We start from the raw sequence: 57,671 nt of genomic DNA on the forward strand, positions 1-57,671 counted from the left end.
ACTCGCGGTACCAACTACCCCAAATCGACAAAAGGTTAACTAAGCTCGTGCAAATACGCCTAACAAATAGCCGGAGGTACGAATTGTGAGCCTGCAAAAGCTCTTGTGGATTTGCGCGGGCATCGGGACTCTTCTTGCGGGGTATTTAAGCGGGGCCGCTGCTCTTCTGCTTATCGCTCTTCTTTTCGTCGCCTCCATCCCGACAGTACTGCTCGTTGCGTCATCTGCAGAGCCCAAAGGTGGACTTAAGTCCGTCAGCTTGCTTGCGGTCTGTATTGCTGTAGGTGCCTTCGTTCCGCTCGTTCTTATCTTCGCTTATGTCGTTTATGTCTCTGTAACCTGGTATTCGATTACCTCCGCTGAATCGCTCTAGCACCCTTGGTTCGCCTCATCCGGGGCGAGGCCGGACAACTATTGGCGGCCGCGATCTCCTGTGTTGCCGTCAACGTGTCGTTGCTTGCTTCTGTCTCGGGCTGGTGCTGAATTCCCGGATTTCGAGGTTTAGGAAAATTCTTTTCCTCAGCGGGTTGTGCCACTTATTGCTGAAAACGAAAGTGAAAGGGTTCCGGTAAAAGTTTTCCGAAATCCCCTCCCTGGGGTTTCGGAAAACTCTCTGACCACTATTAACGCGGCCCGGTTCCAGAGCTAGTTCCACCGCTGTCGTTGTTTAGTTCCAAATTCAGGATAGCCAGAACGCGAAATTGCCTCTTCGCCACGGAGACCTGGGCGGCAATCATTGCAAGACCCGATTCGTCCAATGTAGGCAACTATTCGGTTTCGATCTGCCCATGCCCCTCGGCGAGATCCACGTTCCAGCGAGCGCGCTCCACGAGCTCATCGAAGGTGAGAACTTCGGGAGACTTTAGGTTCGACCGGAAACTTTCGAAGCTACGAAATTTCGAGTCGATCCGGTGCCCTTCGGAACTGCACAAGCTCTCGGACGAACCGATGATCAAAAAGGAGCGGGGCTCGATAAGGTACGCCCCGCGTCCCGTAGTGCCTCCCTCTGAGTCCCGCTCGTCCAGCCATTCGCTCAAGCTGTCCACCGCAGCTCGTACTGTCTCTTGAACCTGTGCGACTGCTCCAGAAAACGATGAGGACACACCCCAGACACCTTTTCGGTATTCGCAGTTTTGAAGAAGTGGCGTATTCGGGTGTTTGATCTCAGCTAAGGCCACAGAACGCAACAACCCGTTCGACACCAAAAATGCATCAGCGCGCTTTCCGTTCGCCTCAAGATTCGCTCCACGGACAGTCTGCTCGAGTTTGCCGCCGTCCCAAGTGGTATACAGCTTGCCGCCGAGGCCTACACCGAGTACCCAGGGATTTTCCTCCAGAAGTACCTGCCAGGCGGTCTCCTCGCCGCCGGCCTCTTTGGCCGCCTTAGCGAATGCGTCGGCGTCGTCGAGCCAATTCTGCATAGTGTCTACCACTTCGCGACGGCGCTTAAGCTCCTTTATCTCGACGGATGTGGTGTTTGCCTCTACTAGAGCCTGGATCGTCTCGGGGTCCTGCTCGTAGATTCGCCGGAGGGCGCTCTCGTCGTTAATGATTTGTTGCAGCGTCGCATCATCGATTCGTGAGGTGGATTGTCCATCAATCGGTACGTAATCGAGGCTACGAACGAGCTCGATAAGTCTCGCCGAGCGTTCGCGGTTAAGGACAAGAACGTTTTTGAGGTTGTCCTTGGATGAGTCTGGGTTGAGTTCCTGGACGGAGATCTGGCGAACTAATCCGCGCTCCTTGACCAAGTGGAGCCTGACCTGCTTGCGATTTCGTTCGGGGTCATCTGGTAGCACGAATATCTCCTCATCCTCGTATCCAGTAAGACCCGACTCGGCCTCGTCGTAGAAAATTTTGTGCACGAACCGGGAGGGATCGCCCTTGTTTCGTCCCCACCTCGCAGGAAACGTTCTCGTCGCATAAGTGCGATTTTCAAGCCGCTCGAGGAAGGAGCTTCTCTCGGTGACCTTCACATTCCCAGCCACAAGGTCCTCAAAGCTTATTGGGTGAGACAAGTGATGCTGATTCCTTCCCGTCGCGACACTCGGATCGAGGCTACCGTATCGGACGACGGGGCGAGCCGGTTCTTGGGAAGCGACTCCCGGTTCTACGAGCGGTTAGATGTCAGGTTTACCGGCCGGAAATTCGGGTTTTTCTTCCTCTGGTAGGCGGCTGTGTCCACCGTTTCGAGGATGGCCCCGTCTGCCGATACGACGCACAATTCGGTGACCATTTCGCGAAGCTGAGTCGACTCGTTGTCTGTCCACCCAAACGGCGTGGCATAGAACTCGCCGAGGGTGCCGCCGGCCTCATCTTTGAGCCATTGCCAGGTGTCTCGGTCGTAGCAACTCGGGTCAATGGTGACGGTAACTATTCCGGCCTCGTCGTAGGTCACGTCGGTGACGACCTTGGCGCGGGCAACACCGGCCTTGGCGCGCTCGGCGTTCCAGTCGCGAACGGCGGCGGGTGAGATGAGTTCGGTCATCGCGCGCTCCTTGTAAGTAGTGCTGTAGCTGCTAGGTAGAGCGTAGGTGCCTAGACCGAAGGAAGCGACGCGTATCGACCTGGTGTGCGATTCGGGTTTAGTTGGGAACAATGGGACCCAACACCGCGCGGCCACAATGAGCTTGACCGCAAGAGGAGCGACCGTGCGTTGGCCGGCAAGTTCCCGGACGCCCCGCCAGTTGCCGCGTAAAGCGAGTACGCCACATGCCACCAGTAGACCACCCGGGAGGCGGTGGCCTAGAGATCGTGTTCGAATAGCAAAACCGCCCGGAAATCGGCTTTAACTTGTTGCGCGGTCGTATCTAGTAACACCGTGGTGAGTATCGAGTAACACATTGGTGAGCATCCAGTAACGCTCCGGGGGAGGATTCTGGTGACCGCGTGACTTCAGGGCACGCGGCGTTACCAGAGGAGTCTGATTGTGACTGACTACCGGGCGGTAATGGATCAAGTGCTCAAAGGCTGGTCTGTCCGCCAAATCTGTTCGAGTCTGCGGTGCTCGCACACCGCGGTGCAAAAAGCACGCGATGCGCTTGTGGAACACAACATCACAACGCGTGAGCAACTTCGTGGGGTTGCAGATCATGAGCTAGCGGACTGGTTCGTCGACGGGCGCAGCCATGCTCAGGGGGATTTCGTCCCGATCGATTTCGACGCTGTCGCCAAGGCGCGCACCGGGCGCAACAAGGTGACTCTGCAGGTGCTGTGGGGCCGCTACACCGCACAGCCTGCGGGGCTGGGCCAGCGGTATTACAGCTACGAGCGGTTTCGCCAGCTTGTAGCCCAACACGTTGATACAACTGGGCTGACCGCCAGGATCACCCATGCCCCAGGCCATACGATGCAGGTGGACTGGGCAGGCACGAAGATGCGACTGTTTGACCCCACCGGCGGGCAAGGCTCGAAGGTCAGTATCTTCGTCGCCTCGCTGCCGTACTCGGGCATGGTATTCGCCTGCGCGTGCGCTAATGAGCGCCAAGACGCGTGGCTTGCAGCCCATATCCGCGCGTTCGAGTACTTCGGCGGGGTCGCCGAGGTCATCGTGCCAGATAACGCCTCGACAGCCTCGAACGCGATCAGTGCTACGGATAAAAATCGCCGGGTCAACTCCACCTACGAGGAGTTTTTGGAGCACTACAACACCGCCGCGTTGCCGGCCCGTGCAAAACGGCCCAAAGACAAAGCCAGCGTCGAAGCCGCAGTCAAGATCATCACCCAAAACGTCATCCACGCCCTCGACGGCCACCAATGCGTCGGGATAGACGAGCTCAACACAAAAATCACCACCCTGGTCGATAGGATCAACGCTGCCGAACCGTTTCGCGGCAATGCGACGAGCAGGCGCGCATTATTTGATCAGTTCGAACGCGACGTGCTCACCGCGCTGCCTGAAACACCGTGGCAGCGTACCGAATGGAAACGCGCCAAAGTCGCACCGAATTTCCACATCAGAGTGCACAACGCGCATTACTCGGTACCCCACCTACTGGTGGGCCACACCGTGGACGTGCGTATCACCGGTGATAGCCTCGCCGTCTTCGACGCCGGGCAGCGTGTGGCCACCCACCAACTCGCACGTGCCCGCGGAGTGTACGTCACCGACACCGACCACATCCCGGCGAACATAAGTGACACCCGTGGTTTATGGACAAGCGAGTACTTCCTGCGCGAAGCCGCCAAAATCGGGCCAGCCACCCGCCAAGTGATCTCCGAGCTCATCGAAGCCAAGGCGATCCCTGCCCAGGCGTACCAAGCGTGCCGCAACGTACTCAACATGGGCAAACACGCCAACAAGCCAATCCTCGAAGAAGCCTGCCGGCGTTTGGTATCCACCGACGGCGCCAGGCGTGCTGTGTCGTATACCGCGGTGAAAAACATGATGGCCGCCGTACGCAAAGACACCTCCACACACCCCACAGGCACCGATGTACCAACCGACCAATCAACCGGCAGACCCATTGACGGTGTGCCTGCCCCCGCAACCCGTGACACACGCGGCGCCTACCTCGGTGGTGCTGCCCAGTTCAGCCTCGAAAACCTCACCAAGAAAGGATCTGCATAACCCATGCCCCACCCACAGCCAGCATCAGCATCCGCCCGCTTCCTCGACGAATCAGTCCTGCCGATCTTTACCGATCTACGCATGACCGCCTTCGGACAAAGCGTCATCGACATCGCCGCCGATCCCGCATTCGACGACTGGAGTTTCTTAAGACAAAGTGCTCTACGCACTCGATAAAGAGGTAGCGGCCAAGCGTGAGAGACGAGTCAACAAACTACTCAAAGCATCCCGATCGCCAAATCCCGATGCTTGCATCGAAGACATCACCTACACGCCCGACCGCACCATCAACAAAGAGCAAATCACCCGACTCGCTCACTGCCAATGGTGCCAAAGCGCACAAAACATTGTCATCCTGGGCAAATCCTCCGTCGGCAAAACCTACCTCGCCCAAGCACTACTCACCGCGGCGTGCCGAAACGACTACTCCGCACGCTTCTTCCGCACCGACACACTCGCCAACCACCTCGCCGTGCTCAAACACGACGACCCAGCCCGCATCACATTCCTCGAAGACCTCCACCACACCGACGTGTTAGTCCTCGATGATTTCCTCACCACCCCAATCGATGCCGCCACCGCACACCAACTGCTCAACATCCTTGCAGAACGCGAACCCCGCGGATCGACCATCGTGACATCCCAGTTCACACCCGACGAGTGGTACAAATCCATCCCCGACGCCGTCATCGCCGAATCAATACTCAACCGACTCGTCGCCGGCGCCGAAATCATCACACTCGAAGGCACCAACATGCGACTGACCCAATAACCCCACCGAAACCCCAAAACGCCCGGGCGTTACTCGATACTCACCCGGGCGTTACTCGATACTCACCACACCGTTACTAAACACGTGGTCTAAACATTAACTAGCCAAATTCCGGGCTATTGACGTTTGAGAAACCGCTTTTCCAGTAGATTGCGCTACTTCTTGCTGAAAATGAGTTTGGTGGGGGTCTCGGTAGAAGTTTTCCGAACTCTTTCGGAAAACTCCTTGACCACCACTGACGCGGCCTAGTTCCAGACTCAGTTCCACGACTTGATCTGTTTAGTTCCAAATTGATTTTAGCCTGCGCTCGAAAGTAGCCACTATGCAGCGAAAAACTGAAACGCATCCCGCCTCGTCACCCACTACGCCTTCCGCCTCGGAACCCCGTGTCGAAACACCACCCGTAGCGCGAGGCGCAACGGAAGGCGGACCGAGTAAGATCGGCCTAACTTAAACGCTCTAGTTGCCCTCGTCAGCAAGTGCCTGCTCATGGACTTCGAGTTCGTGTTCCAAGGCATCACCCGCTTCGGTGAACGTTTCGGCGAGCGCTGCGACGAGACCTAACGAGACGACCTCAGAATGGAAGAGTGCGTCAAAGGCATCCTTCTCGCCGTTTTCCCATTTGTCGGCCAGCGCTTTGAGCTTCTTCTTGCCCATGAGCTTCCGCTGTATGACCACGGTGTCTGGGAACAGTGTTAGTTCGAGCGCTCGGCGCGATTTCTCCTCCTTGCTGGCTACCTCCTTGCCGACTTTCTTCCATTTAGCGTGGACATAGGTGTTGCGTGCGACGAAAGGCTCTGCAAGTTCTTCGGCTATGCCCGCGCAGGTGTCGCATTTGTCGTTATTCGCAATGCTTTGAAGCAGGTCGTCACCGAAGGAGTGTGCCGCGGCTGACAGGCCGGCGAGTTCTTCGTCGGGCAACAGCACGTCGGCGAGGTCCGCGAGAAGGTTCTCGACTCGGGACGCGGACAGGACAACCGAGGCGTAGAGGACTAGAAAGTCGTTGTCGAAGCGCTTGAGGAACGGCAGAGGGTCTAGGCGCGCAAAGGGCAGGGTCTTCGCATACGGCTCGGAAAGATTCTTGACCGAGTCGAGGAAGTGTGGCGGGAACGCGAGTTCTTTTAGTTGCTCGTTAAGCGAGGCGAAGAGCGCGTCGAATTGTCGCTGCGCGGTGTCGTTGAGGTCGGGTAATTCGGGAAGCGGTACGAATGGCCCGTAGTCGGCAAAGTTTCCCGCATTGAGCCACATCGCCAAAGCAGGGGAGAGGTTGAGTCTCGCCTTCTCGGAGGCCGCGTGGGTGACGGACGTGTCGAAGGAAGCGAACTGGCGTGCAACGGTCTCGCTCAGGGCCGGTGAGAAGAACTCGGGATTCGCTTTCGTCCAAGTTTCCCAGACGCTCGGCGGCAGGCTGAACTGCTTCCCGGCAATTCTAGTGACGAAGTCCGGGTCGAGTTTGCGTAGGGTCTCCGCCCAAGCCTTTTCGACGATGGGTTGGACGGCTTGCTGCAGTGCTGCGTAGCCTTCCGGGTCGTTGTCGCGCCAGATGTCGTCGAGGTTCTCGCTTTCGAAGTCGGCGAGTGGACGGTTGCGGATGTCAGCTGCGGACGCTCTGGTGTACTTGGTGCCGGAGTCGCCGGAGGGGAAGTCGGGGCCGTTCTCCGGCTCGTTGGGGATTTCGTCGTGTTCGTGAGGTGTGGTCATGCGACTAGTGTGCATGACGGGTCGACACGAGGGCGGGGGACGAAGGTTGACTTTCTAAACCGCGTAAGCGGTGCCGCCACGAAAGCCGGCCTGGTCGGGCCGTGATGAATCGAGGCGGAAACTTACTGAGACAAGCATTCGAAGTGACCCATTTACCAGCGAATGTTCTTCGTGTCTCTCGGAAGGAGGTTCAAGCTCCACCCCGTACGAAATCCTCCCACCGAATCGGTGACCATGACAGCGATTGGTAGGGCCAATAGGGCTTGAACGGCTCGAACGGTCTAAAAGGTTTGAAGGCGAGAAATGGTTCGAATGGCGCTGTGGCGGGAGCTGGTTTCATTGGCCCGTCGTGCGCACCTTCAATCCAACCCACTGCCCGTCCTTGCATGTCCCAGAAGTATCCTCGCTGAAAACGTCCGAGGGTTCGTCCGTTGACTGAAAAGACGTGTTCTTGGTTGAAAAATGCAATGACGTTCCCCCTCAAGTCGCGGAGGGTATCTTCCGAAATCCAAGCACAAACTTCACCGCTGGATCGACGCACTGGCTGCATTTGTATATCCTTTCCGTGTTTTTGATCCTGTAACTAGGTTTCTTATCTCGCTGGGTTCGACTTCCGCTTCAGGTCTTCCCACGACTCAGACGCTCGAATGTCCGATTCGTAGGCAATGACGTAGCCCCACTTCTGGCCGACGAAGTCCTCTTCGCCGAGCAGTTCCCGTACGAGAACCCGGGCCGCGGCTCGTTTCGCTTGGACCGTTTCGTCGTCTCGCCCCTTGTCAGATTTGCCCTCGATAATCCACATCGTGCCGTCGGAGTCCTGGGCGACGAAGTCGGGGTAGTAGGTGTCGCGGGTGGTGTACATGATCGACGCGCCGTCGCTTGAGTAGAGGCGCTTCCACCACACGATGTCCGAGGTGTAGTTCAACAACAGCGCGAGAAGGTACTCGCCGCCCCACGAGTCGAAACTCGCTGCGGGGAATAGTCCACGGTTCCAACCGTCGTAGAACTCGCGCGGCTTGAACTTCGCCTGTTGGTCCTTGGGCAGTTGTTGGAGCACCTTTTTGCCAAACGGCAGGGGCACGACCTGGTCAATTGGCAGTTCGACCGGAACGATGGTCGTTTCGGTTTGCAGGCTGCTGGCGTGCTGCCGCGACTTTTCGTTTACAAGTGCAACGAGCTCGTCGACAGCGGACTGCTTCGCCTTCTCGGTCCAGTGGTCGATACCGGCGTTTGCCATGAAGGTCGGAAGGACGTATTGCGCCAGTGTGATCGTGTTCTTCTTGTCCTGGGTGACAACCCCAAGGCCGAATACGCGGCGGGTCAGTTCACCGATGACAGTGTTTTCCGCCACGGGGGCCGATTCGACTTCCGCGTCGGTGGTGCGTTTCGTGTCGAGCTTAGACTTGCGCACGACGATTTCTTCGCGGGTGAGTGCTTCCTTGGAGTCGGCGACGCGCCGCGCTGCCCGGATAATTTCCTCGTCGTCGATGTGGCTGAGCAGGAACGGCGTGGTTGATTTCGCCATAACTGTGGATGGAAACAAGAAGGTCTTCCCTGCGAACTGTTCGTTGACCCTGATTTCCGTTGCCGGGATGTAGTCGGCGCGCTGCATCGTTTCGTTGTCGCCGACTCGTCGGAATGAGACACCTCCGGCGTGGCCACCAGTGACCTGGGTAGTTTCGCCGGCTGAGGTGCCAATGTCGCTCGGGCCGTCCGCTGCTTCGCCTGAAGAGGTTGTCGGCCACGCAGTCGAGCCGGCAGCCGACCCGCTTTGGGTTTCGGTCGATGGGTCATCCGTGTTTGACTGCACCTGTTCTTCACCCTTGCGGAAGCTTTCTTCCACGTCCATGCCGGAGATAGCGCCCTGGGCGGCATCTCCGAGGCCGAAGGATCGCAGAACGTCCTCGTCCTTGAGGAGGGACTTGAACGACTTGTGACTCAAAATGTCCAACTGGTCCAGCTCAGCCACACCGGTGCGGGCACCAAAAGGCAGTCGCAGGCCGCGGCCCATGGTTTGCTGGGTGAGAATGTCCGACGACATAGCGCGCAGCGCACACATCACCGCGACGCGTTTGGTGTCCCAGCCCTCTTTGAGACGGTCAACAGAGACAATAGCACGAACCGTCGAGGCTGGGCTGTCGAGCTCGTCTAAGCGACGCAGGGTGACGGCATCATTGTGTTTGTTGTCGAACTGGAGCACTGCCTCGGGATCGCCGAAATAGCCCGGACCTTGGAGGATCTTGGTGACGTCCCCGGCATGCGCAACGCTTTCGCACACGACAAACAGAAGCGGCTTCGTCCTTTTCGCTTCACCTGATTCTCCGGGGAAGTTCGCTTTGCCGTACGCCTCGTAGGCAGCCTCTTTGTTTCGCAACAGCGACACCGCGTCAAGGAGCTGCCTCTCCTCGGCTGTATCCTTGGGGTAGCCGTTCTCGCGGTAGACGAGCATCGGCGACTTCACATAGCCGTCTTCGATGGCGCTAAAGAGCGGGTAGTGGAAGATGACGTGGTCGGTATCGGATGCCGAAGCGGTCAACCCAATCGTCGCAGCGGGACGGAGGTCCTTCAGCGCCTGGTTGAATGCCTTAGCGGAGGTTCCGAACAAATGGGACTCATCTGCGATAACCACGAGGTCATCGAGGTTGACTAGGTAGTCGTAGAGCGAGCCGGACTCTTCCTGATGGTCGCGAATCTTTCGGCGCATGCCCTCCTCGGTGCCAGCGCGAGCGTTGACTTTCTTCGGCTCAATAAGTTGCGACACGTTGAAGACGTAGACCATCGGACCGTCTGCGGCATTGCGGAAAAGCTCCGACTGGCCGGCACGCCACGCGCCGTAATTGCCAGGCGAAACCACCTGGGGAGCAGAAGAAAATCCGTCAACGTAGCGGCGCGAGCCCTGGGTGAAGTTCTGGACCGTCTTGTTCTCCAGCACTGTGGAAGGCGGGACGACCACCATGACGTTTTTCACTCCGAAGCGCGACAGATACTCGATGAGCGCCGCCATGAGGTAGGTCTTGCCCGCGCCGGTGGCCATGTGCATGACCATGGGCTCTACCGGGTCAAAGTCTCCAGTGAGGTGGTAGATAAGCTCGCGCAACGCACGCTTGTTGGGATCTCGTAGTTGGAATTCCGTCGCGATACTGTCGATGAGTCCTTGGTCAAGTGCGATTGGAAGTGCCATGTCTACTTGCTCTCCTGCGTTTCCGAGTAAGTGAAGATGTCGTTGGGAATGTGGACAATCTGACACGGCTTGCCCGTTGTCCTTACGAACTGCCTGATTCCCGGTTCGAGCTCCGTTGCGGCAAGCGTGACGCCTTCGCCGTCGTCGAGGTGTGCGAGGAGCTCTTCGGCCTTGTCTTTGTCGAGCCGGCCTTCGACCACTTTGAGGTGCATAGAGCCGCGCTTGCCGTCGAAATGGCGGTTATCCGGGGTGAGCGAGAAGTTGAGGTTCGCTGCGACAGAGTTGACGAGCGTCGCGCCGGTTGCCGCCTCGGTGAGCGTCACGAGACCCAATTCGGGGACGTAGTCGAAGCATTGTGGAGCAAGGTGGGCGACTGCAAAACCACCGCCTCCGCGCCAGTTGACGACGCCTTTCTGGTTCTTGGTCTTCGTCGCGGTCTTGAGTGCTTTGATTACCGCTTCGGTCTTCAATTCGGGGTTCGCTGCGAGCACCTTGTTCAGCGCGCTGTTGAACTTCTGGGCGTCCTCCGGGGAGAGACCTTCCGGCAGACCATCCTCGGTCGCGTCAACGCGCTCTGGCTTCTGGATGCTGATTCCGCCCTGGTCCTCGCCATGCACGACCTTCTCCAGGCGTGGGCGGGTGAAGCGGTTGAAGGTGTCTTCCACGAGTTCGCAGGTGACCCAGCGACGTCCCATCTTCTGGGCTACCGCGGCGGTCGTTCCCGAACCGGCGAACACGTCGAGCACGACATCTCCGGGGTTCGTGGCGATGTGGATGACGCGCTCGAGTAACCGTTCCGGTTTTGGCGTAGCGAATGCTGAAGTTCCCGGGAATATTGCGCGAATCTCTTTGGCCGCGGTGTCTGTATGCCCGACTTCACTGTTGGGTAGGAAGTTCGTAGCAAGCCGTCCCGAATCTACGTCGGCCAAATAAGTCTTCCGGCCGAACCCACCAGTACCACCCCTGGTTGGGTAAAACTGGGGCCAGTTCCCCTCCTCATAACGTTGCTGGGCATGGACTTTGTTTCTGCTCCAGTCTTGCATAACCAGTGGTGGGACGTCGGTTCTCGCTTCCACGCTAGAACCCGCGACGCGTTGCTGATTTTCGAGTTCTTCGTCAGTGATTTCTCCGCGTTCATAGGGACCCCAACCGGAGAAGATTTCAAGCATTTTCTCCTGCGAATACCGCCAGCAGTTACCGATAGACGGATAAATCATTTCACCTGTGAGCGGATGCTGGATACCGTAAATCATTCCCAGGTGAGTTGCCGCTCCAGGGGCATTCGGATTGTCGTTTCTCCATAGCCCCTTTGGGTCCTGATCCGGATTTTTATAAACAGCGTTCATGGCGGCATTCCGCGGCAAACGATTTGGAACAAACCCACCCGACTTGGCGTAGACCAGGATGGTGTCAGTGACTGCGGGGATGCCCTTCGAATCGTTTCTGGGCGAATAAGTCTTTTCCCAAACCACCTCCGCCACAAAGTTTCCCCTCCCAAACACCTCGTCCATGAGCACGCGCATGCGGTGGTTTTCCACGTCGTCCAGGTGAACCCAGATCGACCCGTCGTCGCTAAGAAGCTTGCGTAAGTGAACGAGGCGGTCACGCATCATGGTGAGCCATACGGAGTGTTCGAGGTTGTCCTCGTAGTTGGTGAATGTTTGTGCGGTGTTAAACGGCGGGTCAATATAGATGCACTTCACCTTGCCGAGGTACTTGTCGCGTAACTCAGGCACGCGAGTAAGACCTTCAAGCACGTCGCCGGACTCACCAAGGATTAGCAAATTGTCCTTGGTCGGGTCCAAGTCAGCCCGTTCCGAGTATTGCGTGTCTTCGTCCTTCGGCGACTGCTTGCCGGTGACCACCTCGTCATAAACGAGTGCCCGAGTCTCGCAGTACCGAGGGTCTTTTGGGTCGACCCATTCGTATGCATAGCGTCCCTCTTCGCTGGGAATGAGCGCCTTGTCCTTGTTGAACCAGGTCAATTCAAGTAGTTGCTTCGCGCCAGCCACCGTTTCGCTGCCTCGTTTCGTTTGTCGGGGCGTCCAAATAATTCGCACTTTATGGTAGCCGGGGCAGCGACAGACACCGAAGAAAATTCGGCTCGAGGGGAACATGTTTTTGGATCGCTAGTCAGGCGGGAGCGCCATTCCTCGTAACCGAGTACCAGATTATTGTTGATTGCTTCCGACTCGGCCTGGTGGTGAATTTCCGGGTTTTGAGGTTTAGGAAAGCGATGTTTACCAGCAGGCCGTGTCACTTCTTGCTGATAACGAAAAGGGACGGGGTTTCGGAAAATTTTTCCGAAACCCCCTCCCGAGGTGGTGCCCCAGGTGAGACTCGAACTCACACTGGACGGGACCGGGCGCCAGCGCCCGGGACGCCCGCCTCGCCCGCCATTCCCGTGATTGTCGAGCGTGTAGGGCTGCATGTCCAACGGCTAGCCCGTCTGTAGCGGGAAACCCGGGGGAAACGCGTGAGTATTTGGAGGGTTTTTGGAGAGCGTTACGATTCGGGGATAGCGCGGTTTACCACGTCGCCGATTGCAACTCCCCTCCGATTGCGCTCGTAGTAGACACGTTCGGTCAGTCGGCTGTCTGCGTGGCCGAGGACGTCAGCGGCCTTGTGTGGTCCCAACTCGTCCGCGATGAGACTTGCGAGTGTCTTCCGCAAGGTGTGGATCGTCACCCAGGCGAACCTGTCGCCCCGGGCCTTCCTTAGGCGCGCATTGAAGGTGCCCTGCCAGATGTAGGTCTCTTGCTCGCTCGGGAAAACCATTTCGAGCACTCCCAATTCGTCCCGGCGTCGTTCAAGCATCGTGCGGGCCACGGGCGGGAGTTGGATCGTTCGGACGCCTGTGGCCGTTTTCGGCATCTCTTGGCGACGGTTGCCCTTGCCCTTCGCGTAGACAACTGTTCCGGTGACTGTCAGCGTCGCGGGTTCGCTGTCAAGGTTCACGTCTTGCCAGCGGACTGCGAGTGCCTCTCCGGCGCGTAAGCCGGTCGCCAGGCATAGATCGGTTACGTCGATGAGGGTCTGGTCCCCGCTCTGTGCGATCTGGTCTCTGAATGGCTGAATTTCGCTCCGGTCCAGGGCGCGGACTTCCTTGCTGGTCTGCTCGATCGGGCGGACTGCGTCCATCGGGTTAGTGGCGGTTAGCCCGTATCGGGTAGACATCGTGAAGGCGCCTCGCAAAACAGTTGTCAGATTGTGCGCTATCCCGGGGGTCTTCGCCTGGAGATAGCGGTCCAAGAAGGCCGGCGTGACTTCATTGACTCGCATGTTTCCGAAGTCGGGCGTTAGGTGGTTGTCAATCGCACTGCGGTACCGGTCCCTAGTCTGCGGGCGGATCTTATTTTTAGTCTCGAGCCACGCTTCGAAGAGGGCGCTCACCGGGCTACTGGTCCGAAGGGTCTCCGTATCCTCACTGCCTAAGCGCTCGGCGCATCTCTGCTTGAGCGTGTTGGTTGCGGCGGTCTTCGAGTTGCCGCGGGCTTGGAGGCGGGCGGTGTCGCCGTTCCAAAGGCGAAGCCGTGTCTCTGCGATCCAGCGCCCGGTAGCGAGTTGTCGAGTGCTTATCGACCCCCACGTCCCGAGTGGGGTAGCAGGCCTACCTCCCGGCATCTTCCTCGGCTTCCTTTATCTGCTTTGGGTGTCCGTGATCTCTAACCACTCCTCCCAACTCCTCGACTTCCGCGCGGATCTCTCGAATCAATTGTTCGAATGCCTCGACCCGGGTCATAGCGTCCCGTAGTGCTTCCTTGTCGCCGTCTTGGATGGCCGGGGAGAGCCTCTCACGCTCTTGGCGTGCCCATAGCGCGACTTCGGCAATGGTTCGCGTCTTGCGGAGTATTTGAACCTCAACAGGTGCGCTTGCTTCGATCGGCTCCGGTCGCTGCATGTACTCCGCTACCAGGATCGAATGTGTTACGTCGGGGCCCTCTAATCCAAACAGCGGTTCCTCGCCGTTTGGTGCGTTGATTCGTTCGCCGGAGATCCATTCCACGGCGTCAAACGCCACGACGGGGCCTCGGTCGGGGAGGAGGCTCACCGGCTTATCGGGTAGCCCTGGGAACAGGAGCGATATCGGCGGGACTTCTAACGCTGCCGCTATTACAAGCCAGTCTGTGACCGGCATGTACTTGCGTTTGCCCCGTCGGTACTCCGATATCGCCGGGCGGGAAATGGGGTGCCCGAGCTCTGCTGTGCGGTCTGCGATCCACTGGTCGGAACGGCCGCGCCTGCTTCTCTCGATTCCGACGCCGATCTGCGCCGTGAAGTCCTCTGCCCACTCTTTTGTATCCACGTCCGACATTCTAACGATTCTTCCGGTCGCTCTTGCTTGCGTACCGGACAAGAGGTATAGTTGCTTTAGTGCCAAGCAATATCGTCCATTACGGACTGCTAGCACCGCTCCATTCAATCAAAGGGGAAACATGATGTCTGCCCGCTACCTCCTCCGCGACTCTGCCTTGACCGCCGCCATGCAATTCAGCGAGGCCACCAACGAAACCGAGCTGGCCTCGTACCTCCGGTGCTCTCCTAAAACGCTCCGGGCGTGGCGCACCGGACAGGCTTGCCCAAACGTCGCCGGGTTACTCCGCCTTCGAAAACTGACCGGCTGGGACCTCGAGGACCTCGTCTACGAGGTCTGCGAGCCCGCTGAAACCTCCTCCCGAAAGGAAATCCGATGAAACACACCGTCACCGTGGCTGAAGCCGCCTCTCTCCTCAACATTGGAACTAGCACGGCTTATGACGCGATCAAGAGCGGGAATTTCCCGTGCCCTGTAATCCGCGTTGGAAATCGCTACCTCGTGCCGGTCCGACCGCTTTGCTCACTGCTCGAAATCTCACCGGACGAGATCACTTCCTCCGAGGCTGAGGAGGTGTCTGCGTAATGCGTTCTGGATCAGTTTTCGAGATTCTCGTCTCCATGCTCCGGGAGCTCCGCGTCACCAACGCGCTGTTGGAGAGGGGCGTCGATGTGTTGCAAGACCTCAATCGCCGCTCCGACGCTGCACTCATCGGTGTCATGGCAAACAACGAACAGCTAGCAAGTGACATACTCGCGGCTCAAGAAGTACGCGCGGCGCAAATCTCCGCTGCGAACGCTGACGATGACTTCCGCCGCCTGCTTGACGAGGAGGGCGACCCTGATGAATAGATCCTCTGCGTTCCGCGCGATTCTTCCGCACCTGGGCGTGCTCACCGTCGACGCAGACGGTGCGACAACCCTCGGCGGAGTACCGCTGTCGCGCTCCGAAGTGTTCGACGTCGCCCAGGCCTTCGCGCGCGCCAGTGCCCTAAACCGCACCAGGCGCCGGCCAGCAGTGCGGGCTAATCAATAGCTTCTCTTCTCCATCTACCTCCCGAGGCAACCATGAAAAACCAACCAGCCGAGAGCACTCTTCCCAATCCGAAAAAGAAACCCGTCACCTACCACCGCGTGCTGAACAGCGCCGAGTGCGCCCGTGGTGAGGCCACCACGCTCCGCGCCCTTTGCGGTCACGTCTTTCCGTACCGTCGCAAGAACATCTGGGGCAACACCACGTCAGAGAACCGGGCTCGCTGGGTCTATTGCGAGGCCTGCCGCGAGTTAGAAATTCTCGACCTGGAGATGAACTAGGAGCCCTTAATCGCGTGTTCGCAGCCCGGTTAGGTGCCGGACCAGAAATGAAAGAAACCGATGCTATTCAAACCGCTTGCGCCTTTGGCGCCCGATCCTTCGAAACGGGGTGTCTCGTGAGTTTTACCGCAATGCGCTGGGCGGCCTTCGAGGCGCCAGTCGAGATGAATGGGATCCCGCTAACTGGCTACACCTTTCAGGTGCTGAACTGTCTTGCCTCCTACGCAAATCCGAAGGGACGGGACGCTTTTCCGTCCCGCAAAACTATTGCTCAAAAGTGTTGGGGGCGTGGTGCCCCTTCAGAAACTGCCAGCAACTCAAAGTATATGCAGGCGTGCGAATCGCGCGTGAAGCGTGCGCTTCGTGAACTGCGTCGTGGTGGTTGGATCGTCGAGGATCCTCTGTGTGTTCACCCCGTGTTTTTGGCTATCCCCGCCGGTTCCCGCCCGACCGCCTGGCGACTCCGACTGGATTTGAAACAAGAAGGGGGGGACATTTCTGACCCCGGGTGCAAATCTGACCCCGGGGCACAGGCGCCCCAGAGGGGGAGTGCCCATGACCCCGCCGGGGGGACACTGGCGACCGAAAGGGGGGACGCTGCCGACCCCCAAGAGGTAACAAGGGGTTCAGAAAGTGGGGAGGGAAGTGAACCCGCTTCATCTGTACAAGTCTCCACTGTCGAAAGTGCTTTGGCCGACGCCTTCGGCTCGGCCTCCGAAGACTCTCGTGCTGCGCTCCCTCAACCCCGTGCTGGAGCACAATTGGTTGAAGGACGGCCTCGGTGTGACAAACACAGCAACCTTCGCAAGTGGGAGTGGGAGTCGTGCCCTGACTGTAAAAACGCCAAGGACTACCTCAACGCGCTCCAAGAGCACGAGGCCAAGGTCAAAGAAGAAGCACGTGCTGAAGCCCGTGCCCGTGCTGAAGCCTGTGATCGTTGCGACGGCATTTGGGTGAAGGGCACGAACCCTGCAATCCGTTGCAACCATGAACCCGAGGAGTTGCTTGATGGCGTTGTGGATTATTCGAGCGAGGCCTCGCTAGAGCCACTCGCTGTCGCGTTCACTGTCGACCGTGCGGCAACTGTAGATGCGCCGTTTTAAGGTCACGTTATGGTAATATTCCTATAGTTCCGCACCGCCGCTAAGTCGGTTCGCCAGCCCCACGAGCGGGGCGGCCCGCCACTCTGCCGCGTAGTTGCCCGAACTGACGAAGTGAACCGCGCACGCCGCGTAGTGCTCGCCGTTATCGGCTGAAGCCCGCCGCCTGCCGCCCTCTGGCTCTCTCGTATCCATGAAACTGCGCCCCCACTTTCTTCCATGGGCGCCTCCGAATACAGGAGTGAACTCTTGAACCTGACTTACAAAGTCTCAAACCTATCTATCAAGTCCACCGATGACGGCTCCCGTGAGATCACTGGGTACGCCTCTACCTTTGGCGGCATTGACTCGTGGGGCGACACAATCGCCCTCGGCGCATTTGCTGAAACCATCCAAGCGCACCAGGTCTCCAATACGCCGGTCCCCATTCTTTTCGAGCACAACCGAGGCCTTGACTCTCACGTTGGTGAAGTAGTGGAAATGCGCGAAGATGAACACGGACTGTTCATCCGTGCAGTGCTTGACTCGACTCCCGCCGGTGAGAAGGCGTACAACCTCGTCAAGGGACGCCGCATCAACGGACTGTCGATCGGGTTCTATCCCGTCGAAGTCTCCGCGACCGAAATTGACGGCCAAGCCGTGAACGAAATCGCCAAGGCAGACCTCGCTGAGATCTCTCTCGTGCTTACTCCCGCCGACGCCGGTGCCCGCATCACCTCTGTGAAAGCCGCACAGCCTAACGCTTCCCACGACCCCGAGGTGGTCATTCCAGCCGCGCGCCTGGAGGAACTCGCTAAGTCGCTCGAATCGGACGGCGATCTAGGCCCGCTGCACGCCACTGTGGAGCGCCAGCGAAAACTCCTCGACGCCCGAGCCGCAGCGGACCGCCTACCGCGATGCCCTCCTCAACAACGGCGACGTCTACGCCTCCGGCGCGCGCGAACTGCCGGCCGATGAGCGCTCTCGCATTGAACTCCAAGCGATCCGCACCATCGTCGGCTCCTCCAAGGCCAAAGGCACCGGCCTTTCCCGCGCCGACGCCGACCGCATTGACCGAATCAAGGGCATGCCTGCTGAGTGGGAACGTGCCTCTAGGCCCACCCTTCTCGAAATGTTCCGTGACCCATCTCTGAGTCCACAGCCTGATCTCAGTGATAACTATCCCGAACCAGGAACCACTTCCACCTACTCCGAAAGGAACAACGTGTTCCCCGTTACCAAGTCTCACTCCGCAAAACTCGCAAGCCGCGCAGTCGACACGATAAAGAAGAAGTCTCTCGTCGGCGCTTCATCTGGCGACCTCTACATCGCCACCGAGATCTCGCAGTCGGTAATCACCGACGGACGTCCGGTCCACAACCTTCTCGACCTCATCGCGGGACAGATCGTCGACGGGCCCACCGTCACCTACTATCGCCAGACCGAGCGCGACCTGCGGGCTGAAATCGTTCCAGTTGGTGCAGTCAAGCCGGAGTCGCGAATCGGCATTGAACGCGTCGATGCCAACCTTCAAGTAGTTGCTCACCTCGTCCGGGGCATCGACAAATACGTTCTACAAGACCTCCGATCGTTGCGAAACGTGATCGGTCAGGAGATGATCTGCGGTGTAGCAGACCGCCTTGAAACCTGGACTGTTCAAGAACTCCTCGGATCCTCCGGGCACCGTGTCGAAAAGTTCACCACCGACCCGTTTACCACCACCCGTCTTGGAATCTCTCGCCTCCAGACCATTGGCCTCGAGGCCTCTGCGGTGATTCTGCATCCGACCACCTGGGCCCTCATGGAGACCACGCGGGTCGCCGGTGACGGTCAGTTCGTGTTTAACGGTGCGCCGGTCAACCAAGAACAACGCCTCCTGTGGGGAGTCCCGGTGGTGACGTCCACTGCCGTCCCGGAGAACACTGGAATCGTGGTTGATCTGGGCTCTGTCGAGGTCTTTACCGATGGCAGGATGGAACTCGCCTGGAACGTTTCGGGTGACGAATTCTCCCGAAACCAACTCTCTATTCGAGCGGAGGTCCGCGCTCTCCCGGCTGTACTCCGGACTACTGGTGTGGTCGAGCTCCTTTTAGACGAGGACGCGAAGCCGTCAACTTTGGAGCCATTCGTTCCTGAACGCTCTGACGAGGAGTCAGCGGGTGGGATGATCGTCTAGCCCTGTGCGCGTCCTCCGGGGCCCGTACAGCGCGCGTTGTGGGCCGTTTAGGGGGTTAGGGGGTCATAATCACGGCTAGATCGGTCGCCGGAAAACGCGGGGGGTGGGTTGGCCTCTCTCCCCGCGCGGTTGATACCCCCATCGCGCGCACGCGCGCGCGTATAGCCCAGTCCGCTGACGCCGGTCTAGATGGGCGTCCCTGACGGCTGGCGCAGCCACCGTGCTGCCTTTACCTGCTACACGGTGAAGGTCGGTCTCTCTCGAGGTTCCGAGCCTGTTTAGTTTTCGGAGGGTTTTTGGAGACTTCCGTCTCCCTGCACCTGTCCAGCGCGGCGTTCCTGCTGCATTTTGTGCCCCAGGTGAGACTCGAACTCACACTGGACGGGTTTTGAATCCGTTGCCTCTGCCAATTGGGCTACTGGGGCGACGCGCGAAAGTGTATCGCAGTTCACCCCGAAGTGTGAAATCGCTGGTTAATTAGTCGCGAAAGGTCGTGTCGTGCCGCCCGCTAGACTGGCTCACCGTGACTACGACATCGGAAAAATCCAAGCGTTTGCTGTTGATCGACGGCCACTCGATGGCCTTCCGCGCGTTCTATGCGTTGCCTGCGGAGAACTTCTCCACGTCGGGTGGGCAGCACACGAATGCGGTGTACGGATTCTTGTCCATGTTTGCCAATATTCTTTCCGACGAAAAACCGACGCACGCTGCCGTCGCGTTCGATGTGGGCCGAAAGACGTTCCGTACGGAGCGCTTTCCGGAGTACAAGGCGCAGCGCGACGCGACCCCGCCCGAGTTCAAGGGCCAGGTTCCGCTGATTGAGGACGTGCTGGGGGATCTCGGCATTGTGACGTTGAGCAAGGAGAACTTTGAGGCGGACGATATCGTCGCCACGCTTGTGACCCAGGCTCGTGCAGATGGTGACTACGAGATTGTTCTGGTCAGTGGTGATCGCGACTACATCCAGCTTGTCGACGACACTACGACCCTCCTGTACCCAATGCGTGGCGTGTCTACGATGACGCGTTTTAACCCAACCGAGGTGGAGAAGAAATATGGCCTGACGCCTGAGCAGTACCCGGACTTCGCGGCCCTGCGTGGCGACCCGTCAGACAACCTGCCGAATGTGCCGAAAGTGGGGGAGAAGACCGCCACCAAGTGGATTACGCAGTACGGCACGCTCGAGGGGCTTATCGAGCATGCGGATGAGTTGAAGGGGCAAGCAGCCAACAACTTCCGCGAACGCATTGACCAGGTGCGATTGAACCGCGAACTCACCGCAATGGTCACCGATGTGGAACTGCCCGTGGCGCCGGGTGATCTCGAACTCAAGCCAGCCGATGTCGCCCAGGTTGCGGCGCGTTTCGACGACCTCGAGTTCGGCGTGAATCTGCGCGAACGCGTGCTCGCCGCTGTACCGACCGATGGCAGCGCACCCGAACCTGAGACGGTGGAGCTGGCTGACGTGACGGTTGATAACGAGTCGCTGGACACCTGGCTGAGGTCCCATGAAGGTCAAGGCCTTGCCCTGTACCTTTCCGGTACGGCGACGCCGGGATCGGGTGACCTGACGGCGCTGGCTATCGTCGATAAGCAGCGCCACGGCATTGCGAAACTTGCCGCCGATCTGTCGGCTGATGAAGACAAGGCGCTGAAGACCTGGCTCGAGTCGGATGACCCGAAGTTCCTGCACGAAGCCAAGGCTGCCTATCACATGCTGCGTGGCCGTGGCATCGAGTTGCGCGGTATCGCACACGACACTGCGATCGCGGCGTATCTGCTGCGTCCCGGCCAGCGCACGTATGCGCTCGAGGATGTGTACCAGCGTCACCTGCAGCGCCAGCTCAGCACCAGCTCTGATCAGCTGAGCTTGCTGGATGATTCGGGCGACGTGGATGCGGCTGCGGCGATTCTGGAGCTTGCCGCAGAGTTGTCCAAGGACCTGCGCGAGATCAACTCCTACGAGTTGTACGCGAACCTCGAACTGCCACTGGTCACGGTGCTCGCGGAAATGGAGCACGTTGGCATCGCCGTTGATCTGGACGTTCTGGAGGGGCTGCGCAAGGACCTGACGCACAAGGTTGAGCAGGTCGAAGAGCAGGCGCGTCAGCTGGTCGACGAGCCGGACCTGAACCTATCTAGCCCGAAGCAGCTCTCTGTCGTGCTCTTTGACAAGCTTGCGCTGCCGAAGACGAAGAAGACGAAAACGGGCTACTCGACTGCTGCGGCTGAGATCGAAGCACTCGCAGAGAAGAATCCGCACCCGTTCCTCGATTATCTGCTCGCGCACCGTGAGCACCAGAAGATGAAGTCCACGGTGGAAGGCTTGATTAAGACGGTGCAGCCGGATGGCCGGATCCACACCACGTTTAATCAGACTGTGGCCTCGACGGGGCGTCTCAGCTCGGCGGAGCCGAACCTGCAGAACATTCCGGTGCGTACTGAGGCCGGGCGCAAGATCCGCTCTGCATTTGTAGTTGGCGAGGGCTACGAATGCCTGCTTACCGCCGACTACTCGCAGATTGAGATGCGTGTGATGGCGCACCTCAGCCAAGACGAGGGCCTGATCGAGGCGTACCGGGCGGGGGAGGACCTGCACAACTTCGTTGGCTCCCGCGTGTTTGATGTTCGGATCGATCAGGTCACGCCAGAGCTACGTCGCCGGGTCAAGGCAATGTCCTACGGCCTCGTCTACGGCTTGTCTGCCTACGGCCTGTCGCAACAGTTGTCGATCTCTGCCGGTGAGGCGAAGGGCATTATGGAGAACTACTTCGAACGATTCGGCGGGGTAAAGCGCTACCTTGATGAGGTCGTCGAGCAGGCGCGTCGCGACGGCTACACCTCGACGGTGTTCGGTCGCCGCCGCTACTTGCCGGAACTCACAAGTGACAACCGAATCGCGCGGGAGAACGCCGAGCGTGCGGCGCTGAACGCCCCGATCCAGGGCACTGCTGCGGACATCATCAAGGTTGCGATGCTTCGTGTCGACGACGCCTTGCGGGACAACGCATCACGTGTCCTCCTGCAGGTGCACGATGAGTTGGTGCTCGAGGTTGCCCCGGGCGAGCTAGACGCTGTCCAAGCGATCGTGGAGCGCGAAATGGACAAGGCAATCGAACTCCTCGTACCGCTAGAGGTGTCTGCAGGTACTGGCGCAAACTGGGAAGAGGCGGCGCACTAACCGCGAGTACGTTTCGGGAAAGCACGAGGCGGGCATCACGTGAAGCACGCAAACTTCATCTGATGCCCGCCTCGAGTACGGCGTCCCCAGTTACCGTATCCCCCGACGTGGCCCAACCCCCCAGGCCATTTCCTCTTTCTATTTTGTTACCACCTAGCGGCGGGGTTCTCGATTAGGTACCGAGCCTCAGGCAGTGCTTAGATTTCACTCTGTTCTGGGGCTATTCCTCAAGAACCAGGTAAAACCTTAATTGCTACTGAGCGGGCGCACAAGCAATACACAGTAACTGTTAAGCATGTGACGGAATGTCTAATAAGTCGCAGCTTATGTGGACAGGTGAACGGCTTTTTGGATCCTTTAGTTACGTGGGGGTAAGTGCCAAAATTCTACCCCCGACACCTACCCCCGCTGGGGTGTTAGCGAGGCCTGATTGGCCTACACGTCACTGACGGTTTTCTCGTCGGAGGCATCCTCGACGGCGTCTTCAACTGCTTCTTTAAACTCATCCTCCTCGAGATTGGAGTCTTCAGCGAGATCTTCAATCTCGTCCGAGGTGTCGTCGTCAAGCGCGGCCTCAACAGCTTGAGCGCGGCGCTCGCCTTCTTCTTTCAGGCGGGTGCGGTGGCGGAAGTAGACGACGGTCATCACTGTCATCACGAACAGGCCGAGGTAGCCCAGGATCGGGTACAGGTTGGAAACGAGCGGCTGGAAGCCGGCGAAGGAAAGGCCAAAACCGACAATGCAGGCGATGGCATAGACCGGGTAGAAGCGCTCTGGGTTCTTTCTGGTGAGTCGCTTTGCCAGCGCGTAGAACATGCCCAAACAGGTGTTGAACACCATGAGGAAGATCACCCAGGTCATGATGAAGCCCAGGACTGGGTGGACGTTATCCAGCACGGTCAAAAGTGGCATGTCGTGGCCGTTTACTGCCTCGACCTGCATGAGCAGCGCGGCTACAAGAAGGGCAAGAAGTGCCACGTAAATGAGTCCACCAAGGACTCCGCCAATCCGCGTGCTCTTAGTGTCAAACTCATCACCGGCCATCACGATCGCCATCGAGACACCGCATAGGGCGTTTAGTCCCGTGTGGTTGAGTGCACCCAAGAACCAGTACGGGGTGCCGTCAGCGCGGTTTACTTCGTTGCGCGCAAAGTTATCCACCTCAGACCAGTCGACGCTGATCTGGGTGAACGAATAGATCGCGCCGATGAGCACAAAGATCACCAGCAGGGGAGTTGCCCAAGCGATGACAGAGGCGACGCGGTCAACGTCGAATCGGCCGACGATAAGCATCAGTGAAAGCATGAGTACCGCGCCCACCCAAATCTGCCAGTCGAATGCTTGGTTCAGGTTCGAGCCTGCGCCAGCAAACATGACGAAGCCAACGGAGAACATGCAGATAACCGCAGACCAGTCCATGAGGAACGCGGCAGGCTTCGATGCCACCTTGTAGAAGACTTCATTGTGTTCGTCGGCGAGGAAATACGACCCGAATGTGACAAACGCGGTGGCGGCTAGCAGCATGGTCACGCCAGCAACGATTACACCCCAAAAGCCCTGGGTGCCGTAGGCGACGAAGTATTGGAGTGCTTCCATGCCGGAGGCAAAACCCGCTCCGACGACGATGCCGACGAACGATGCTGCGACGGCAAGGCTGCGTTTCCACATAGGGTGAACACACTTTCTGAGTTGTAGAGTTATGGACTTACGTCATGGTAGTCCCTTGCTTATAAACTGCGTTGCAGTGCCCGGGGTCCAGATCATTTGCTCTAGCTGCGGAAAGTGTCTACACTCGTGCGGGCGTGTCTACGCGCGAGCTTGGCGTCCATCGTAATAGGAGGGTGTGGCGACCAGCCCGCTGCGAGATCAGCAACCGCGAGCGTTTCGGCGCTTACGCTGCTGAGAGAGACGCTTCTGTCCAATCACGATCTCCTATTTTTTCGGAGCACATACTACTTATGCGCACTACCAACGCACCCCAGGTTGCCATCAACGACATCGGTGGCCCTGAGGAATTCCTCGCCGCAGTCGACGAGACCATCAAGTACTTCAACGACGGTGACATCGTCACCGGCACCGTGGTCAAGGTTGACCACGACGAGGTCCTGCTCGACATCGGCTACAAGACCGAGGGCATCATCCTCACCCGCGAGCTCTCCATCAAGCACGACGTTGACCCGGAGGACGTGGTCGAGGTCGGCGATGAGATCGACGCGCTTGTCCTGACCAAGGAGGACAAGGAAGGCCGCCTGATGCTGTCCAAGAAGCGTGCTCAGTACGAGCGTGCTTGGGGCACCATCGAGGAGCTGCAGGCCAACGACCAGCCGGTTACCGGTACCGTCATCGAGGTCGTCAAGGGCGGCCTCATCCTCGATATCGGCCTGCGCGGCTTCCTGCCGGCATCGCTGGTCGAAATGCGTCGTGTTCGCGACCTGGATCCGTACATCGGCCAGGAGCTCGAGGCAAAGATCATCGAGCTGGACAAGCACCGCAACAACGTGGTCCTGTCCCGTCGCGCTTACCTGGAGGAGACCCAGTCTGCGGTCCGCTCCGACTTCCTGCACCAGCTGCAGAAGGGCCAGGTCCGCAAGGGCGTTGTGTCCTCCATCGTCAACTTCGGTGCATTCGTTGACCTCGGCGGCGTTGACGGCCTCGTCCACGTCTCCGAGCTGTCCTGGAAGCACATCGACCACCCGTCTGAGGTTGTCGCTGTTGGCGACGAGGTCACTGTCGAGGTGCTCGACGTCGATCTCGACCGCGAGCGCGTCTCCCTGTCACTGAAGGCGACCCAGGAAGATCCGTGGCGCGTCTTCGCCCGCACCCACGCTGTGGGCCAGATCGTCCCGGGCAAGGTCACCAAGCTGGTTCCGTTCGGTGCGTTTGTCCGCGTCGAAGAGGGCATCGAGGGCCTCGTCCACATCTCCGAGCTGGCTCAGCGCCACGTCGAGGTTCCGGACCAGGTTGTCAACGTCAACGAAGAGGTCATGGTCAAGGTCATCGACATCGACCTGGACCGTCGTCGTATCTCCCTGTCGCTCAAGCAGGCTGACGAGGACTTCGTCGAAGAGTTCGATCCGTCCCGCTACGGCATGGCCGACTCCTACGACGAGCAGGGCAACTACATCTTCCCGGAGGGCTTCGACCCGGAGACCAACGAGTGGATGGAAGGCTACGACGAGGCTCGCCAGCAGTGGGAGGCTCGTTACGCCGAGGCAGAGCGTCGCCACCAGGCACACGCTGCCCAGATCGAGCGTCACCGCGCCGCTGCAGCCGAGGCTGCAGAGCAGGCTGGCGATCAGGCCAATTACTCCTCTGAGTCTGCAGCTGCAGCTCCGGCAGCTGACCAGGCTGAGGAGAACATCGGCTCGCTGGCTTCCGACGAGCAGCTCGCTGCTCTGCGCGACAAGCTTGCTGGCAACTAAGCCACGACGAGTTCGTGCTTAGGGATTGCCTTTAAGCAATCAGCGTCAGCGCCCCGCATCACCGTCATGGTGGGCGGGGCGCTTTGCTATCTTCACATGCATGAAGAAAGTTGGACTCACGGGCGGAATCGGCAGCGGCAAATCCACAGTCGCACGAATGCTGGCAGACGAAGGCTTCCCAGTAGTGGACGCCGACCAGATCGCACGAGAGATCATGGAACCAGGCTCACCGGTGCTCGCACAGGTCGCGGAGGTTTTTGGCGAGGACCTTATCGACGACACCGGCGCCTTAAACCGCGCAGAGCTGGCGAAACGCGCTTTCTCTTCGACGGAGCAAACGGAGAAATTGAACGCTTTAACGCACCCGGCCATCCGCGCTGAATCCAACCGGCGATTCGATGAGGCAGAGAAGGCAGGCGCTCGCGCGGTGATTTACGACATGCCGTTGCTTGTGGATCTCGGCCTACACCACGACATGGACATGACGGTCGTCATCGATGTTGATGTGGACGAGCGGGTACGCAGGCTCGTCGACAAGCGGGGGCTCACTGAAGCGGACGCGCGGGCGCGCATCGCGCAGCAGGTTGACGACGACACCCGACGGGCGGCAGCCGACATCGTTGTGGATAACAACGGGCCGCTCGAGGCACTTGCAGCACAGGTAGAAAAGGTCGTACGGATGATTGACGCGTGAGTTTCTCACTGGAAATACCGCGGAAATTCACTCTATGGCAATCATTGATTTACCTACGCCTTTTAGCGTGACGCGGTATGGGAACTTGGGATACAGGGCCGTTTGATAACGACCCCGCAATCGAAGCGGTTGACGCAGTGGTCAACGGCACATTCGACATTGCCCAATTCCGTTTCGATTGTGGGCTTGGGTCGCTGGGAACTGATGAGGCTGCATCCGTCATCGCGCTTGCTGCCATGCTTAACGGACATCTCCCCGAGCGACATAGTGGTGCCGGCGTCGATTCGCCGTTCACATTCGACGATCGGCAGTGGATCAGACGGCGCGCCCGTTCGATTCTTCGACCAGGTGGCTCGGAGCTCTACTCCATGTGGGAGGACGCAGGCGAACTTGACCAGTGGCTTGCCGAAGTGCGAAAGTACGCCGTCTGACTGTCCCTACTCAGCGTTTGTGCTCAACGTAGCGCAGAACTGCCAGAGCAACTCGCCGGCCTTTGTCAGGTTGGCCAGGAACTCTTCCGGCTGTTCGGCAGTCGCTGCGTTCCAGGAGACGCAATACTCCGTATCGTCGTGCAGCGGGGTATACGCGATGCCGAACCCTTCTGGCAACGCCGGTGCGAAGCAGTAGCGAACGATCTGAGCAGCGCCGCCGATCGAGGTCGTGGATAAGAAATCGCGACGAGCAGCGGTTACACGCGTGTCGTTGAAGAATGCGTGAGTGTCGTCGATAGTCGCCATCATCTGGATATGTCGGTCGAAGCCGTTGCCAGACTTGCACCGCTTCACCCATGCCCGATGCGCGTTGATGGCGTCCTCGAGGCCAGCCTGTTCAGCCGTACCCTCCACAAGCGCTCGCGCAAAAGCAGCAGCCTCGGGTGTGGCGGCGCGCAAGCACTCCGTGCGTCCGGCACGGAACTCACGCATGTCAACGGCCTCATATGCCGCGCGTACTCGGCCGTAGGTCAGTTGCTGCGCGATAGTCATCATTAACTGCGCTGAAGCATCGCGGCTGAACTTCAACGGCAGGTCCGCAGGCTGGTCAAACGGCACGTGCACGATGCGGGTACGCAATTTCTCCGCCGCGCCCGCAACCTCGGCAACGCTCTTCTCGATGCGCGTGGTGAGCGCGTTATCGAGATCCCAGCGCAGTTCCTGCGGCTTTGCGACGAAATCTGCGCCGACACCGATCTCCGCTTCTTGCATGCGCGTGATCGCGGTAACGAGGGTTCCGCCGTCCTGGCACGAGTGCTCAACGTGCACTGCACTCCAGGGATCTGTCAGGCTGAACTGGTAGCTCAGCGGCTTGTACGTCCATGCACCACGGGGGAGGAAGGTCAGTTCGTTGATCCGCTCCTCGTCGGAAGCGTGTGTGGTTACTCCGTAGTCGATCAGGTCGACGGTGAAGAGGAACTCCTGCAGACGTTTGTACACATCGCCGTTGTCGCCCTGTGCCAACATGTCCGGCAGTACTTCTGCAAGCGTTTCGGAGCCGAGCAGCGATGCCGCGTTGAAGTCCACGCTCTGCTTGCGCGGGGCGTCCAGAACCGTCTCAAGCGCGTTTCGCAGGTTCGGAGCTGCAATCGGCTCGCCAGCCTCGTCGGTCACGGGTACTGCGTAAAGGTGCCCATCGACAAACACGCCGATCTCGCGGTTGGCAGTGCCTGCGGTGGCGACGATGATCTCATCCTCACCGGCACTCGGGTGGCGCAGCCCTCCGCCAAAGACAAACCACTGGTCTTGGGTAATGCGGTTGCCGCGCGCGTCCACGTAGTCCGGCAAGTCATCTCCCGCAGCTTGGAGGTGAACAACCAACGCTCGCCGGATGCCGTCAACCACACGGTCCAAGCCAGTCTCCTCAGATGGCAGCGCCAGCTGGAAACCCACGTTCGTCGTCAGTGTCAGTGGCCCACGGGTTGCCAGGTAGCTCGAATACCACTCGTCGGAAAGCCAGTTCGTGCCTTCGGCCTCACGGGTTGCTGCGCGCTGCCGCAGTGCCTCGTCGAGACGCGGGGCTTGCGACTGCGCGAAGTCAGCGACGATCGCCTTCGCTTCTGCAAGCTCGGTCTCGTCGAGAACCGCCTCAAGCGCATGAATGTAAGCCTCGAGCGTGGACGAAAGATCCGGAACTGGCAAAGCTTTCAGATCGCGCGTCAACGGGTGCGGAGTAATGGGCACTTAAAAGCCTTTCTTCAAAGAGAGTTAAAGTTCCGGGATATTTGCTAACAAGGACTTGGTGTACTCGTGCGTTGGCCGCTCAAGAACATCATCGACTGGCCCTTCGTCCACGATAACGCCCTTGTTCAGCACCGCAATACGCGTGGCGGTGTGACGTGCCAGCGCAATGTTGTGGGTGACAAACAGCATCGATAGACCGCGCTCTGCGCGAAGGTCTGCAAGAAGCTCGAGGATCGATGCCTGGACCGACACATCGAGAGCCGACGTGATCTCGTCGCACACCAACACGTCAGGAGCATTCACGAGCGCACGCCCAATCGCAGCGCGTTGGCGCTCACCACCGGACAGATCACCCGGGCGACGGTCGTAGAAACTCCGGTCGAGCTGGACAGCTTCCAAGACGTCCTCGACGACCCTGCGGTGCTCCTTCCGCGACAACTTGCCCGACATGACAAGTGGCACGCTCAGCGACTCACCGATCGTGCGCCGCGGGTTCAACGAGGAAAACGGCGACTGGAAGATGTACTGAACGTACTGACGCTGATCCACGGTGCGCTCGCGGCTGCCGTGCTCAAGCAGTTCGCCCCGCAGGCGCACCTCTCCGGTGTAGCCAGGGTTGAGACCTGCGATTGATCGAGCCAACGTTGTCTTGCCGGAGCCAGACTCGCCGAGCAGAAGAATCGACTCACCCTCCTCGAGCGTGAGATCAATGCCGTGGAGGACCTTGTTGTCGCCGTAGGCCATCTCCAGATTGTTCACCTGCAGCAGCGGGGCAGCGCTATCGCGCTCCTCAACCTGGACGGCAGAGGCGATGCCGTGGCCGGTGATGTTCTTTCGACCCGGCAAATCTGGAATCGCGGCGAGAAGCTTTTGAGTATACGGGTGCTGTGGGTTGTACAGCACCGCCTGCGCAGGGCCTTCTTCGACGATGTCACCGCGCAGCATAACCACGACACGGTCCGCCAACTCAGCCACCACTGCAAGATCGTGCGTGATGTACAACGAAGCGATGTCGTTCTTGTGCGTCATCTCGCGCACGGTGTCCAGCACGTGGGCTTGGGTGGATACGTCGAGGCCGGTCGTAGGCTCGTCGAGAATCAGCACGTCCGGGTACATGGCGAACGCCATTGCGATACCGACGCGCTGCTGTTGGCCACCAGAGAGCTGGTGCGGCCAACGGGCCAAGTATTCGTCGGTGTCCGGCAAATCCACGTCGCGCATGACTTCGCGGACACGAGCACCAGCATCGCCATCGAAGGAGTGCACGTCGAGCACTTCACGGATCTGTTCACCGATACGCATCGTCGGGTTCAAACTCAGTGCCGGATCCTGCGGCACATACGCGATGCGGCTGCCGCGAAGTTCCCGCAGATCAGCTTCGCTGAGGTTGAGGACGTCATAGTCGGTTCCGTTTGCGGAATGGAGGGTCACGGTGCCGTCGAAAAGCATCAGTCCCGGGCGAAGATGACCCATAGCAGCCAAACCGGCAGTAGTTTTGCCCGAGCCGGACTCGCCGACTAGACAGACAATCTCGCCCCGTTTCAGCGTGTAGTCCACACCGTGGAGGATCTCAGCGCCTTCCAACGTGCCCAGGCGAAGGTCGCTCACGCTGAGCACAAAATCATCTGACGACTTGGTGTTGCCGTCTTGGTTCGCGGATATCGCGGTAGTCATTCGTCATTCCCCTTTGCTGCTATCCGTTGTGGCGGATGGGCTCGTGCTTCGGCACCCGTTCCGGGTCGATGGTCTGGTTGCGGCCGCGCTTTGGCGGTGTAGCAGTGGTTGCGGTGGCGCGCGCTGTGGCGTCGGCCAACATGTTGGTGCCGATAGTCAGCACAGCAACCGCAGCCACCGGCAGAAGCACGCCCCACGGCTGCAGCGATAGTGCGATGCGGTTCTCGTTGATCATCAAACCCCAGTCCGCAGCCGGCGGCTGGATGCCAAGGCCAAGGAAGGACAGCGAGGCAATCGAACCAATGGAGTAGGTCAGACGCAGACCCGCCTCCACAGCCAGCGGGCCGGTGATGTTGGGCGCGATCTCCTGGATGAGAATTCTCCAGTGCGGCACCGAATACATCTGGGCGGCGCGGATGTAGTCCTCGTTTGTCACGGACATCGTCGCAGCACGTGCCACACGGGCAATGCGAGGCGCGTGCGTCAAACCAATGACCAGGACGAGCACGGTTGCTGAGGGGCCAAAAATAACGATGGCCAACATGGCAAAAATTAGCTGTGGGAACGCCAAAATCACGTCGTTGAGCCGCATCAGCACCGAATCGACTTTGCCACCTGCGTATCCCGCAATCATGCCGATGATGGTGCCGACAACCATGCCGAGGACCGTGGCCAAAAACGCGGTCACCAACAGGATGAGGCCACCGGCAACGAAGCGAGACAGCACCGAACGGCCAAGGTTATCGGTGCCAAACACTCCGATGTCCGTAAATGGCAGGCCGATGAACTCCGTTGTGCTGCGACCGGTGATCTGCTCGGCGAAGAAATACCCGACGACCGCCAACGCGATGACAAGCCCCGTCAAGACGAGTCCGACCTTGCCTTCGGACTGTGCCCAAATTCGGGACAGCAATGGTTCCGGCTTGGACACCGACGTTTTCAGTTCAGAATCGTCGACCACGGGTTTCGGGGTTTTCCCTGGTTCTTGGGGGTGTACTGGTGCAGACATCAGTTACTCCTCAACTTCGGGTTAGCCGCAATGCTGACAAGATCCGCCAGTAGGTTGACCACGACATATACCGCGGCGATCAGCAGTGAGACAGCCTGAACAACTTGTACGTCGCGGTAGTTCACCGCATCGATGAGCGCGACGCCGAGGCCGGGGTAGCGGAACAGATACTCGACGACCACAATGCCGCCAGCCAGCCACGCGAGCTGGATTGCGACGACCTGTGCAATGGGCCCGACCGCGTGGGGCAGCGCATGACGGAACACCACGCGACGCTCGGGCACGCCTTTCAGTCGCGCCATCTCGACGTAGCCCGATTCCAGTGCCTCGATCATCGTTGCGCGAGTCATACGCGCCACATAAGGCGTGACGACGAACGCGAGAGTCAAGGTTGGCAACACCAGCTGCATTGGGAACTCCCACACACGACTGCCCGGAGGTGACATGGTCACTGCCGGCAAAATTTGGAACACCGAGGTAGCGAACAACGTGACCAGTGCGATACCGATGACGAACTCCGGCAGCGCAGCGAGAATCAACGTCACCCAGGTGATCGCCGAATCGCGCTTGTAACCGCGCCACCACGCCGCATACACACCCAGGAGCACGCCGACAGGGATCGAAATTGCCGCGGCGAGCAGCATGAGTACCAGCGAATTCACCAGTGGCTCGCCAAGCAGTTCAGAAACTGGGCCACCGGTGGACGTCGATGTGCCCAAGTCACCGGTGAAAATGCCTCCCAGCCACAGCAAGTAGCGGGTGAGCGGAGGCTGGTCGAGATTCATTTCTGCCTCGAGCGCCGCGATACGTTCCGGCGTTGCCTGCTGGCCCAAAATTGCCGTAGCCGGCGAGCCAGGCAGAAGCAACGTCGCGCAGAAAATGATGACGGATACAGCGAACAGGATGAAGACACTCACCCCGAGCCTGCGAAGAATGAACTTGCCCATGTGTGCTTATGCCTCCGCAATCCAAACTCGCTCGAACATGGCCTGGCCCAGCGGCATACCGCCGGGGTGGGTTTGAAGCCCCACCACGTATTTGTGGTACGCGTCAATCTGGTTGGCAAAGCCCCAGATGATGTAGCCGCCGTCGTCGTAGAGACGCTGCTGCAGCTCGTGGATCATTTCGCTGCGTTTTTCGTCGTCGACAATCGTTCGGGCCTCGTTGGCCAACGCAGTGAACTCCGGGTCCACCCAGTGGGTCTCGTTAAACGGTGAATCCGCCGTTGCACACTGGTTGACCTGCTGGAGGAAGTTTCGCGTGTAGTAGAACGACAACGCGAACGGGTACTCCAGGTAGTTGCCGTCGGCGAAGAATGTCGAGGAATCAACCTGGTTAATAGTTACGTTGATGCCAGCAGGACGGACCTGCTCTGCGTATACCTGGGCGCTACGTAACGCGCCGGTCTGGATTTCAGCGGCGTTGAGGGTGACATCGATACCGTCCGGGTAGCCCGCCTCCGCGAGAAGACGCTTGGCCTCCTCGATATTCTGCCCACGCTGGGGAATGTCCTCCGGGTAGGCGGGGTCGTACGGGCTGAACATGTCGTTGCCCACTTGACCTTCGCCGGAGTAGACCTGGTCCACCAATTGCGGGCGGTCCGCGGCAAGGCGCATGGCGCGGCGCACGCGGACATCATCAAACGGTGCAACGTCCACGCGCATCGTCAGCGGCAACCACATGCCGGTCTGCGAAATGAGGGTGTCCAAGCGCGGGTCTGCATCGATCACACGTGCAAGCGAGTGGTTCAGGCTGCCGATTGCGTCAACCTGGGAAGACAGCAATGCGTTGAGCATGGCGTCCTCCTCCTGGAAGTCGATGATGACAACGCTGTCTAGGTAGGGAGTCTCTCCCCAGAAGTTCTCGTTGCGCACCATCTTCGTCGACTGGCCGGGGGAGAAGTGCTCAAGCTTGAAAGGGCCGCTGCCGATCGGGTTCTTGGGATCGTAGTCCTCCGGCACGATGCCCATTTGATACTCGGCAAGACTGTCAATGAGCGTCGCGTCCGGGGCATTGAGGTAGATGCGCAACTCATTCGGTCCGGTGACCTCCATCGATTCGATGTGGTTGATCGATGCAGCACCGGACTTCGGGTTGTCGGGATCGCGAATACGGTCGTAGGAGAATATGACGTCCTCAGGGCGCACCGGTCGACCGTCTGAGAACTGCACACCATCGCGCAGCGTGATGGTCCACACCGTCGCGTCGTCGTTTGGCTCAATAGCCGTGGCGAGGCGGTACTGCAGGTCGTAGTTGGTGTCGTAGCGTACGAGCGAGTCGTACATGTTGATCAAACGCGTGCCGTCAGAAGCACTCGTTGGAATGTGCGCATCTACGGTGTCGGTGGAAGAACCTCCGACGAGCCCCACCCGGAGCCTGCCGCCGCGACGAGGTGGACCAGAGGTGTTTATCTCCTCGACGGGGGCGGTGGTACACGACGCCAAGGCAAGGGTCGCTCCACCCAGCACGGTCGCCCGCAGCATCTGTCTTCGAGTCATCTGCATAGAACGCTTCACCTGTACTTTCCGACGTGCGCTGGTAGTGCGCTGTTAAATCTATAAGTACAAAGGTATTGTCTTTAGTGATTGCCTGCAAGCAGATTTACTTATAGATCCAGTTTTTGGTTTCGTCGATACACTGGCGAGCATGGCTTTTGCTGCTGAACATCCAGTCCTCGCGCAGTCCGAGTTTCGCCCTGTCGGTGAGATTGAGCGGCGCGAAAAACCATTCGAGGTGGTGTCAGAGTTCCAACCCTCTGGCGACCAGCCGCGCGCCATTGCCGAGTTGGATGAACGCCTCAACCGCGGCGAGCGCGATGTCGTGCTACTGGGTGCGACCGGTACCGGTAAGTCCGCAACTGCGGCATGGCTGATCGAAAAGCAACAGCGCCCCACCCTTGTGATGGCGCCGAACAAGACGTTGGCTGCGCAGTTGGCCAACGAGCTTCGCCAACTGCTGCCGAACAATGCGGTGGAGTACTTCGTGTCGTACTACGACTACTACCAACCGGAGGCCTACATCGCGCAGACGGATACCTACATTGAAAAGGATTCGTCCATTAACGACGACGTCGAGCGCCTCCGTCACTCCGCAACCTCCGCATTGTTGTCGCGCCGCGACGTCGTCGTGGTGTCCTCGGTGTCCTGCATCTATGGCTTGGGTACCCCGCAGTCGTACCTGGATCGCTCCGTTGTCCTGCGCGTCGGGGAAGAGGTGGAACGTGATCGCTTCCTCCGCCTGCTTGTCGACGTCCAATATGAACGCAACGACATCGACTTCAAGCGCGGTACCTTCCGCGTCAAAGGCGACACCGTGGACATTATTCCGGCCTACGAAGAAGTCGCGGTGCGTGTGGAGTTCTTTGGCGACGAAGTGGATTCGCTTTACTACATCCACCCGTTGACGGGCGATGTGCTCAGCCAGGAAGACGAGGTCCGGATCTTCCCGGCAACGCACTATGTGGCCACTGACGAGCGCATGGAAAAGGCGATCGAGGCGATTAAAGAAGAGCTTGCAGACCGCCTCGAGGAGTTGGAGAACAAAGGAAAGTTGTTGGAGGCTCAGCGCCTGCGTATGCGCACTGAGTATGACCTGGAGATGATCCAGCAGGTCGGGTTCTGCTCCGGCATTGAGAACTACTCGCGCCACATGGATGGTCGCCCCGCGGGCTCTGCGCCGGCGACACTGATCGACTACTTCCCGGAAGACTTCCTCACCATTATCGACGAGTCGCACGTCACCGTCCCACAAATCGGTGGCATGTTCGAGGGTGATATGTCGCGAAAGCGCAACCTGGTGGAGTTCGGGTTCCGTTTGCCGTCCGCGGTGGATAACCGCCCGCTGACGTTTGATGAGTTCGAAGCGCGCGTCGGCCAGACGGTCTACATGTCCGCGACCCCGGGCGACTACGAGCTTGAGGCAGCGCAAGGCGAGCTCGTCGAGCAGGTCATCCGCCCGACTGGCCTGGTAGACCCGAAGGTCACCGTGAAGCCGACGAAGGGACAGATCGATGACCTTATCGACGAAATCCGCGGCCGCACGGACAAAAACGAACGCGTGCTTGTGACCACACTGACAAAGCGCATGGCCGAGGATCTCACCGATTACCTGCTGGATAACGGCATCAAGGTCCGCTACCTGCACTCGGACATTGATACCCTGCAGCGTGTCGAACTGCTACGCCAGCTGCGCCTTGGCGAGTTCGACGTCTTGGTCGGCATTAACCTCCTGCGTGAGGGCCTCGACCTGCCTGAAGTTTCGCTCGTCGCCATCCTCGACGCCGATAAGGAAGGTTTCCTGCGGTCGACGAAGTCGCTCATCCAGACGATCGGTCGTGCAGCCCGAAACGTCTCCGGCGAGGTCATCATGTACGCGGACCAGATCACCGAATCGATGCAGGAAGCAATCGACGAGACCGAGCGTCGCCGCGAAAAACAAATCGCATATAACAAGGAACACGGCATCGACCCGCAGCCACTGCGCAAGGCTATCGCCGACATTTTGGATCAGGTCTACGAGAACGCGGATGCGGACGCGCCAGCGTCGCTGAGTTCAGACACCGCTGTCGCGGAGAAGCCAGATGTGGCGAACATGGCCTCTGACGAGGTGCAAAAGCTTATCGACGACCTCACCGTCCAGATGCGCGACGCCGCTCGGGAACTGAAGTTTGAGCTGGCGGGACGCCTCAGGGATGAGATCGCTGACCTCAAACGCGAACTGCGTGGTATTAAAGACACAGGAAATTAGCGAAAGGACAGAATCCTCATGCACACCTACACTTCTATCGCCGTCGGTACTGACGGTTCACCGACTTCCATGGTCGCCGTGCGTGCCGCCGCAAGCCTTGCACGCGTGTACGACGCGAAACTCACGATTATCTGCGCGCACTACACGGCGTCTGGGTCGATGCTGAACTCCACCAACGCGGAGCTCAGCCGTGTCGACATCGTGACGGAGACGAACGCGCGCAACATTTTGGCTGAGGCAAAGAAGATTGCTGAAGAGGAGCAGGCGAAGGAAATCAACCTGGTCTCCTCAGGCGGCCAACCCGCGACCGTGCTGGTGGAATCGGTGCAGGAATATGACGTTGATCTGCTCGTTGTAGGTAACAAGGGCATGCGTTCCATGGCGGGCCGGATCTTCGGCAATATCCCGGGCAACGTGGCGAAGAAGGCGCCGGTGGATGTCATGCTCGTCGATACCCGGTCTGAGGGACACAATTAAATCCTTCGTGGGTAGAATGTCCCCGATATCCGCGCCGTAATCTTGAAAGGTGATTTCCACATGGCCGATTCCCCGTACAAGACCATTGTTGTTGGCTCCGACGGGTCCAAGTCGTCCCTCCTGGCCGTAGAGCGTGCCGCTAAGTTGGCTGCTGCATTCGGCTCCACCCTCGTTATCGGCACCGCCTACTACGAGAACGAGGATGAGGCTGCCAAGGCCCTGCGCCAGGACTCCGTGACCATCCTCGGTGACCAGAAGGCTCTAGAGAACCTTGAGGGTGCCGCTGAGCACGCACGTTCCTTCGGTGCACCCGACGTCCAGACCGCGACCCGTCCGGGTACCCCGGTTGAGGCGCTCATGGCGATCGTCAACGACAACAACGCTGACCTGCTCATCGTCGGTAACCGTGGCATCAACTCGCTGACCGGCCGTCTGCTCGGTTCGGTGCCGGCTGATGTCGCGCGTCAGTCCAACTGCGACGTCATGATCGTCCACACCGTGAACTAAGCGGTTTCCCGCTTAGTTCCCGATCACCGTCAGCGTCTGCGTGGCGCGGGTGACAGCGACGTAGAGGTCTTGCCACCCTTGTGGCGAGGCCTCTACGATTTTTTGTGGCTCCACCACGGTGACGTGGTCGAATTCGAGGCCTTTCATCTCGTCGACGTTGTGCACATCGATCACCGCATGCAACCCATCCCGCTTGTCGACGACCTCCGCACCTGCCGGCAGAAAATCAACCGGAATGCCGGTGGATCGGATTGCCGTCGGTGCAGTCGCCTCCGGATCAATTTGTGTCAGAACTTCCGCCGCATAATCTGAGATTTCCTTCGGCGTGCGGTAGTTCACCGTCAGCTCGTGGAGACGGAAGCGCTGACCCACAAAGCGTTCGAGTGCTGCGGTCCAATCGTCCACGCCTGCTGGCGAGGAAGTCTGCGCGGTATCTCCGACAAGGGTCATCCACCTTGCCGGGCACCGGCGAAACACCATGCGCCATTCCATTGGGGATAACTCCTGCGCCTCGTCGACGATGATGTGTCCATAGGCCCATGTTTGATCCGCACTGGCGCGCTGCGCGGTAGAACGATTATCAGTGACCCGCTGACGAGCAGCGAGCGTCTCTGCGTCGATCACGTCAGCCGCAGAAAGAATCTCCGCCTCAAACTGGTCGTCATCGTTATCGGTGGACTCGGACGAGGCAAGGATATCCAGCGCGTCTTCGGCCTCCTCCACGAGTTCGCGCCACTCGGCTTCTTCCTTGCAGCGGGCTTCTTCCGGAACGACGGTGCCGATCAGCACCGCCAGTTCGTCCACAAGTGCAGTATCGGCGGGGGAGAAGTCCTCCTCCGGGGAGCGCAGCAGCGCCGCACGTGTGTAGTCGTCGTAGTCGTAAGCAGCGTGCGCAATAGCATCCTCATCGGTGAGGAACTCACCGAGTAGGTCGGTGGGGTCGAGCTCGGGGAAGTGCTCGTCGATAAGCGCTAGCACCTGTGGCTCATCGGCGAGGTCATCGTGGAGCTGATCTACGTCTGCAGCAGACAGCAGGTTGGCACCACCGAGGGGATCTTCACCAATCTTTTGGGCCAAAGCCTCCGCCAGCGATTGGGTGAGGTGTTCTGCAAAGAACGGACGCGCCTGATTGTGCGGCCGGCGGGAGCGACGTGCGCGAGTGCGCGCGGCCTTGATCATGGCGGGCGTGGCCTCAATGGCTACTGAATCAATCGTCAGCACGACCGGCTTGTCGGGAACAGTTTCGTAGGCTTGCACGGCGCGCTTGAGAATCGTCACCATCTCCTCCGACCCCTTCACCTCCCGAGCCGCGATCGAATCGCTGCCCGTAGGCGTAAACCCGGGGACGAGTTGATCAGCAGTGGAAAGCACTACGCCAGTCTCGCCGAGCTCCGGCAACACACGGGAGATGTACTCCAAAAACGCCGGGTTCGGACCCACGATAAGCACGCCGGTGCGGCTGAGCTGCTCGCGCCACGTGTACATCAAATAGGCAATACGGTGCAGGGCAACCGCAGTCTTGCCCGTACCCGGACCGCCCTGTACAACCATCACGCCGCGGGTTGGATCGCGGATGATCTCGTCCTGCTCGCGCTGGATCGTCTCCACGATTGAGCGCATATGACCCGTGCGCGCTTCATTCATCGCACGGCGAAGCGCAGCCTCAGAGCCAACCCCGGCCACCGATGTGTCTGCGTTGTCGCCGGACAGCACCTCGTCATCTACCGCAGTAACCTTGCGCCCCCGCATGCGGATATTTCGGCGCGTCTCCACGCCCTCTGGGTGGGCGGTCGTCGCAAGGTAGAAGGGGCGTGCGAGCGGGGCACGCCAATCGAGCAACAACGTGCGGTAGTTATCCTCGCGGTCGTCAATGCCGAGTCGACCAATGTAGCGCCGGTCCAAATCCTCACGCCCCGGCACTGGATTTTCGGGCTCATCGTCTGCAACGTCAATGCGCCCAAAGACAAGCCCGGCTTCAGCAACGCCAAGCGTGTCCAATTTGGCATTGAGGCCGTGGTACTCAGTTTCTCGCCGCACAAGAGCGTCCGAATCCGGGTTGTCCGGATCAACATCACGCTGAACCTCTTCGAGCCTCGCACGGGCACGAGCCACCTCGGCGTCGAGGTGTGCGAACAACGTATCCGCGTGAGACTGCTCGTCGGCGACGGGGTCAGGTGAAAGATTGTGCTGTAAATCCTGCATCCCCAAAACAAACAACCCCGAGGCGGGAAATATTCCCAACGCCTCGGGGCCGTAACGTTCAACTAAGTTCAGTGCTTAGCTGAGCTTCTTCTGAGCCTTCTTCACCAGCTTCTTCGCGCGCTTCTCAGCCTTCTTGGCCTTACGCTTCCACTTCAGCTTGGTGATCCAGGACGGATCAGCATCGAGCTTGTCCCAAGCCTTCTCCAGCTTGTCGATGGCACCCTGCGCCTTGTCCTGAGCCTTCGCGGTTGCTTTGTTGACCTTGCGCTTCGCCTTGAACTTGTCCAGAGTAGACGGCTGCAGATCGTTGAGCTGATCCTGCAGGTCACCAACAACGCTGTTGACCTTGCGCTTCGCCTTGAACTGCTGGATCTTCGACGGCTTCAGGTCATCGACCTTGCCCTCTGCCTTGTCTGCAGCGTCATCGAGCCAGTCACCCGCGTCGGACAGGAAGCTCGAAGCCTGCTTCTTAGCGTCGTCGAACCAGTCGCTAGCGGTATCGCCGGCCTTGGAAGCGGCCTTCTTCCAGTCGCCCTTGTTGTCGTCGATGTAATCGGCAACCTGGTCGGTGCGGTCAGAGAACCAGTCACCAGCCTTGTCAAAGGCCTTCTCGGTCTCAGACTTGGTTGGCAGCGCCTGCTTGATGTTCTTCTGCGCAACGGACGCGGCGTTCTGCGCGCGCCACTTCATGTTCGGCTTGCCAGCCGTATCAACAGTTGCCAGCAGCACGCCACCAGCAAGACCGAGGTCGGTCAGGGCGCCGCTGCGACGACGAGCCTTCTCTTCCTCGCTGTCGGCCTCCCAGAATGCGTGGCGGCCGATCACCGTCGGGATCGCGGTTGCAGCCAGCAGGGTGGCGGACAGGCGCGGAAACTTGCCGATTGCGAACAGGGAGCCAGCGCCAGCCTTAACGCCGCCGACAATCTTTGCAGCGGATTCCGGATCCTCCGGAACGAAGCCGCGGTACTCGGCCGGAACAGCGGTGCGCAGCTTCTTCAGGACAGTATTTGCGGAGTCCTTGTGGGCTGCCGGGTTCAACAACGTCTCAACGCCGTCGATCACGTAGACCGATGCCAGCATTGGGCGTGCGATTTTGCGAATCATATATGTACCCAAATCCTTACGTTTTGTAGCTGATTGTGCTCCCACCGAGTGTAGCGATTTTGCGCCAGGCCAGCTGTGTCCTATTGCACAACGCCACTTACCAGCGACGCTCCCACCACTCGTCAAGGTGCGGCCGTTCTGCGCCCAGCGTGGTGGGTTTTCCGTGGCCAGGGCGAACGATTGCGTCGTCGGGGAAGGCGTCGAAAAGCTTCTGTTTCACATCGTTGAAGAGTCGCACGAAATCACCCTCGGACTGGGTTTTGCCCAAGCCCCCCGGGAATAGGGAGTCGCCCACGAAAAGGTTCGGGGTGCCGTCGATGTCTACCGCGATAAACGCGCCGCCGGGAGTGTGCCCGCGCAAGATACCCACAGGAATGCGATGGCCGGCGAACTCGATGGTGTCACCGTCGCGCAGTTCCACATCGGGGGCGACGGGAAGTGCAGGGGCATCCAAAAACGGTGCGTAGTGTGTGGCGCCGGTTGCCTCCAGCACTGCTTCCAGAGCGCGGGTGTGGTCGTGGTGGCGGTGTGTTGTGAGAACCGCGGTAATTTCCACGCCGGCGTCGCGGGCCATGGCGAAGAGGGTTTCGGGCTCATCGGCGGCGTCGATAAGCAAACCTTGCTCCCCGGAAGAGAGAAGGTAGCAGTTGTTGTCCATGGCGGATACGGAAACCTGGTGCAGCTTCAGCGAAGTACTCATGCCCGCCACAGTAGTAAGGAATGTTTGTATAGCGCGCGACGTTGGTAGTTTCTTGGGAGTACGAATCGACGAAAGGCGAAGACGTGGCCGACAAACTTATTGTGCGTGGTGCTCGGGAACACAACCTCAAGGGCGTAGATGTCGAGTTGCCCCGCGACAAAATGGCGGTGTTCACCGGACTGTCGGGCTCGGGCAAGTCCTCGCTGGCCTTCGATACCATCTTCGCCGAAGGCCAGCGCCGCTACGTTGAGTCGCTGTCGTCCTATGCCCGCATGTTCCTGGGGCAGATGGACAAGCCCGACGTCGACTACATCGATGGGTTAAGCCCAGCGGTGTCCATTGACCAGAAGTCAACCAACCGCAACCCGCGCTCGACGGTAGGCACGATTACTGAGATCTACGACTACCTGCGTTTGCTGTACTCGCGTGCGGGTACCGCCCACTGTCCGGAATGTGACGCTGTGATTGAGCGACAGACCCCACAGCAGATCGTTGACCGGATCCTGGAGTACGAAGAGCGCACGAAATTCCAGGTGCTTGCGCCGATCGTGCGCAAGCGTAAGGGTGAGTTCCAGGACCTGTTTGCAGACCTCGCCGCCCAGGGTTATGCGCGTGTGAACGTGGACGGGGAGACCTACCAACTCACCGACCCGCCGAAGTTGGAAAAGCAGATCAAGCACAACATCGACGTTGTGGTGGACCGCTTGATGGTCAAGGCGAGCCAAAAGCAGCGTCTCACTGACTCCGTGGAGACAGCGCTGAAGCTGGCGGACGGCCTCGTGGGCTTCGACTTTGTGGATCTCGACGCTGACGACCCGGAGCGCGTACAGATCTTCTCCGAGAAGATGGCCTGCCCGAACGGGCACAAGCTCAACGTGGAGGAGTACGAGCCACGTGCCTTCTCGTTCAACTCGCCATTCGGCGCTTGCCCGGCCTGCGACGGCCTTGGCGTGCGCAAAGAGATTGATGTTGACCTGATCATTCCCGATCCGGATGCGCCTGCGGTTGATGCGTTCCAGCCGTGGAACTCGAGCCCGAACAAGAAATACTTCACCAAACTCATCGAGGCACTGGCGAAGGAAGAGGGTTTCGACGCAAGCGCTCCGCTGAGTTCGCTGACGAAAACGCAGCAGAAACACCTGATTCACGGCTCGTCGACCAAGATCAACGTCCGGTACAAGAACCGCTTCGGCCGTCAACGTTCCTACACCGCCGCCTACGAGGGCATTGTGGGCTACATCGAGCGCAAGCTTGAACAGGCCGAATCGGATACGCAGAAGGAACGGCTTCTCGCATTCACCCGCGAGGTGCCGTGCCCGACCTGTAAGGGTGCCCGCCTGAAGCCTGAGATCCTCGCAGTGCGTCTCGCATCAACGACGCACGGCGAGAAGTCCATCGCGGGCCTGACGGAGCTTTCCATCGAGGACGCCTCCGAGTACCTGGACAACCTCGTGCTGGGCTACCGCGAGGAGATGATTGCTGGTGCAGTGTTGCGAGAGATCCAGGCGCGCTTGCACTTCCTGCTCGACGTCGGCCTGAACTATCTGACGCTCGCGCGCTCTGCCGGCACGCTGTCCGGTGGTGAAGCACAGCGCATTCGCTTGGCGACGCAAATCGGTTCCGGTTTGGCCGGCGTCCTGTACGTGCTTGACGAGCCGTCCATTGGACTGCACCAGCGAGACAACCAGCGCCTGATCGCAACGCTGAAGAAGCTGCGCGACCTCGGCAACACGCTCGTTGTTGTCGAGCACGACGAGGACACGATCCGTGAGGCCGACTGGCTCGTCGATATCGGACCCAAGGCTGGCGAGTATGGCGGTGAGGTGGTCTACCAGGGAGATCCGGCGGGCATCCTGAAGGCGAAGGACTCGCTCACTGGTGATTACCTGGCGGGACGTAAGAAGATTGAGGTTCCGGAGCAGCGACGTGTCGTCGATAAGCAGCGCATGCTCAAGGTTGTTGGTGCCCGCGAGAACAACCTAGACAACGTCGATGTGAGTATCCCGCTGGGCGTACTTGTGGCTGTCACGGGTGTATCGGGCTCGGGCAAGTCGACGCTGGTGAACCAGATTCTGGCGAAAACCCTGCAAAACCAACTGAACGGTGCGCGCCAAGTGCCCGGGCGTGTGAAGAAGGTCGAAGGCCTGGAGCACCTGGACAAACTCGTGCAGGTGGACCAGAGCCCGATTGGGCGCACGCCGCGGTCGAACCCCGCGACATACACGGGCGTGTTTGACAAAATTCGTAACCTGTTCGCCGAGACTCAGGAGGCGAAGGTTCGCGGCTACAAGGCCGGGCGATTCTCCTTCAACGTCAAGGGCGGCCGCTGTGAGGCGTGTCGTGGCGACGGCACGATCAAGATCGAGATGAACTTCCTGCCGGACGTGTACGTCCCGTGCGAAGTGTGCCAGGGTGCACGTTACAACCGCGAGACGCTCGAAGTGCGCTACAAGGGCAAGAACATCGCCGAGGTGCTCGACATGCCGATCTCCGAGGCAACCGAGTTCTTCGAGCCGATCACCTCGATCCACCGCTACCTGCAAACGCTGGTAGATGTCGGTCTCGGCTACGTCCGACTCGGGCAGAGCGCAACCACGCTGTCCGGCGGTGAGGCACAGCGCGTGAAGCTCGCCGCGGAGCTGCAGAAGCGTTCTAACGGTCGCACGATCTACATTCTCGACGAGCCGACCACCGGCCTGCACTTCGAAGACATCCGCAAACTCATGCTGGTGCTCAACGGGCTGGTGGAGAAGGGCAATACCGTGCTGGTCATTGAGCACAACCTGGATGTGATCAAGTCCGCTGACTGGATCATTGACATGGGTCCGGAAGGTGGCTCAGGCGGCGGCACCGTGGTTGCGCAGGGCACCCCGGAGGACGTGGCCAAGGTCGAAGGGTCCTTCACCGGCGAGTTCCTCCAGGATGTGTTGATAAAAGGGTAGGAGAGCTCGATTTGGTGCACGCGTGTAATGCGTGTACTATTCACTTCGCACCGCCCAGCGTGTCCATTTCACGGATGCGCGGGCCACAAGAGGAGTGAATCCCACCCCAAGCCGCTGGCGTTGAGCCGAGTTGGATACGGGTCAAACGGTGTGCCACATGTTGGCATGCCTGGACGATCTCCCGCCACCGTTTTTCGGTGAGCGGGTTTTTCGCGTGAGATCACCCCGAATGTGACCCAGAGCGGCAACGACATTGTTTCTCGAAGTCTCTAGGAGTTCTCATCAGCGCTGAAGCTCGGATTAACGATCGAATCCGCGTCCCCGAAGTTCGCCTTGTCGGCCCGTCCGGCGAGCAGGTCGGCATTGTCCGTACGGATGATGCCCGCAAGCTGGCGTACGAAGCGGATCTCGACTTGGTTGAGGTGGCGCCGAACGCTAAGCCGCCTGTGGCCAAGATCATGGACTACGGCAAGTTCAAGTACGAGCAGGATCAGAAGGCCCGCGAGGCCCGTAAGAACCAGCAGCAGACCGTGGTCAAGGAACAGAAGTTCCGTCCCAAGATCGATGAGCACGACTACCAGACCAAGAAGGGCAATGTTGAGCGCTTCCTGGAGAAGGGCAACAAGGTCAAGGTCACCATCATGTTCCGCGGCCGCGAGCAGTCCCGCCCTGAGCTGGGCTACCGCCTGCTGGAGCGTCTCGCTGAGGATATCGGCGAGTTGGGTGTGGTCGAGTCCCGCCCGAAGCAGGACGGCCGCAACATGACGATGGTCTTCGGACCGGCTCGCAAGGGCAAAAAGTAAGTTTTGAAATAACCGACACTCTGAAGGGCTTTCACCATGAAGCAGAAGACCCACAAGGGCACCGCAAAGCGCATCAAGGTCAACGGCAAGGGCAAGCTGCGCCGCGAGCAGGCTGGTAAGCGCCACCTGAACGAGAAGCTCTCCTCGAAGCGTCGCCGCAAGCTCTCCGGCACCACCGACGTCGCTAAGGCTGACGTCAAGCGCGCAAAGCGCCTCCTCGGCATGTCCTAAGCACTGCCCGATCAATCAACCGATTACGAGATAAGAAAAGGAAGTTTGACTCATGGCACGTGTGAAGCGTTCAGTCAATGCTAAGAAGAAGCGCCGCGCAATCCTCAAGTCCGCGAAGGGCTACCGTGGCCAGCGTTCCCGCCTCTACCGCAAGGCTAAGGAACAGTGGCTGCACTCCCAGACCTACGCTTACCGCGACCGTCGTAAGCGCAAGGGTGAGTTCCGCAAGCTGTGGATCCAGCGCATCAATGCTGGTGCACGCATGAACGGCATCACCTACAACCGCCTCATCCACGGCCTGAAGCTGGCTGAGGTTGAGGTCGACCGCAAGATCCTCGCCGAGCTCGCTGTCAGCGACTTCGCTGCATTCTCCGCCCTGTGCGAGGTTGCAAAGAACGCTCTGCCGGAGGACGTCAACGCTCCGAAGAACGCTGCGTAAGCGCTTTCGCTTTTCGACGACACACCGCCCCGTCCCACCACACCAGGTGGGACGGGGCGGTTTTTGTTCGCGGTAAGGTATCGGCCATGGCATTGGATTTTGAGCAGCCGTTTACTGAGCGCACCCCGCGTGTGGTCAACGCTGCGAAGCTGAAACGCGCGGCGGGTCGTCGCAAAGCAAAAGCTTTTCTCGCGGAAGGGGAGAACGCCGTGGAAGCGGCGGTGGCTACGGGTGCAGCAACAGACTTGTTTGTCACCGAAGCAGCGGCTGAGCGTTTCGAGGAAGTTGTGCGCGCCGCTGGCTACATGGATGTCTATACGCATGCCATCAACGACAAAGCTGCTCAGCACCTCGCCGACGCGGTGACCAACACGGGTATTTTCGCGGTGTGTAGGCCGGTGCTGTGGACGGTGCCGTCGATCCTCAAGGGCCGGCCCCGTCTAGTCGCAGTGTGTGTGGAGACCAACGACCCGGGCAACGCAGGCACGATCATCCGCCTAGTAGATGCGCTGGGTGCGGATGCAGTCATCTTCGCTGGGGACACCGTCGATCCAGAGTCGCCGAAAGTGGTGCGTTCCACCGCAGGATCGTTGTTCCACGTACCAGTGGCACGTGACCGTGATGTCCACCGGGTAATTGGGCAGCTGCATTCTGCAGGATTAGCTACGGTGGCAACCTCGGCGTCGGGGGAGACATCCCTCGCGCAAGCGGACGAGGTGCTTGCACGCCCAACAGCGTGGCTGTTTGGCAACGAGGCCCACGGGCTTAGCGATGAGCTTCTCACCAATGCTGATCACCGGATCTCCATCCCGATTAAGGGCAGCGCGGAATCGCTGAATCTCGCTACCGCTGCATCCATGTGCCTCTGGGAATCCTCCAAGGCGCTCGACGCAGACGAAAGGTAATCGCGATACCGACACCTATCGCATGTCCCCCTCGCGCATTCATGTGTCGGCTCCACGGGTAAAGTGGTGGACGCTTTTGAACCGACATCGCTGCAGACGCCCTGAGCTGCAGAGCACTTGTGGAAAGGCGCGGGTGAGCGTAAGCGTGGCCGACAACGCAACACAACTTCCGGATATTGAACTGACCGAGGAAGCCCTGAACAAGGCAGCAGACGACGCGGTTGCTGCTTTCGAAGCAGCTGCGGATCTCGCAGCACTTGAAGATGCACATCGCGCGCACCTGGGGGAGAAGGCCCCAATCATGCAGGCGCGCAAGTCGCTGGGCTCTATCCCAAAGGATCAGCGTAAGGACGCTGGTCGCTTTGTGAACATGGCGCGTGGCCGCGCCGAAAAGGTCTATGCCCAGCTGCGCCAGGTCCGCGAAGCTGAGCACCGTGAGAAGCAGCTGCGTGAGGAAAAGGTTGACGTCACGTTGCCTACCGCACGTGCTTACGCCGGCGCGATGCACCCGATCACCACACTGTCGGAGCACATCGCCGACATCTTCATCGGCATGGGTTGGGAAGTGGCCGAAGGCCCCGAGGTTGAAGCCGAGTACTTCAACTTCGACGCGCTGAACTTCATTCCGGACCATCCGGCCCGCACACTGCAGGACACCTTCTACATTGGCGAAGAAGGCTCCAAGCAGGTGATGCGTACACACACCTCGCCGGTGCAGGTGCGAACGATGCTTGAGCGCGATGTGCCGATCTACATTGCGTGCCCGGGCCGCGTGTTCCGTACGGACGAACTCGATGCCACCCACACCCCTGTGTTCCACCAGGTGGAGGGTCTCGCTGTGGACAAGGGACTGACGATGGCGCACCTGCGCGGCACGCTCGACCACCTGGCTAAGGTGCTGTTCGGCCCGGAAACCAAGACCCGTATGCGTACGAACTACTTCCCGTTTACCGAACCGTCTGCCGAGGTGGACGTTTGGTTCCCGAATAAGAAGGGCGGCGCTGGCTGGATTGAGTGGGGCGGCTGCGGCATGGTCAACCCGAACGTGCTGCGTGCTGTTGGCATCGACCCGGAGGAGTACACCGGTTTTGCGTTCGGCATGGGCCTTGAGCGCACGCTGCAGTTCCGCAATGGCCTGTCGGATATGCGCGACATGGTCGAAGGCGATGTCCGTTTCACTATTCCGTTCGGCGTGCAGGCGTAAAAGGAGAACCAAAGAATGCTTATTTCCAAGAATTGGATCACCCGCCTGCTTAATCAGGCAGGCAACCAGGGCTTCAATCCCTCCGACGAGGAATTGGACGCCGGTTTTGTCCGCGTCGGTTTTGAGACCGAGGGCTACGAGCCGCTGCCTGAGGTGACCGGCCCGCTCGTCATTGGCCGAGTAGCCGAGATCGAGGAACTGACCGGGTTTAAGAAGCCCATCCGCTACTGCCAGGTTGATGTCGGACAGGCCAACGGCACAGGTGAACTGCAGGGCATCATCTGTGGCGCGCGAAACTTCAAGGAAGGCGACCTAGTCATCGTGTCGCTTCCGGGTGCGGTATTGCCAGGTGGCTTTGCTATCTCCGCGCGCAAAACCTACGACCACATTTCGAACGGCATGATGGCGTCCGCAGCAGAACTTGGCCTGGCTACAAAGAGCGAAGGCATCATCACACTGGAGGAGGGGGCAGCGACCCCGGGCGATGACGCTCGCGAGATCCTCGGCTCCGGCGACACCGTGTTCGAGGTCAACGTCACCCCGGACCGTGGCTACGCACTGTCTGCGCGCGGCCTGACCCGTGAGATCGCATCCGCCTTCGACCTGGCGTTTAAGGATGTCGCGCAGGATTCGTCGATCGCAGGCGTTAATATGTCTGTTGTTCCGGAGCCGGCAGGCGAGAGCATCCCCGTCGAGGTTGAGGCCTCGACGAAGGCGCAGCGTTTCGGTCTGCGCACCGTGAAGGGCATCGACCCGAAGGCGCAGGCACCGTTCTGGATGCAGCGTGAACTCATGCTCAGCGGTGTTCGCTCTGTAAACGCGGCGACTGACGTGACTAACTACGTCATGCTGTTGCTTGGTCAGCCGATGCACGCATTCGACGCCGACAAGATCTCCGGCGGCTTACGGGTGCACACTGCTGAGGTCGGTCAGAAGTTTGAAACGCTCGACCACGTTGAGCGGACGCTGACCGCAGACGATGTGGTGATCAGCGACGACAACGGCATCCAGTCCCTCGCCGGCGTTATGGGTGGCACGACGTCGGAGATTTCCGACGACACCGTGAACGTCCACTTCGAGGCTGCAACCTGGGATCCGCTGACTGTTGCTCGTACTGCACGTCGCCTGAAGCTGAGCTCGGAGGCCTCTCGTCGATTTGAGCGCGGCGTTGACCCCGCCATCGTCGAGGTCGCTCTGGATGCCGCTTGTGCGCTCCTCGTCGAGATCGCTGGCGGCTCGATCGAGGCTGGCCGTACGCTTGTCGGTGACGTTAAACCGCGTGAGCCGATTGCCATGCGTGCCTCGCGCCCGTCGGAGCTCATCGGTGTGGACTACTCCCGCGATACGGTTGTGCGCCGTCTTGAGGAGGTCGGCTGCACTATCGCAGGCGAGGGTGAGAACCTTCAGGTCACGCCGCCGACATGGCGTACCGATATCACCGTTCCGGTGGAACTTGTCGAAGAGGTCGTGCGCCTTGAGGGACTCGACGATATCCCGTCGATCCTGCCAACACCGCGTGGTGGTCGCGGCTTGAGCCCGCTGCAGCGTCGCCGTCGCGCGGTCACGCACGCGCTGGCGTACTCCGGCTACGCGGAGATCATCCCGACGCCGTTTATTGCCAACGACACGTTCGACGTGTGGGGGCTCGACGCAGACGATCCGCGCCGCAACACGGTGAAGGTGCAGAACCCGTTGGATGCTGACTACGGCATCTTGGGCACGACGCTTCTGCCGTCGATGCTCGAGGCAGCAGGCCGCAATGTTGCCCGCGGCCGTGGCGATATTGCGCTCTACGCGGTTGCACAGACCTCTGAGAAGCGCGCGGATGTTTCGCCGTTGCCGGCCGTTACCCAGCGTCCAGCAGACGACGTTGTCGCAGAACTTATTCAGTCGCTGCCAAAGCAGAATCTGCATGCCGCAACGGTGGCGCTCGGCAACGTCGAGCTCGAGGGGCCGTGGGGCAATGGGCGCGCCTATGAGTGGTCGGACGCGATCCAGTCTGCGCAGATCGTCGCCCGCGCATGCGGTGTTGAACTCGACATCGTCGCTGCCGAGGTTCTGCCGTGGCACCCGGGGCGCTGTGCGGAACTCTCTGTCCGCGATGCTGCTGGCGAGCGTATCGTCGTTGGCCATGCTGGCGAGCTGCACCCGCAGATTCTGGAGAAGCTAAACCTGCCAGCGCGCACGTGCGCGATGGAGCTCGACCTGACTGCGATCCCGCTGGAGGAGCGTCTTCCGGCGCCGCGCCTGTCGTCGTTCCCGCTGTTGCACCAGGACATCGCGCTCGTCGTCGATGAGGAAGTTCCGGCTGAAGACGTCCGTCGCACTCTCGTTGAGGGCGCAGGTGAGCTTGTCGAGGACGTAACGCTTTTCGACGTCTACCGTTCGGAATCCCTCGGCGAGGGCAAGAAGTCTCTCGCATTCGGCCTGGCCTTCCGTGCGCCCGATCGCACGCTGAAGGAAGAGGAAGGCTCGGAGGCACGCCTCAAGGCAGCCGAGTTGGCTAAGGAGCGCTTCGGCGCAGAAATGCGCGGGTAAATATTAATCCGTGAATAACTTACGGCGCACTGCATAACTGATACACTGTCCGCTATGTCAGAAAGTGTGATCAAGGTTGCGGTCGCCGGAGCCACCGGGTACGCAGGGGGTGAGATTCTCCGTCTGCTGCTCGGGCACCCCGCCTACCTGGCGGGAACGTTAGAGATTGGTGCGCTAACCGGAGCATCAAACGCTGGCCAGCAGGTCGGCGATCTTATGCAGCATCTGCCGGAACTTGCAGATCGGGTCATTGAGCCGACAACAATCGATGTGCTCGCTGGCCACGATGTTGTGTTCCTCGGCTTGCCGCACGGCCACTCCGCCGAGATCGGACAGGCGCTCGGCGAGGACGTCGTCGTGATTGACTGCGCTGCAGATTTTCGGTTGCGCGATGCCGAGCAATGGACGCGTTTCTACGGCTCTGAGCATGCAGGATCTTGGCCTTACGGGCTTCCCGAACTGCCGGGTCAGCGGGCCGCCCTACAGGGGGTAAACCGTGTCGCTGTCCCGGGGTGTTTTCCCACTGGGGCAACGCTTGCGGCCTGGCCAGCACTCCAGGCTGGGCTCGTGGAGCCTGACCTGACCATTGTCGCCGTTTCCGGTGTCTCAGGTGCTGGCAAGAAGGCGAATGTGGATCTCCTCGGCGCGGAAACGATGGGCTCCTTGAAAGCCTATGGCGTCGGCGGGACGCACCGGCACACACCAGAAATCCAACAGAATCTCGAGAGTGTTGCTGGCGCCAGGGTTTCCGTGAGCTTTACCCCGGTACTGGCACCGCTGCCGCGTGGGATTCTCACCACAGTGACCGCACCATTGGTGCAGGGCGTTACAGCAGAGGCGGTAAATAGCGCGTACGAACAGGCGTACCAGGGAGAACAGTTTGTCAGGCTGCTTCCGGCAGGCTCGCAGCCGCAGACCCAGCATGTCGTGGGCACGAACATGTGTGCCGTGCAGGTTGCAGTGGACGAGCACGCCGGCAAGTTGGTGGCGACGAGTGCCATCGACAACCTGACCAAGGGCACTGGTGGTGCCGCTGTGCAATGCATGAACCTTGCACTCGGGTGGGACGAAGGGGCAGGACTATCGCGAGCTGCGGTGGCTCCGTAACCGCCACTTCACAACGACTCTCCACCCCTGTTGAAAGGAAAAACGAACAATTCATGACCACCACCGGAGTAACCGCCCCGAAGGGCTTTAGCGCTGCAGGTATCAGCGCCGGGATCAAGGCGTCTGGCAACCGTGATCTCGCATTGGTTGTCAACGAAGGCCCGGAGTTCGCTGGTGCAGCCGTATTTACTCGGAACAAAGTGTTTGCAGCGCCAGTGAAAGTGAGCCGTGAGACTGCAGCTGGCGGCACCATTAAGGCTCTGATTGTGAACTCGGGAAACGCGAACGCGTGTACCGGCGCACAAGGATACGAAGACGCAAAAGCCATGCAGCGCCTGACCGCAGAAGGCATCGGGGTCGACCCAGCCCACGTTGCGGTCTGCTCGACGGGGCTGATCGGCGACACACTTCCGATGGACAAGGTGGAAGCCGGTATCGGTGTCGCAGTCAAGCAACTCGGCGATGATGGAGCGGGTGCTGCAGATGCGATTCGGACGACAGATACGGTGGCGAAAGAAGTCGTCGTCAAGGGCGACGGCTGGACTGTGGGAGCGATGGGAAAGGGTGCCGGCATGATGGCGCCGTCGCTGGCGACGATGCTTGTCTGCATCACCACCGACGCAAAGGCTGACAGCGCCACGTTGCAGGCTGCGCTCGAGCAAGCCTGTGCCACGACGTTCAACACGTTGGATATTGATGGCTCGACTTCTACCAACGACACGGTCGTCGCAATGGCAAGCGGTGCCAGTGGCGTGGCCCCAACGCAAGCAGAACTCAACGCCGTAGTGCACGAAGCGTGCGCGAAGCTAGCGGCGATGATGCAGTCGGATGCGGAAGGCGTGACCAAGCGTGTCGCGATCACCGTCCAAGGAGCACGCGACGACGCACAAGCGCTCAACGCAGCGCGCGCGATCGGCCGCGACAGCCTGGTCAAGACTGCGATGTTCGGCTCCGATCCGAACTGGGGCCGCGTGCTGGCAGCCGTAGGCATGGCCGATGCCGAGATGGATGCGGAGAACATCTCCGTGACCTTCAACGGTCAGACCGTATGCGAACAGTCGACCGGCGCACCGGGCGCCCGCGACGTTGACTTGAGCGGAGCCGACATCGACGTTGTTGTGGACCTGGGCACCGGGGGAGCGGGCAGCGCAACCGTGCGCACAACCGACCTCTCGCACGCCTACGTCGAGATCAATTCCGCGTACTCGAGCTAGGAGGTGGGTGAGTTGATGCCTAATCTAACGAGTGAACAGCGCGCCACCGTCCTCGCTGAAGCCCTGCCGTGGCTGCAGCACTACCGCGACAAGATTGTGGTGGTGAAGTACGGCGGTAACGCCATGATTGATGAAGACCTCAAGGCGGCGTTCGCCGCAGACATGGTGTTTCTGCGCACTGTGGGCGCGAAGCCCGTGATCGTACATGGCGGCGGGCCGCAGATCAGCGCGATGCTCAAGCGTTTGGGCCTCGACGGCGGCGAGTTCGTCGGCGGGTTCCGTGTCACCACGCCGGAAATCCTGGATGTCGTGCGCATGGTGCTGTTCGGGCAGGTGGGCCGAGATCTTCTGGGCAAGATCAATTCCCACGGCCCGTACGCGGTAGGCACCTCAGGAGAGGATGCCGGCTTGTTCACGGCCAAGCGCCGCCAGGTCGAAGTGGAAGGTGAGCTCGTCGATATCGGGCTGGTCGGCACCATCACCGACGTGAATCCGGCAGCGGTGATGGACATCATCGACGCCGGCCGTATCCCGGTCGTCTCTGGCATCGCTCCGGGCGAAAACGGCGAGGTCTACAACATCAACGCTGACGAAGCCGCAGGCGCGCTGGCAGCTGCGATCGGCGCGGAACGCCTCGTAGTTCTCACCAACGTGGAGGGCCTTTACACCGATTGGCCCAACCGCGATTCGCTTTTGTCCAAGATCGAGGCGGCCGAGCTTGAGAAGATGCTGCCGGGCCTAGACACCGGGATGATCCCGAAGATGGAAGCTTGCCTGACTGCGGTCCAGGGCGGGGTGAAAGCGGCACACGTTATTGATGGTCGTGTGGCCCACTCAGTGCTTCTCGAACTACTGACCATGGGTGGTGTGGGCACGATGGTGCTTCCAGACGATTACGACCGCACCCACTACCCAGACGGCACAATCTTTAGGAAGGATGAGGCATGAGCAACTTCGCTACACGCTGGTCGGAGTCACTGCTAGACACGTACCCAGCCCCGCCGGTTGAACTCGTCGCTGGCGATGGCGCTACCGTCACCGATGCCGACGGGAAAACGTACATCGACATGCTCGCAGGCATCGCCGTGAACGCGTTGGGACATGCCAACCCAGCCATCGTGCAGGCGGTGTCGCAGCAGGTGGCCACTCTCGGTCACGTATCTAACCTGTTTGGTTCCCATCCGGTGGTTGAAGTAGCGGAGAAGCTGCGCGCACGCGTCGGCGACGAGACCGCCCGTGTGTTTTTCAGTAACTCCGGCGCAGAGGCCAATGAGGCCGCGTTTAAGCTTGCCCGTCTCACTGGTCGGGGGCGCATCCTCGCAGCCGAGCATGGTTTCCACGGCCGCACCATGGGCTCGCTCGCGCTGACCGGACAGCCAGAGAAGCAGGCCCCGTTCGCGCCATTGCCCGCCGGCGTGGAGTTCTACCCGTATGGCGACATTGATGCGCTGACGGCTCTGGTTGAGCAGAACCCTACCGATACTGCCGCCATCATCTTGGAGCCGATTCAGGGCGAAACCGGCGTCATCCCGGCGCCCGAAGGCTTCTTGCAGGCGGTGCGCTCGCTTTGCGACGAGCACGGCATTCTCTTCATCACCGACGAGGTCCAAACCGGAGTCGGCCGCACCGGCACCTTCTTCGCCTTCGAAGACGCAGAGGTCGTGCCGGATGTCATCACCATGGCCAAAGGTCTCGGCGGGGGACTGCCCATCGGCGCGACGATAGCCCGCGGTAAAGCCGCGACACTGTTCACTCCGGGCAGCCACGGCACAACCTTCGGTGGCAACCCCGTCGCATGTGCTGCGGCCAACGCGGTGCTGGACACGATTGACGATGGGTTCCTGGCCAATGTTCGTCGCAAAGCAGCAGTGCTTATCGACGAAACCAGAAACGTTCCCGGCGTCGCGGAAGTGCGCGGCCGGGGCCTGATGCTCGGCGTTGTGCTGGAGCAACCGGTTGCGAAGCTCGTCGTCAAGCATGGGCTCGAACACGGCGTCATTCTGAACGCGCCGTCCGACACCGTCATCCGACTCACCCCACCCCTGGTAATTAGCGACAACGAGATCCAGCAGGCGGTTGAGCGTCTCGCAGCCGCAATCGCACAAGCCGCAGAAAGGAACTAGACCAATGGCTCGTCATTTTCTCGCAGACGACGATCTCACCCCAGCAGAACAGGCTGAAGTCCTTGCACTCGCAGCGGAGCTGAAAAAGGCTCCGCTGTCGCACCGGCCGTTGGAAGGGCCGCTTTCAGTGGCAGTCCTGTTTGACAAGACCTCGACGCGTACGCGGTTCTCATTCGACGCCGGTATTGCGCAACTTGGCGGCCAGGCGATCGTGACTGAGACTGGGCACGCACAGATGGGCAAGGGCGAATCCTTCCAGGACACCGGTGCCGTACTGTCCCGCTACGTACAGGCAATTGTGTGGCGCACCTACGATCACCAGAACCTCGTGGACATGGCTGAGGCAGCCACCGTTCCTGTGGTCAATGCACTTACCGATGACCTGCACCCATGCCAGATCCTGGCGGACCTGCAAACCATCATCGAGGAGTTCTGCCCCGAGGAAGGCGCCGCTGGCCTGAAGGGGCTGAAAGCGGTGTACCTCGGCGACGGTGACAACAACATGGCTAACTCGTACCTGATCGGTTTCGCTACAGCGGGGATGGACATCACTGTTATCGCGCCCAAGGAATTCCAGCCGCGTGCCGAGTTTGTCGAGCGCGCCGAGAAGCGCGCCGCAGAAACCGGCGCCCGAGTCACCGTGACTGATGATGTTGCAGCTGCTGAAGACGCGAACGTCGTGATCACCGACACCTGGATCTCGATGGGCATGGAAGAAGATGGCAAGGATCGTCGCACACCGTTCTTGCCCTACCAGGTTGATGCGGACCTGATGGCGCGCGCGGCAAACGATGCAATATTCTTGCATTGCCTTCCCGCGTACCGCGGGAACGAGGTCGCCGCGGAGGTCATTGATGGCCCGCAGTCGCGCGTCTTCGACGAGGCTGAAAACCGTTTACATGCGCAGAAAGCGTTGCTGACCTGGCTTCTGGAGCACCAATAATGTCCCAACCTGTATCCCGTACCGCACGCCAAGCACGAATCCTCGAGTTGCTTGAGCAGACTCGTGTTTCCTCGCAGATTCAGCTGTCAGAGCTGCTGCTCGCAGAAGGCATCGACATTACGCAGGCGACCCTGTCGAGGGACTTGGATGAACTTGGTGCGAAGAAGATCCGCCCATCTGGCGGCGGCCGTGCCTACTACACGATCAACGGCGATGCCGATGGATTTGAAAACGCGCAGACTGGCCCCCGTGAAAAGCTCCGCCGCATGATCGACGAGTTGGTCGTATCCGCGGATGGCTCGGGTCAACTTGCACTGCTGCGCACGCCCCCAGGTGCGGCGCAGTACCTGGCCAGCTACATTGACCGCGTAGGCCTCGACCAGGTTGTCGGCTGCATTGCTGGCGACGACACAATTTTTGTTCTTGCACGCGAACCGCTCACCGGCGTAGAACTTGCCGTGGAACTCTTCGGCGGACACGCCCGGGGCAGCGACTAAAAAGTTTTACCCTGCAGGTAACCTCATACTATTCATGAAATCTTTTGAAGGAGAATCGTTCTACCATGACTAATCGCGTTGTTCTTGCATATTCAGGCGGTTTGGACACGTCCGTTGCTATCCCGTACCTGGCTGAAATGACCGGCGGTGAAGTGATCGCGGTCTCCCTCGACCTTGGACAGGGCGGCGAGGACATGGAATCAGTGCGCCAGCGCGCATTGGACTGCGGTGCAGTGGAGTCCATTGTTGTGGACGCCAAGGATGAGTTCGCCGAGGAGTATTGCCTGCCCACCATCAAGGCAAACGGTATGTACCAGGGCGAGTACCCGCTGGTTTCCGCGATTTCGCGCCCGCTGATTGTCAAGCATCTCGTTGAGGCTGGTCACAAGTACGGCGGCACCCACGTCGCCCACGGCTGCACCGGCAAGGGCAACGACCAGGTTCGTTTCGAGGTCGGATTCCTGAACCAGGATCCGGACCTGGAGATCATCGCTCCGGCTCGTGACTATGCCTGGACCCGCGATAAGGCCATCGAGTACGCAGAGGGCAAGAACTTGCCGATTGAGCAGTCTGCCGCGTCGCCGTTCTCCATCGACCAGAACGTGTGGGGCCGCGCAGTTGAGACCGGCTTCCTTGAGGATCTGTGGAACCCGCCGACAAAGGACCTCTACGCCTACACCGAGGACCCGGCGCTCGGCAACGCTCCGGACGAGGTCATCATCTCCTTCGAGTCCGGCAAGCCGGTGGCCATCGACGGCCGTAAGGTCACGGTCCTCGAAGCAATCGAAGAGATGAACCGTCGCGCAGGTGCCCAGGGTGTTGGCCGTCTCGACATGGTTGAGGACCGTCTGGTTGGCATCAAGTCCCGCGAGGTCTACGAAGCGCCGGGCGCCGTCGCGCTGATCACCGCTCACAAGGCTCTTGAGGACGTCACCGTTGAGCGCGAGTTGGCTCGCTACAAGCGTCTTATCGATGCACGCTGGTCCGAGGAGGTGTACGACGGCCTCTGGTTCGGCCCGCTGAAGCGCTCCCTGGATGCGTTCATCGAGTCCACCCAGGAGCACGTCACCGGCGATATCCGCATGGTCCTGCACGCTGGCCAGATCACGGTCAACGGCCGTCGTTCCAACCACTCGCTGTACGACTTCAACCTGGCTACCTACGACACCGGCGATACCTTCGACCAGACCCTGGCCAAGGGCTTCGTGCGTTTGCACGGTCTGTCCTCCCAGATCGCGAACAAGCGCGACCGCGAGGCCGGCAAGTAAATGGAGCAGCACAAGACAAACGAAGGTGCGCTCTGGGGCGGTCGTTTTTCCGGCGGCCCGTCGGAAGCCATGTTCGCCCTGTCCGTGTCTACCCATTTTGACTGGGTGCTTGCGCCATACGATGTGCTCGCATCCAAGGCACACGCGAAGGTGCTGAACAAGGCAGGTTTGCTTAGCGACGACGACCTCGCCGTCATGCTCGACGGCCTAGACCAACTTGGCCGCGACGTAGCCGACGGCTCGTTCGGTCCGCTGCCGACCGATGAGGATGTCCATGGTGCGATGGAGCGTGGACTCATCGACCGTGTCGGGCCCGAGATCGGTGGTCGCCTGCGTGCTGGACGTTCCCGCAACGACCAGGTTGCGGCCATGTTCCGGATGTGGCTGCGCGATGCCCTGCGGGGTGTCGCACTCGATGTCAGCGATCTGATCGACGCGATCGTCGCACAGGCGGAAGCCC

50 protein-coding genes, 1 tRNA gene and 1 pseudogene (1 of these 52 running past the window's edge) are annotated in these 57,671 nt (G+C 59.8%); 33 read left to right on the forward strand and 19 right to left on the reverse strand.

Annotated elements, in window-relative coordinates:
* Positions 1 to 85: 85 nt before the first annotated feature.
* Positions 86 to 373, forward strand: coding sequence for a hypothetical protein (locus HMPREF3171_RS05745; RefSeq protein ID WP_070483579.1), 288 nt, complete (start codon positions 86 to 88; stop codon positions 371 to 373).
* Between the two features lie 394 nt (positions 374 to 767).
* Here the strand turns inward: HMPREF3171_RS05745 and HMPREF3171_RS05750 are convergent, their stop codons facing one another.
* Together HMPREF3171_RS05750 and HMPREF3171_RS05755 are read right to left on the reverse strand one after the other, a co-directional pair.
* The gene (locus HMPREF3171_RS05750) at positions 768 to 2,018 is read right to left on the reverse strand and encodes a Shedu immune nuclease family protein (RefSeq protein ID WP_083291982.1); all 1,251 of its coding nucleotides are present in this window, start codon (positions 2,016 to 2,018) and stop codon (positions 768 to 770) included.
* A 92-nt stretch (positions 2,019 to 2,110) separates the two neighbouring features.
* Entirely contained in the window at positions 2,111 to 2,488 is a 378-nt protein-coding gene (locus HMPREF3171_RS05755; protein ID WP_070483581.1) for a hypothetical protein, read from the reverse strand.
* A 441-nt stretch (positions 2,489 to 2,929) separates the two neighbouring features.
* Between HMPREF3171_RS05755 and istA the strand changes: the two genes are divergently transcribed.
* A complete protein-coding gene (gene istA, locus HMPREF3171_RS05760) occupies positions 2,930 to 4,570 on the forward strand; it encodes an IS21 family transposase (RefSeq protein ID WP_083291983.1) in 1,641 nt (546 codons plus the stop codon).
* Positions 4,571 to 4,727: 157 nt separating this feature from the next.
* Positions 4,728 to 5,342, forward strand: coding sequence for an ATP-binding protein (locus HMPREF3171_RS05765; protein ID WP_246815333.1), 615 nt, complete (start codon positions 4,728 to 4,730; stop codon positions 5,340 to 5,342).
* A gap of 459 nt (positions 5,343 to 5,801) precedes the next feature.
* On the opposite strand, the gene HMPREF3171_RS05770 is transcribed toward HMPREF3171_RS05765, so the two are convergent.
* From HMPREF3171_RS05770 to HMPREF3171_RS05790, 7 genes and pseudogenes are all read right to left on the reverse strand, one after another.
* Positions 5,802 to 7,043: a hypothetical protein gene (locus HMPREF3171_RS05770; RefSeq protein WP_070483585.1), complete on the reverse strand. Its 1,242-nt coding sequence runs from the start codon at positions 7,041 to 7,043 to the stop codon at positions 5,802 to 5,804.
* A gap of 190 nt (positions 7,044 to 7,233) precedes the next feature.
* Positions 7,234 to 7,593 (reverse strand): 4-fold beta flower protein, encoded by a 360-nt coding sequence (locus HMPREF3171_RS12485; RefSeq protein ID WP_371327139.1) that lies wholly within the window; start codon positions 7,591 to 7,593, stop codon positions 7,234 to 7,236.
* A 42-nt stretch (positions 7,594 to 7,635) separates the two neighbouring features.
* Complete coding sequence (locus tag HMPREF3171_RS05775) at positions 7,636 to 10,224, reverse strand: DEAD/DEAH box helicase (protein ID WP_070483587.1); 2,589 nt, start codon at positions 10,222 to 10,224, stop codon at positions 7,636 to 7,638.
* A 2-nt stretch (positions 10,225 to 10,226) separates the two neighbouring features.
* Positions 10,227 to 12,236, reverse strand: a complete 2,010-nt coding sequence (locus tag HMPREF3171_RS05780; protein ID WP_070483590.1) for a site-specific DNA-methyltransferase — start codon at positions 12,234 to 12,236, stop codon at positions 10,227 to 10,229.
* Between the two features lie 493 nt (positions 12,237 to 12,729).
* Positions 12,730 to 13,401 carry a site-specific integrase gene (locus HMPREF3171_RS11650; protein ID WP_070483642.1) on the reverse strand — a complete coding sequence of 224 codons (672 nt, stop codon included), beginning with the start codon at positions 13,399 to 13,401 and terminating at the stop codon, positions 12,730 to 12,732.
* A 69-nt stretch (positions 13,402 to 13,470) separates the two neighbouring features.
* Positions 13,471 to 13,848: pseudogene (locus HMPREF3171_RS12490) on the reverse strand (N-terminal phage integrase SAM-like domain-containing protein); the annotation flags it as partial.
* The gene (locus HMPREF3171_RS05790; protein ID WP_141743365.1) at positions 13,835 to 14,530 is read right to left on the reverse strand and encodes a hypothetical protein; all 696 of its coding nucleotides are present in this window, start codon (positions 14,528 to 14,530) and stop codon (positions 13,835 to 13,837) included. The gene HMPREF3171_RS05790 and the pseudogene HMPREF3171_RS12490, both read right to left, overlap by 14 nt.
* Before the next feature lie 130 nt (positions 14,531 to 14,660).
* Between HMPREF3171_RS05790 and HMPREF3171_RS05795 the strand changes: the two genes are divergently transcribed.
* The 8 genes from HMPREF3171_RS05795 (at position 14,661) to HMPREF3171_RS05825 (ending at position 19,107) form a co-directional block, all read left to right on the forward strand.
* A complete protein-coding gene (locus tag HMPREF3171_RS05795) occupies positions 14,661 to 14,918 on the forward strand; it encodes a hypothetical protein (RefSeq protein WP_070483594.1) in 258 nt (85 codons plus the stop codon).
* Positions 14,915 to 15,124 (forward strand): helix-turn-helix transcriptional regulator, encoded by a 210-nt coding sequence (locus HMPREF3171_RS12495; protein ID WP_070483596.1) that lies wholly within the window; start codon positions 14,915 to 14,917, stop codon positions 15,122 to 15,124. Before HMPREF3171_RS05795 ends, HMPREF3171_RS12495 begins: the two co-directional genes overlap by 4 nt.
* A complete protein-coding gene (locus tag HMPREF3171_RS05805) occupies positions 15,124 to 15,390 on the forward strand; it encodes a hypothetical protein (protein WP_070483598.1) in 267 nt (88 codons plus the stop codon). Before HMPREF3171_RS12495 ends, HMPREF3171_RS05805 begins: the two co-directional genes overlap by 1 nt.
* The gene (locus tag HMPREF3171_RS11890) at positions 15,383 to 15,574 is read left to right on the forward strand and encodes a hypothetical protein (RefSeq protein WP_141743366.1); all 192 of its coding nucleotides are present in this window, start codon (positions 15,383 to 15,385) and stop codon (positions 15,572 to 15,574) included. Before HMPREF3171_RS05805 ends, HMPREF3171_RS11890 begins: the two co-directional genes overlap by 8 nt.
* Before the next feature lie 32 nt (positions 15,575 to 15,606).
* Positions 15,607 to 15,852 carry a hypothetical protein gene (locus HMPREF3171_RS05810; protein WP_070483600.1) on the forward strand — a complete coding sequence of 82 codons (246 nt, stop codon included), beginning with the start codon at positions 15,607 to 15,609 and terminating at the stop codon, positions 15,850 to 15,852.
* 761 nt (positions 15,853 to 16,613) lie between these two features.
* On the forward strand, positions 16,614 to 16,955 hold the full coding sequence (locus HMPREF3171_RS12350; protein ID WP_246815334.1) for a hypothetical protein: 342 nt from the start codon (positions 16,614 to 16,616) through the stop codon (positions 16,953 to 16,955).
* Between the two features lie 246 nt (positions 16,956 to 17,201).
* Entirely contained in the window at positions 17,202 to 17,909 is a 708-nt protein-coding gene (locus HMPREF3171_RS05820) for an HK97 family phage prohead protease (RefSeq protein ID WP_070483604.1), read from the forward strand.
* 247 nt (positions 17,910 to 18,156) lie between these two features.
* Entirely contained in the window at positions 18,157 to 19,107 is a 951-nt protein-coding gene (locus HMPREF3171_RS05825) for a phage major capsid family protein (protein WP_070483605.1), read from the forward strand.
* 351 nt (positions 19,108 to 19,458) lie between these two features.
* Here HMPREF3171_RS05825 and HMPREF3171_RS05830 read toward each other — a convergent pair.
* A tRNA-Leu gene (locus HMPREF3171_RS05830) sits at positions 19,459 to 19,532 on the reverse strand.
* A gap of 152 nt (positions 19,533 to 19,684) precedes the next feature.
* Here HMPREF3171_RS05830 and polA point away from each other — a divergent pair.
* Positions 19,685 to 22,288, forward strand: a complete 2,604-nt coding sequence (polA, locus tag HMPREF3171_RS05835) for a DNA polymerase I (RefSeq protein ID WP_070483644.1) — start codon at positions 19,685 to 19,687, stop codon at positions 22,286 to 22,288.
* Between the two features lie 435 nt (positions 22,289 to 22,723).
* Here the strand turns inward: polA and HMPREF3171_RS05840 are convergent, their stop codons facing one another.
* The gene (locus HMPREF3171_RS05840; RefSeq protein WP_070483607.1) at positions 22,724 to 23,956 is read right to left on the reverse strand and encodes a YkvI family membrane protein; all 1,233 of its coding nucleotides are present in this window, start codon (positions 23,954 to 23,956) and stop codon (positions 22,724 to 22,726) included.
* Between the two features lie 290 nt (positions 23,957 to 24,246).
* Here HMPREF3171_RS05840 and rpsA point away from each other — a divergent pair, with 290 nt between their 5' ends.
* From rpsA to HMPREF3171_RS05855, 3 genes are all read left to right on the forward strand, one after another.
* Positions 24,247 to 25,710 carry a 30S ribosomal protein S1 gene (rpsA, locus tag HMPREF3171_RS05845; protein WP_070422931.1) on the forward strand — a complete coding sequence of 488 codons (1,464 nt, stop codon included), beginning with the start codon at positions 24,247 to 24,249 and terminating at the stop codon, positions 25,708 to 25,710.
* Between the two features lie 100 nt (positions 25,711 to 25,810).
* Positions 25,811 to 26,404: a dephospho-CoA kinase gene (coaE, locus tag HMPREF3171_RS05850; RefSeq protein ID WP_070483609.1), complete on the forward strand. Its 594-nt coding sequence runs from the start codon at positions 25,811 to 25,813 to the stop codon at positions 26,402 to 26,404.
* Positions 26,405 to 26,481: 77 nt separating this feature from the next.
* A complete protein-coding gene (locus HMPREF3171_RS05855; protein ID WP_070483611.1) occupies positions 26,482 to 26,835 on the forward strand; it encodes a DUF4259 domain-containing protein in 354 nt (117 codons plus the stop codon).
* Positions 26,836 to 26,841: 6 nt separating this feature from the next.
* Here the strand turns inward: HMPREF3171_RS05855 and HMPREF3171_RS05860 are convergent, their stop codons facing one another.
* Genes HMPREF3171_RS05860 through HMPREF3171_RS05880 form a run of 5 tightly spaced genes read right to left on the reverse strand, consistent with a single transcriptional unit; the run spans position 26,842 to position 33,759 of the window.
* A complete protein-coding gene (locus HMPREF3171_RS05860) occupies positions 26,842 to 28,578 on the reverse strand; it encodes a choline/carnitine O-acyltransferase (RefSeq protein ID WP_083284717.1) in 1,737 nt (578 codons plus the stop codon).
* A 24-nt stretch (positions 28,579 to 28,602) separates the two neighbouring features.
* The gene (locus HMPREF3171_RS05865; protein ID WP_070422928.1) at positions 28,603 to 30,252 is read right to left on the reverse strand and encodes an ABC transporter ATP-binding protein; all 1,650 of its coding nucleotides are present in this window, start codon (positions 30,250 to 30,252) and stop codon (positions 28,603 to 28,605) included.
* Between the two features lie 19 nt (positions 30,253 to 30,271).
* Positions 30,272 to 31,261 (reverse strand): ABC transporter permease, encoded by a 990-nt coding sequence (locus tag HMPREF3171_RS05870; RefSeq protein WP_070422927.1) that lies wholly within the window; start codon positions 31,259 to 31,261, stop codon positions 30,272 to 30,274.
* Complete coding sequence (locus HMPREF3171_RS05875; RefSeq protein WP_070483613.1) at positions 31,261 to 32,208, reverse strand: ABC transporter permease; 948 nt, start codon at positions 32,206 to 32,208, stop codon at positions 31,261 to 31,263. Before HMPREF3171_RS05875 ends, HMPREF3171_RS05870 begins: the two co-directional genes overlap by 1 nt.
* 6 nt (positions 32,209 to 32,214) lie before the next feature.
* Entirely contained in the window at positions 32,215 to 33,759 is a 1,545-nt protein-coding gene (locus tag HMPREF3171_RS05880) for an ABC transporter substrate-binding protein (protein ID WP_224212741.1), read from the reverse strand.
* Between the two features lie 148 nt (positions 33,760 to 33,907).
* Here HMPREF3171_RS05880 and uvrB point away from each other — a divergent pair, with 148 nt between their 5' ends.
* The 3 genes from uvrB to HMPREF3171_RS05895 are packed head-to-tail and all read left to right on the forward strand — an operon-like array spanning position 33,908 to position 36,991.
* The gene (uvrB, locus tag HMPREF3171_RS05885) at positions 33,908 to 36,007 is read left to right on the forward strand and encodes an excinuclease ABC subunit UvrB (protein WP_070483615.1); all 2,100 of its coding nucleotides are present in this window, start codon (positions 33,908 to 33,910) and stop codon (positions 36,005 to 36,007) included.
* Positions 36,008 to 36,025: 18 nt separating this feature from the next.
* The gene (locus HMPREF3171_RS05890) at positions 36,026 to 36,484 is read left to right on the forward strand and encodes a universal stress protein (protein WP_070422923.1); all 459 of its coding nucleotides are present in this window, start codon (positions 36,026 to 36,028) and stop codon (positions 36,482 to 36,484) included.
* 60 nt (positions 36,485 to 36,544) lie between these two features.
* Positions 36,545 to 36,991, forward strand: coding sequence for a universal stress protein (locus HMPREF3171_RS05895; RefSeq protein WP_070422922.1), 447 nt, complete (start codon positions 36,545 to 36,547; stop codon positions 36,989 to 36,991).
* A 12-nt stretch (positions 36,992 to 37,003) separates the two neighbouring features.
* Here HMPREF3171_RS05895 and HMPREF3171_RS05900 read toward each other — a convergent pair whose 3' ends face one another.
* The 3 genes from HMPREF3171_RS05900 to HMPREF3171_RS05910 all read right to left on the reverse strand — a co-directional run bounded on the left by HMPREF3171_RS05900 (position 37,004) and on the right by HMPREF3171_RS05910 (position 40,997).
* Complete coding sequence (locus HMPREF3171_RS05900) at positions 37,004 to 39,193, reverse strand: HelD family protein (protein ID WP_070483617.1); 2,190 nt, start codon at positions 39,191 to 39,193, stop codon at positions 37,004 to 37,006.
* 75 nt (positions 39,194 to 39,268) lie between these two features.
* On the reverse strand, positions 39,269 to 40,297 hold the full coding sequence (locus tag HMPREF3171_RS05905; protein WP_070422920.1) for a DoxX family protein: 1,029 nt from the start codon (positions 40,295 to 40,297) through the stop codon (positions 39,269 to 39,271).
* A 97-nt stretch (positions 40,298 to 40,394) separates the two neighbouring features.
* On the reverse strand, positions 40,395 to 40,997 hold the full coding sequence (locus tag HMPREF3171_RS05910; protein ID WP_070483619.1) for an MBL fold metallo-hydrolase: 603 nt from the start codon (positions 40,995 to 40,997) through the stop codon (positions 40,395 to 40,397).
* An 83-nt stretch (positions 40,998 to 41,080) separates the two neighbouring features.
* Here HMPREF3171_RS05910 and uvrA point away from each other — a divergent pair, with 83 nt between their 5' ends.
* The 15 genes from uvrA to argH form a co-directional block, all read left to right on the forward strand.
* The gene (gene uvrA, locus HMPREF3171_RS05915) at positions 41,081 to 43,939 is read left to right on the forward strand and encodes an excinuclease ABC subunit UvrA (RefSeq protein ID WP_070483646.1); all 2,859 of its coding nucleotides are present in this window, start codon (positions 41,081 to 41,083) and stop codon (positions 43,937 to 43,939) included.
* A 281-nt stretch (positions 43,940 to 44,220) separates the two neighbouring features.
* Positions 44,221 to 44,742: a translation initiation factor IF-3 gene (infC, locus tag HMPREF3171_RS05920; RefSeq protein WP_083279489.1), complete on the forward strand. Its 522-nt coding sequence runs from the start codon at positions 44,221 to 44,223 to the stop codon at positions 44,740 to 44,742.
* 36 nt (positions 44,743 to 44,778) lie between these two features.
* Positions 44,779 to 44,973 (forward strand): 50S ribosomal protein L35, encoded by a 195-nt coding sequence (rpmI, locus tag HMPREF3171_RS05925; protein ID WP_070422917.1) that lies wholly within the window; start codon positions 44,779 to 44,781, stop codon positions 44,971 to 44,973.
* Positions 44,974 to 45,025: 52 nt separating this feature from the next.
* Positions 45,026 to 45,412, forward strand: a complete 387-nt coding sequence (rplT, locus tag HMPREF3171_RS05930) for a 50S ribosomal protein L20 (protein WP_070422916.1) — start codon at positions 45,026 to 45,028, stop codon at positions 45,410 to 45,412.
* Positions 45,413 to 45,498: 86 nt separating this feature from the next.
* Complete coding sequence (locus tag HMPREF3171_RS05935) at positions 45,499 to 46,317, forward strand: TrmH family RNA methyltransferase (protein ID WP_070483621.1); 819 nt, start codon at positions 45,499 to 45,501, stop codon at positions 46,315 to 46,317.
* A 133-nt stretch (positions 46,318 to 46,450) separates the two neighbouring features.
* A complete protein-coding gene (pheS, locus tag HMPREF3171_RS05940) occupies positions 46,451 to 47,521 on the forward strand; it encodes a phenylalanine--tRNA ligase subunit alpha (protein ID WP_246815335.1) in 1,071 nt (356 codons plus the stop codon).
* Between the two features lie 15 nt (positions 47,522 to 47,536).
* A complete protein-coding gene (gene pheT / locus HMPREF3171_RS05945; protein WP_070483625.1) occupies positions 47,537 to 50,059 on the forward strand; it encodes a phenylalanine--tRNA ligase subunit beta in 2,523 nt (840 codons plus the stop codon).
* 54 nt (positions 50,060 to 50,113) lie between these two features.
* A complete protein-coding gene (gene argC / locus HMPREF3171_RS05950) occupies positions 50,114 to 51,166 on the forward strand; it encodes an N-acetyl-gamma-glutamyl-phosphate reductase (protein ID WP_070483626.1) in 1,053 nt (350 codons plus the stop codon).
* 53 nt (positions 51,167 to 51,219) lie between these two features.
* Positions 51,220 to 52,380: a bifunctional glutamate N-acetyltransferase/amino-acid acetyltransferase ArgJ gene (gene argJ, locus HMPREF3171_RS05955; protein ID WP_070483628.1), complete on the forward strand. Its 1,161-nt coding sequence runs from the start codon at positions 51,220 to 51,222 to the stop codon at positions 52,378 to 52,380.
* A gap of 15 nt (positions 52,381 to 52,395) precedes the next feature.
* Positions 52,396 to 53,328, forward strand: coding sequence for an acetylglutamate kinase (argB, locus tag HMPREF3171_RS05960; protein WP_371327140.1), 933 nt, complete (start codon positions 52,396 to 52,398; stop codon positions 53,326 to 53,328).
* Positions 53,325 to 54,503 carry an acetylornithine transaminase gene (locus tag HMPREF3171_RS05965; protein ID WP_070483632.1) on the forward strand — a complete coding sequence of 393 codons (1,179 nt, stop codon included), beginning with the start codon at positions 53,325 to 53,327 and terminating at the stop codon, positions 54,501 to 54,503. Before argB ends, HMPREF3171_RS05965 begins: the two co-directional genes overlap by 4 nt.
* 4 nt (positions 54,504 to 54,507) lie before the next feature.
* A complete protein-coding gene (gene argF / locus HMPREF3171_RS05970) occupies positions 54,508 to 55,446 on the forward strand; it encodes an ornithine carbamoyltransferase (RefSeq protein WP_070422908.1) in 939 nt (312 codons plus the stop codon).
* Positions 55,446 to 55,943, forward strand: a complete 498-nt coding sequence (locus tag HMPREF3171_RS05975) for an arginine repressor (protein WP_070449951.1) — start codon at positions 55,446 to 55,448, stop codon at positions 55,941 to 55,943. Before argF ends, HMPREF3171_RS05975 begins: the two co-directional genes overlap by 1 nt.
* Before the next feature lie 65 nt (positions 55,944 to 56,008).
* A complete protein-coding gene (locus HMPREF3171_RS05980; protein WP_070422906.1) occupies positions 56,009 to 57,211 on the forward strand; it encodes an argininosuccinate synthase in 1,203 nt (400 codons plus the stop codon).
* A protein-coding gene (argH, locus tag HMPREF3171_RS05985) for an argininosuccinate lyase (RefSeq protein ID WP_070483634.1) crosses the window boundary here: on the forward strand, positions 57,212 to 57,671 show its 5' portion. 977 nt of this gene lie beyond the right edge of the window; the window shows 460 of its 1,437 coding nt (coding positions 1-460); its start codon is at positions 57,212 to 57,214; its stop codon lies off the right edge, out of view. It begins immediately after the preceding gene.

The sequence above is a fragment of the Corynebacterium sp. HMSC08F01 genome, assembly GCF_001807545.1.
Classification (GTDB): Bacteria; Actinomycetota; Actinomycetes; order Mycobacteriales; family Mycobacteriaceae; genus Corynebacterium; species Corynebacterium coyleae.

Excerpts from the sequence above, each read along its gene's own strand:
- HMPREF3171_RS05755 (WP_070483581.1), bottom strand. The coding sequence starts at position 2,488 with ATGACCGAACTCATCTCACCCGCCGCCGTTCGCGACTGGAACGCCGAG.
- HMPREF3171_RS05770 (WP_070483585.1), bottom strand. The coding sequence starts at position 7,043 with ATGACCACACCTCACGAACACGACGAAATCCCCAACGAGCCGGAGAAC.
- HMPREF3171_RS12485 (WP_371327139.1), bottom strand. The coding sequence starts at position 7,593 with ATGCAGCCAGTGCGTCGATCCAGCGGTGAAGTTTGTGCTTGGATTTCG.
- HMPREF3171_RS05775 (WP_070483587.1), bottom strand. The coding sequence starts at position 10,224 with ATGGCACTTCCAATCGCACTTGACCAAGGACTCATCGACAGTATCGCG.
- HMPREF3171_RS11650 (WP_070483642.1), bottom strand. The coding sequence starts at position 13,401 with ATGTCTACCCGATACGGGCTAACCGCCACTAACCCGATGGACGCAGTC.
- HMPREF3171_RS05795 (WP_070483594.1), top strand. The coding sequence starts at position 14,661 with ATGATGTCTGCCCGCTACCTCCTCCGCGACTCTGCCTTGACCGCCGCC.
- HMPREF3171_RS12495 (WP_070483596.1), top strand. The coding sequence starts at position 14,915 with ATGAAACACACCGTCACCGTGGCTGAAGCCGCCTCTCTCCTCAACATT.
- HMPREF3171_RS05805 (WP_070483598.1), top strand. The coding sequence starts at position 15,124 with ATGCGTTCTGGATCAGTTTTCGAGATTCTCGTCTCCATGCTCCGGGAG.
- HMPREF3171_RS11890 (WP_141743366.1), top strand. The coding sequence starts at position 15,383 with ATGAATAGATCCTCTGCGTTCCGCGCGATTCTTCCGCACCTGGGCGTG.
- HMPREF3171_RS05810 (WP_070483600.1), top strand. The coding sequence starts at position 15,607 with ATGAAAAACCAACCAGCCGAGAGCACTCTTCCCAATCCGAAAAAGAAA.
- polA (WP_070483644.1), top strand. The coding sequence starts at position 19,685 with ATGGCCTTCCGCGCGTTCTATGCGTTGCCTGCGGAGAACTTCTCCACG.
- HMPREF3171_RS05840 (WP_070483607.1), bottom strand. The coding sequence starts at position 23,956 with ATGTGGAAACGCAGCCTTGCCGTCGCAGCATCGTTCGTCGGCATCGTC.
- rpsA (WP_070422931.1), top strand. The coding sequence starts at position 24,247 with ATGCGCACTACCAACGCACCCCAGGTTGCCATCAACGACATCGGTGGC.
- coaE (WP_070483609.1), top strand. The coding sequence starts at position 25,811 with ATGAAGAAAGTTGGACTCACGGGCGGAATCGGCAGCGGCAAATCCACA.
- HMPREF3171_RS05855 (WP_070483611.1), top strand. The coding sequence starts at position 26,482 with ATGGGAACTTGGGATACAGGGCCGTTTGATAACGACCCCGCAATCGAA.
- HMPREF3171_RS05865 (WP_070422928.1), bottom strand. The coding sequence starts at position 30,252 with ATGACTACCGCGATATCCGCGAACCAAGACGGCAACACCAAGTCGTCA.
- HMPREF3171_RS05870 (WP_070422927.1), bottom strand. The coding sequence starts at position 31,261 with ATGTCTGCACCAGTACACCCCCAAGAACCAGGGAAAACCCCGAAACCC.
- HMPREF3171_RS05875 (WP_070483613.1), bottom strand. The coding sequence starts at position 32,208 with ATGGGCAAGTTCATTCTTCGCAGGCTCGGGGTGAGTGTCTTCATCCTG.
- HMPREF3171_RS05880 (WP_224212741.1), bottom strand. The coding sequence starts at position 33,759 with ATGACTCGAAGACAGATGCTGCGGGCGACCGTGCTGGGTGGAGCGACC.
- uvrB (WP_070483615.1), top strand. The coding sequence starts at position 33,908 with ATGGCTTTTGCTGCTGAACATCCAGTCCTCGCGCAGTCCGAGTTTCGC.
- HMPREF3171_RS05890 (WP_070422923.1), top strand. The coding sequence starts at position 36,026 with ATGCACACCTACACTTCTATCGCCGTCGGTACTGACGGTTCACCGACT.
- HMPREF3171_RS05895 (WP_070422922.1), top strand. The coding sequence starts at position 36,545 with ATGGCCGATTCCCCGTACAAGACCATTGTTGTTGGCTCCGACGGGTCC.
- HMPREF3171_RS05900 (WP_070483617.1), bottom strand. The coding sequence starts at position 39,193 with ATGCAGGATTTACAGCACAATCTTTCACCTGACCCCGTCGCCGACGAG.
- HMPREF3171_RS05905 (WP_070422920.1), bottom strand. The coding sequence starts at position 40,297 with ATGATTCGCAAAATCGCACGCCCAATGCTGGCATCGGTCTACGTGATC.
- HMPREF3171_RS05910 (WP_070483619.1), bottom strand. The coding sequence starts at position 40,997 with ATGAGTACTTCGCTGAAGCTGCACCAGGTTTCCGTATCCGCCATGGAC.
- rpmI (WP_070422917.1), top strand. The coding sequence starts at position 44,779 with ATGAAGCAGAAGACCCACAAGGGCACCGCAAAGCGCATCAAGGTCAAC.
- rplT (WP_070422916.1), top strand. The coding sequence starts at position 45,026 with ATGGCACGTGTGAAGCGTTCAGTCAATGCTAAGAAGAAGCGCCGCGCA.
- HMPREF3171_RS05935 (WP_070483621.1), top strand. The coding sequence starts at position 45,499 with ATGGCATTGGATTTTGAGCAGCCGTTTACTGAGCGCACCCCGCGTGTG.
- pheT (WP_070483625.1), top strand. The coding sequence starts at position 47,537 with ATGCTTATTTCCAAGAATTGGATCACCCGCCTGCTTAATCAGGCAGGC.
- argC (WP_070483626.1), top strand. The coding sequence starts at position 50,114 with ATGTCAGAAAGTGTGATCAAGGTTGCGGTCGCCGGAGCCACCGGGTAC.
- argJ (WP_070483628.1), top strand. The coding sequence starts at position 51,220 with ATGACCACCACCGGAGTAACCGCCCCGAAGGGCTTTAGCGCTGCAGGT.
- argB (WP_371327140.1), top strand. The coding sequence starts at position 52,396 with ATGCCTAATCTAACGAGTGAACAGCGCGCCACCGTCCTCGCTGAAGCC.
- HMPREF3171_RS05965 (WP_070483632.1), top strand. The coding sequence starts at position 53,325 with ATGAGCAACTTCGCTACACGCTGGTCGGAGTCACTGCTAGACACGTAC.
- argF (WP_070422908.1), top strand. The coding sequence starts at position 54,508 with ATGGCTCGTCATTTTCTCGCAGACGACGATCTCACCCCAGCAGAACAG.
- HMPREF3171_RS05975 (WP_070449951.1), top strand. The coding sequence starts at position 55,446 with ATGTCCCAACCTGTATCCCGTACCGCACGCCAAGCACGAATCCTCGAG.
- HMPREF3171_RS05980 (WP_070422906.1), top strand. The coding sequence starts at position 56,009 with ATGACTAATCGCGTTGTTCTTGCATATTCAGGCGGTTTGGACACGTCC.